Annotated in this window: 46 protein-coding genes and 1 riboswitch (1 of these 47 running past the window's edge); of the genes, 11 read left to right on the forward strand and 35 right to left on the reverse strand. The window is 68.1% G+C overall.

Going from position 1 to position 57,671, the window contains the following annotated elements; translation table 11 throughout:
- Window positions 1-177: 177 nt before the first annotated feature.
- The 4 genes from DX912_RS15685 to DX912_RS15700 all read right to left on the reverse strand — a co-directional run bounded on the left by DX912_RS15685 (window position 178) and on the right by DX912_RS15700 (window position 6,225).
- Window positions 178-1,179, reverse strand: a complete 1,002-nt coding sequence (locus tag DX912_RS15685) for a TrmH family RNA methyltransferase (RefSeq protein ID WP_233433615.1) — start codon at window positions 1,177-1,179, stop codon at window positions 178-180.
- On the reverse strand, window positions 1,166-1,735 hold the full coding sequence (locus tag DX912_RS15690) for a GNAT family N-acetyltransferase (RefSeq protein WP_115844122.1): 570 nt from the start codon (window positions 1,733-1,735) through the stop codon (window positions 1,166-1,168). Before DX912_RS15690 ends, DX912_RS15685 begins: the two co-directional genes overlap by 14 nt.
- A gap of 208 nt (window positions 1,736-1,943) precedes the next feature.
- Window positions 1,944-5,084, reverse strand: a complete 3,141-nt coding sequence (locus tag DX912_RS15695; RefSeq protein WP_115843986.1) for an efflux RND transporter permease subunit — start codon at window positions 5,082-5,084, stop codon at window positions 1,944-1,946.
- A 16-nt stretch (window positions 5,085-5,100) separates the two neighbouring features.
- Window positions 5,101-6,225 carry an efflux RND transporter periplasmic adaptor subunit gene (locus DX912_RS15700; RefSeq protein WP_115843988.1) on the reverse strand — a complete coding sequence of 375 codons (1,125 nt, stop codon included), beginning with the start codon at window positions 6,223-6,225 and terminating at the stop codon, window positions 5,101-5,103.
- Between the two features lie 329 nt (window positions 6,226-6,554).
- On the opposite strand from DX912_RS15700, the gene cysK reads away from it, so the two are divergent.
- Together cysK and DX912_RS15710 are read left to right on the forward strand one after the other, a co-directional pair.
- Complete coding sequence (gene cysK, locus DX912_RS15705) at window positions 6,555-7,511, forward strand: cysteine synthase A (RefSeq protein WP_115843990.1); 957 nt, start codon at window positions 6,555-6,557, stop codon at window positions 7,509-7,511.
- 165 nt (window positions 7,512-7,676) lie between these two features.
- A complete protein-coding gene (locus DX912_RS15710) occupies window positions 7,677-8,198 on the forward strand; it encodes an O-acetyl-ADP-ribose deacetylase (protein WP_115843992.1) in 522 nt (173 codons plus the stop codon).
- A 479-nt stretch (window positions 8,199-8,677) separates the two neighbouring features.
- Here the strand turns inward: DX912_RS15710 and DX912_RS15715 are convergent, their stop codons facing one another.
- From DX912_RS15715 to DX912_RS15760, 10 genes are all read right to left on the reverse strand, one after another.
- Window positions 8,678-9,286 (reverse strand): cytochrome c3 family protein, encoded by a 609-nt coding sequence (locus tag DX912_RS15715; RefSeq protein ID WP_115843995.1) that lies wholly within the window; start codon window positions 9,284-9,286, stop codon window positions 8,678-8,680.
- On the reverse strand, window positions 9,286-9,903 hold the full coding sequence (locus DX912_RS15720) for a nitrate reductase cytochrome c-type subunit (protein ID WP_233433616.1): 618 nt from the start codon (window positions 9,901-9,903) through the stop codon (window positions 9,286-9,288). The genes DX912_RS15715 and DX912_RS15720 overlap by 1 nt, the downstream gene beginning before the upstream one ends.
- Window positions 9,904-9,913: 10 nt before the next feature.
- Window positions 9,914-12,406, reverse strand: coding sequence for a periplasmic nitrate reductase subunit alpha (gene napA, locus DX912_RS15725; RefSeq protein ID WP_115843997.1), 2,493 nt, complete (start codon window positions 12,404-12,406; stop codon window positions 9,914-9,916).
- A complete protein-coding gene (locus DX912_RS15730) occupies window positions 12,403-12,723 on the reverse strand; it encodes a chaperone NapD (RefSeq protein ID WP_115843999.1) in 321 nt (106 codons plus the stop codon). The genes napA and DX912_RS15730 overlap by 4 nt, the downstream gene beginning before the upstream one ends.
- The gene (gene napF, locus DX912_RS15735) at window positions 12,720-13,220 is read right to left on the reverse strand and encodes a ferredoxin-type protein NapF (RefSeq protein WP_115844001.1); all 501 of its coding nucleotides are present in this window, start codon (window positions 13,218-13,220) and stop codon (window positions 12,720-12,722) included. Before napF ends, DX912_RS15730 begins: the two co-directional genes overlap by 4 nt.
- 1 nt (window position 13,221) lies before the next feature.
- A complete protein-coding gene (locus DX912_RS15740; protein WP_115844003.1) occupies window positions 13,222-13,386 on the reverse strand; it encodes a periplasmic nitrate reductase, NapE protein in 165 nt (54 codons plus the stop codon).
- Window positions 13,387-13,647: 261 nt separating this feature from the next.
- Window positions 13,648-14,658: a class I fructose-bisphosphate aldolase gene (locus DX912_RS15745; protein ID WP_115844005.1), complete on the reverse strand. Its 1,011-nt coding sequence runs from the start codon at window positions 14,656-14,658 to the stop codon at window positions 13,648-13,650.
- A 211-nt stretch (window positions 14,659-14,869) separates the two neighbouring features.
- Window positions 14,870-16,336 carry a pyruvate kinase gene (gene pyk / locus DX912_RS15750; protein WP_115844007.1) on the reverse strand — a complete coding sequence of 489 codons (1,467 nt, stop codon included), beginning with the start codon at window positions 16,334-16,336 and terminating at the stop codon, window positions 14,870-14,872.
- Between the two features lie 307 nt (window positions 16,337-16,643).
- A complete protein-coding gene (locus DX912_RS15755; RefSeq protein WP_115844009.1) occupies window positions 16,644-17,282 on the reverse strand; it encodes an HAD hydrolase-like protein in 639 nt (212 codons plus the stop codon).
- Window positions 17,283-17,393: 111 nt separating this feature from the next.
- Window positions 17,394-18,566 carry a phosphoglycerate kinase gene (locus DX912_RS15760; RefSeq protein ID WP_115844011.1) on the reverse strand — a complete coding sequence of 391 codons (1,173 nt, stop codon included), beginning with the start codon at window positions 18,564-18,566 and terminating at the stop codon, window positions 17,394-17,396.
- Window positions 18,567-18,750: 184 nt separating this feature from the next.
- Window positions 18,751-18,961: riboswitch (cobalamin riboswitch) on the forward strand.
- Between the two features lie 272 nt (window positions 18,962-19,233).
- Here DX912_RS15760 and DX912_RS15765 point away from each other — a divergent pair.
- From DX912_RS15765 to DX912_RS15775, 3 genes are all read left to right on the forward strand, one after another.
- Window positions 19,234-21,642, forward strand: a complete 2,409-nt coding sequence (locus DX912_RS15765; RefSeq protein ID WP_233433622.1) for a ribonucleoside-diphosphate reductase subunit alpha — start codon at window positions 19,234-19,236, stop codon at window positions 21,640-21,642.
- A 237-nt stretch (window positions 21,643-21,879) separates the two neighbouring features.
- Window positions 21,880-22,899, forward strand: a complete 1,020-nt coding sequence (locus DX912_RS15770) for a ribonucleotide-diphosphate reductase subunit beta (RefSeq protein ID WP_425477957.1) — start codon at window positions 21,880-21,882, stop codon at window positions 22,897-22,899.
- 94 nt (window positions 22,900-22,993) lie between these two features.
- On the forward strand, window positions 22,994-23,482 hold the full coding sequence (locus DX912_RS15775) for a DUF4019 domain-containing protein (protein WP_115844015.1): 489 nt from the start codon (window positions 22,994-22,996) through the stop codon (window positions 23,480-23,482).
- A 16-nt stretch (window positions 23,483-23,498) separates the two neighbouring features.
- Here DX912_RS15775 and DX912_RS15780 read toward each other — a convergent pair whose 3' ends face one another.
- The 4 genes from DX912_RS15780 to gap all read right to left on the reverse strand — a co-directional run bounded on the left by DX912_RS15780 (window position 23,499) and on the right by gap (window position 29,199).
- Window positions 23,499-24,842, reverse strand: coding sequence for a DUF3999 domain-containing protein (locus DX912_RS15780; RefSeq protein WP_115844017.1), 1,344 nt, complete (start codon window positions 24,840-24,842; stop codon window positions 23,499-23,501).
- Entirely contained in the window at window positions 24,839-27,532 is a 2,694-nt protein-coding gene (locus tag DX912_RS15785) for a DUF2339 domain-containing protein (protein ID WP_115844019.1), read from the reverse strand. Before DX912_RS15785 ends, DX912_RS15780 begins: the two co-directional genes overlap by 4 nt.
- Before the next feature lie 119 nt (window positions 27,533-27,651).
- Window positions 27,652-28,080 (reverse strand): group III truncated hemoglobin, encoded by a 429-nt coding sequence (locus tag DX912_RS15790; protein ID WP_233433617.1) that lies wholly within the window; start codon window positions 28,078-28,080, stop codon window positions 27,652-27,654.
- A 117-nt stretch (window positions 28,081-28,197) separates the two neighbouring features.
- The gene (gap, locus tag DX912_RS15795; protein WP_115844021.1) at window positions 28,198-29,199 is read right to left on the reverse strand and encodes a type I glyceraldehyde-3-phosphate dehydrogenase; all 1,002 of its coding nucleotides are present in this window, start codon (window positions 29,197-29,199) and stop codon (window positions 28,198-28,200) included.
- A gap of 227 nt (window positions 29,200-29,426) precedes the next feature.
- On the opposite strand from gap, the gene DX912_RS15800 reads away from it, so the two are divergent.
- From DX912_RS15800 to DX912_RS15815, 4 genes are all read left to right on the forward strand, one after another.
- Window positions 29,427-30,050, forward strand: a complete 624-nt coding sequence (locus DX912_RS15800) for an OmpW/AlkL family protein (protein WP_115844023.1) — start codon at window positions 29,427-29,429, stop codon at window positions 30,048-30,050.
- 82 nt (window positions 30,051-30,132) lie between these two features.
- Window positions 30,133-30,933, forward strand: coding sequence for a S1/P1 nuclease (locus DX912_RS15805; RefSeq protein ID WP_115844025.1), 801 nt, complete (start codon window positions 30,133-30,135; stop codon window positions 30,931-30,933).
- 111 nt (window positions 30,934-31,044) lie between these two features.
- Window positions 31,045-31,911: an MBL fold metallo-hydrolase gene (locus tag DX912_RS15810; protein ID WP_115844027.1), complete on the forward strand. Its 867-nt coding sequence runs from the start codon at window positions 31,045-31,047 to the stop codon at window positions 31,909-31,911.
- 38 nt (window positions 31,912-31,949) lie between these two features.
- Window positions 31,950-33,893: an acetyl-CoA hydrolase/transferase C-terminal domain-containing protein gene (locus tag DX912_RS15815; RefSeq protein WP_115844029.1), complete on the forward strand. Its 1,944-nt coding sequence runs from the start codon at window positions 31,950-31,952 to the stop codon at window positions 33,891-33,893.
- Window positions 33,894-33,961: 68 nt separating this feature from the next.
- Here the strand turns inward: DX912_RS15815 and tkt are convergent, their stop codons facing one another.
- The 14 genes from tkt to DX912_RS15885 all read right to left on the reverse strand — a co-directional run bounded on the left by tkt (window position 33,962) and on the right by DX912_RS15885 (window position 51,452).
- Complete coding sequence (gene tkt, locus DX912_RS15820) at window positions 33,962-35,947, reverse strand: transketolase (RefSeq protein WP_115844031.1); 1,986 nt, start codon at window positions 35,945-35,947, stop codon at window positions 33,962-33,964.
- 195 nt (window positions 35,948-36,142) lie between these two features.
- Entirely contained in the window at window positions 36,143-37,474 is a 1,332-nt protein-coding gene (locus DX912_RS15825; RefSeq protein ID WP_233433618.1) for a dicarboxylate/amino acid:cation symporter, read from the reverse strand.
- Window positions 37,475-37,636: 162 nt separating this feature from the next.
- Window positions 37,637-38,986, reverse strand: coding sequence for a dicarboxylate/amino acid:cation symporter (locus DX912_RS15830; protein ID WP_233433619.1), 1,350 nt, complete (start codon window positions 38,984-38,986; stop codon window positions 37,637-37,639).
- Between the two features lie 53 nt (window positions 38,987-39,039).
- Window positions 39,040-40,728 carry a BatD family protein gene (locus tag DX912_RS15835; protein ID WP_233433620.1) on the reverse strand — a complete coding sequence of 563 codons (1,689 nt, stop codon included), beginning with the start codon at window positions 40,726-40,728 and terminating at the stop codon, window positions 39,040-39,042.
- Window positions 40,729-40,781: 53 nt separating this feature from the next.
- On the reverse strand, window positions 40,782-42,515 hold the full coding sequence (locus DX912_RS15840) for a VWA domain-containing protein (protein WP_115844035.1): 1,734 nt from the start codon (window positions 42,513-42,515) through the stop codon (window positions 40,782-40,784).
- Window positions 42,512-43,474: a vWA domain-containing protein gene (locus DX912_RS15845; protein ID WP_115844135.1), complete on the reverse strand. Its 963-nt coding sequence runs from the start codon at window positions 43,472-43,474 to the stop codon at window positions 42,512-42,514. Before DX912_RS15845 ends, DX912_RS15840 begins: the two co-directional genes overlap by 4 nt.
- Before the next feature lie 56 nt (window positions 43,475-43,530).
- Window positions 43,531-44,016, reverse strand: coding sequence for a DUF4381 domain-containing protein (locus tag DX912_RS15850; RefSeq protein ID WP_115844038.1), 486 nt, complete (start codon window positions 44,014-44,016; stop codon window positions 43,531-43,533).
- Entirely contained in the window at window positions 44,016-44,996 is a 981-nt protein-coding gene (locus tag DX912_RS15855; protein ID WP_425477959.1) for a DUF58 domain-containing protein, read from the reverse strand. The genes DX912_RS15850 and DX912_RS15855 overlap by 1 nt, the downstream gene beginning before the upstream one ends.
- Before the next feature lie 64 nt (window positions 44,997-45,060).
- Window positions 45,061-46,053, reverse strand: a complete 993-nt coding sequence (locus tag DX912_RS15860) for an AAA family ATPase (RefSeq protein WP_115844042.1) — start codon at window positions 46,051-46,053, stop codon at window positions 45,061-45,063.
- 366 nt (window positions 46,054-46,419) lie between these two features.
- The gene (locus tag DX912_RS15865) at window positions 46,420-48,342 is read right to left on the reverse strand and encodes a type IV pilus secretin PilQ (protein ID WP_115844044.1); all 1,923 of its coding nucleotides are present in this window, start codon (window positions 48,340-48,342) and stop codon (window positions 46,420-46,422) included.
- An 18-nt stretch (window positions 48,343-48,360) separates the two neighbouring features.
- On the reverse strand, window positions 48,361-48,912 hold the full coding sequence (locus DX912_RS15870; RefSeq protein ID WP_115844046.1) for a pilus assembly protein PilP: 552 nt from the start codon (window positions 48,910-48,912) through the stop codon (window positions 48,361-48,363).
- Between the two features lies 1 nt (window position 48,913).
- The gene (locus DX912_RS15875) at window positions 48,914-49,624 is read right to left on the reverse strand and encodes a type IV pilus inner membrane component PilO (RefSeq protein WP_115844048.1); all 711 of its coding nucleotides are present in this window, start codon (window positions 49,622-49,624) and stop codon (window positions 48,914-48,916) included.
- Entirely contained in the window at window positions 49,621-50,394 is a 774-nt protein-coding gene (locus DX912_RS15880; RefSeq protein WP_115844051.1) for a PilN domain-containing protein, read from the reverse strand. The genes DX912_RS15875 and DX912_RS15880 overlap by 4 nt, the downstream gene beginning before the upstream one ends.
- The gene (locus DX912_RS15885) at window positions 50,394-51,452 is read right to left on the reverse strand and encodes a pilus assembly protein PilM (RefSeq protein ID WP_115844053.1); all 1,059 of its coding nucleotides are present in this window, start codon (window positions 51,450-51,452) and stop codon (window positions 50,394-50,396) included. The genes DX912_RS15880 and DX912_RS15885 overlap by 1 nt, the downstream gene beginning before the upstream one ends.
- A 281-nt stretch (window positions 51,453-51,733) precedes the next feature.
- Between DX912_RS15885 and DX912_RS15890 the strand changes: the two genes are divergently transcribed.
- Together DX912_RS15890 and DX912_RS15895 are read left to right on the forward strand one after the other, a co-directional pair.
- Window positions 51,734-54,226, forward strand: a complete 2,493-nt coding sequence (locus tag DX912_RS15890; RefSeq protein WP_115844055.1) for a penicillin-binding protein 1A — start codon at window positions 51,734-51,736, stop codon at window positions 54,224-54,226.
- Between the two features lie 222 nt (window positions 54,227-54,448).
- Window positions 54,449-55,102 carry a hypothetical protein gene (locus tag DX912_RS15895; protein WP_115844057.1) on the forward strand — a complete coding sequence of 218 codons (654 nt, stop codon included), beginning with the start codon at window positions 54,449-54,451 and terminating at the stop codon, window positions 55,100-55,102.
- A 21-nt stretch (window positions 55,103-55,123) separates the two neighbouring features.
- Here the strand turns inward: DX912_RS15895 and DX912_RS15900 are convergent, their stop codons facing one another.
- From DX912_RS15900 to DX912_RS15910, 3 genes are all read right to left on the reverse strand, one after another.
- Window positions 55,124-55,735: a hypothetical protein gene (locus tag DX912_RS15900; protein WP_115844059.1), complete on the reverse strand. Its 612-nt coding sequence runs from the start codon at window positions 55,733-55,735 to the stop codon at window positions 55,124-55,126.
- Window positions 55,736-55,748: 13 nt separating this feature from the next.
- Complete coding sequence (locus DX912_RS15905) at window positions 55,749-57,053, reverse strand: citrate synthase (protein ID WP_115844061.1); 1,305 nt, start codon at window positions 57,051-57,053, stop codon at window positions 55,749-55,751.
- A 556-nt stretch (window positions 57,054-57,609) separates the two neighbouring features.
- Window positions 57,610-57,671, reverse strand: partial view of a type B 50S ribosomal protein L31 gene (locus tag DX912_RS15910; RefSeq protein WP_115844063.1) — the final stretch only. It continues 184 nt past the right edge of the window; 62 of the gene's 246 nt are visible here — the last part of the coding sequence; the start codon falls outside the window, past its right edge; it ends in the stop codon at window positions 57,610-57,612.

Below are 57,671 nucleotides of genomic sequence, written 5' to 3' on the forward strand. Positions count from 1 at the left end.
GAAGCAACATCCCAGCGCTGTGCCGCAACGACGGTTCAACGCCATTCCTCCGTTGCCCCTCCCCGGCCCGAACGCATGGCGTTCGGGCGTTCGAAGGCGCGCGAACCAGTGGTTCGCAAGCAGCGCCTTCTCACCCCCAACCCCTCTCCCGAGGGGAGAGGGGCTCAAAGCGCGGCCTCAGCCCCGCTTCGCCTTCCACGCCGCCAGCAGCACCGCCGCTGCGGACGCCACGTTGAGGCTTTCCACCAGCCCCGTTCCCGGGATCGACAGACGCAGGTCGCACGCCGCGGCGAGTTCGCGATCCATGCCCTCGCCTTCGGCGCCGAGCACGTAGATCGTGCGTTCGGGCAACGGTGCAGCGAAGACGTCGGTGCCGCCGTTCACCACGGTGGCGGCGAGCGTGAAACCGGCGCTGCGCAACTGCGCGATGGCGTTGTCTTCGCGGCCCAGGCGTACGAGCGGGACCGCTTCGGCACCGCCTTCGGCCACGCGCGCGGCGGCGCCCGACAGCGCGAGGTTGGAATGCTTCGGCAGCAGGATCGCCGAGACGCCGAAGTGTGCGGCCGAACGCAGGATCGCGCCGAAGTTGTGCGGATTGCCCACGCCGTCGAGCCAGATCGCGCATTGCGGACCAGACGGCAGGTCGCGCAGCCACGTCGACAGCGCGGCCGGCTCCTCGCGCAGCACGTCGGCGACCACGCCTTCGTGATGGCTGCTCGCGGCGAGCTTGTGCAGGTCGGTTTCGTCGACGACGCGATAGCCCACGCGGTTGGCGACGCACCACTTCAGCAGCGGCTGCAGCGCGGGGATTCGCGATTCGGCGAGGTAGAGCTTGCGGATCGCCTGCGGCCGGCGCGAGAACACCGCGTGGATCGCGTTGAGGCCGTACAGGCGAAGCTCGGCGCTGCGACGTTCGCGCGCGGGATGCGCGGCGTGTTCGCCGTCGTGCTCGCCTTCATGCGCACGCGTGTCGTGTGCAGGCGCATCGCGGCGACGGCCGCCGTGCGTCTGCGCGTCGTGTTCGGCGCGATCGCGGCGGAACCGCGTGGTGTTGTCTTCGAAGCGCTCCTTGCGGCTGCGCACGTGCGTGCCGCCCCACGGGGATGCGGCATCGCGCGAGGGCGGGCCGGGCGGACGCGGCCCGCGCGGCGGGCGGCTGGGGGGATCACGGTGCGTCACACAGACTCCTTCTCACTTTGGCGAACACGCGCAGGTCGTGCGGTTCGCCGTTCTTCAACAGGGCGCAGTGCGCGACGCCCTCTTCGATGAAACCGTTCTTCAGCAGCACGCGCGCGGAGGCCTCGTTGAAATCGAGCACCGTCGCCTGCAGGCGGAACAGCGCCATGCGCTGCATCGCCCACGGCGCGTACAGCGCGACCACGCGCGTCATCAGCCCGCGGCCCCACAGCGAGCGGCCGAGCCAGTAACCCAGTTCGGCCGACTGCCCGCGCTCGCCGTCCCCGGGACGCGCGGCGATACCGCCGCAGGCGTGTCCATCGACCTCGATGGCGAACACCGGATCGTCCAGGTCGACCACTTCGCCGGAGAGAAAGCGCTCGCCGTCGCGACGCGTGTAGGGGTGCGGGAAGCGGCTGCTCAGGCCGCGCACGACCTGCGCGTCGTTCGCGTGGTGCAGCAGCGATTCCAGGTCCGCCGGACGCCAGGGCCGCAGGACGAAGCCCTCGCCGGTCAGGCGTTCGGATTCGAAACGGGAGCTGGGCGCGAGGGCGGGCATGCGCACAGGGTAACCGGCCCGCCATTCGGTGGCGGAATGGCGGTTCAGGTCAAACGGAAGCGCCGCGCTCATAGCCCCTCTCCCGCATGCGGGAGAGGGGTTGGGGTGAGGGCAACCGAAGCGATATCGGCCGCCTGCCCTCACCCTGCCCCTCTCCCGCAAGCGGGAGAGGGGACAGAATCATCCGAGCGGAGGAGGAGCTATTACATCAAGCGTGCCCGCCCACCGACGGCGTGCTCGCCTCCAGCTTCTCGAGCTCCTGGCTCACCGCTTCCGGCGAACGCGTGTATTTGGCCAGCAGCACGTAGAACGCCGGCACGACGAACAGCGACAGCAGCGTCGAGAACGACACGCCGAAGATGACCACGATGCCGATGGTCGCGCGGCTGGCCGAGCCGGGGCCGCCGGCCAGTACGAGCGGAACGGCGCCGACGACGGTCGCGATCGAGGTCATCAGGATCGGGCGCAGGCGCACCGACGAGGACTCGACGATCGCGTCGCGGATGCTGCGGCCTTCGTCGCGCAGCTGGTTGGCGAACTCGACGATCAGGATGCCGTTCTTCGCCGCCAGGCCCACCAGCATCACGATGCCGATCTGGCTGAACAGGTTGAGCGTGCCGCCGGTCGCGGCCAGGCCAATGAGTGCGCCGAGCACGCCCAGCGGTACGGTGAGCATGATCACGAACGGATGGATGAAGCTTTCGAACTGCGCGGCAAGCACCAGGTACACCACCAGCAGCGCCAGCGTGAAGGTCAGCAGCACCGCGCCGCCGGCCTGGATGTATTCGCGCGATTCGCCCTTCCAGTCGATCTGCGCGTGGTCGGGCAGCTCCGTGCGCACGCTGTCTTCCAGCCACTTGATCGCCTCGCCCATCGGATAGCCCGGCGTGAGGCCGGCGCTGATGGTGATCGCGCGCAGGCGGTTGAAGCGGTTGAGGCTGCCCGGTTCGGCGAGCTCGCGCAGCGTCACCAGGTTCGACAGCGGAATCAGGCCGCCATCGCGCGAACGCACCTGGATCGCCGCGAGGTCTTCCGGCGAGGCGCGCAGTTCGCGGTCGGACTGCACGATCACGTCGTACTCCTCGCCGTTCTGCACGAAGGTGGTGACGCGGCGGCTGCCCATCATGGTTTCGAGCGCGTGGCCGATGTCGGTCACCGGCACGCCGAGGTCGGCCGCACGCTGGCGGTCGATCTCCACGCGCATCTGCGGGCGCGTTTCCTTGTAGTCCGAATCGACCGAGAAGAAGCCCGGGTTGGCTTCCATCTTCGCGATGAGCTTGTCGCGCCACTGCGCCAGTTCGGCGTATTCCGGGCCGCCGAGCACGATGTTGATCGGCTGGCCGCGCGAACGCACCAGGCCGCCGGAGACCTGCGGCATCGCGCGCACGCCGGGCAGCTTCCCGAGTTCGGCGCGCAGCGAATCGGCAACGTCGGCGGTGGAGGTCTTGCGATCCTTCCAGTCCTGCAGGAACACCGCGATGCGGCCGGTGTGCATTTCCTCGCTCGCGCCGAAACCGCCCGGCACGCGCGGGTTGTAGCGCTGGATCGTCTGGCCCTCGCCCGTGTGCGCGGCGACGATCTTCTCGACCTGCTGCACCTGGTTCACGGTGTAGTCGAAACCGGCGCCTTCCGGGCCCTGGATCATGATCTGGAACGAGCCGCGGTCTTCGGCCGGCGCGAGTTCGGACGGCACCAGCTTCAGCAGCAGGCCGCTCACGACGATCGTCGCGAGCATCACGCCGACGACGAGCAGCCAGATGCGCGAGGTCGCCAGCGCCGTCGTGCGCGAGAGCAGTCCGCGATAGCGCGTGGTGATGCCATCCAGGCGGGCGTTCACCCAGCGATGGATGAAGTTCGACTTCTCCTGGTTGTGCGGGCGCACCAACTTGGAGGACATCATCGGCGTCAGCGTCAGCGCGACGAACGCCGAGATCGCGACCGCGCCTGCGAGCGCGACCGACAATTCACGGAACAGGCGCCCCGTGTTGCCTTCCATGAAGCCGACCGGCAGGAACACCGCGACCAGCACGGCGGTGGTCGCGATCACCGCGAACGCCACCTGCTGCGTGCCGCGCTTGGCGGCGACCAGGCGCGGCTCGCCGAGGTCGGTGCGTCGCTGGATGTTTTCCAGCACGACGATGGCGTCGTCCACCACCAGGCCGATCGCGAGCACCAACGCGAGCAGCGTCAGCAGGTTGATCGAGAAGCCGAACAGGTACAGCGGGATGAACGCGGCGATCAGGCACACCGGCACGGTGACTGCCGGGATCAGCGCGGCGCGGAAGCTGCCGAGGAACAGCCAGATCACCACCAGCACCAGCACGATCGCCTCGATCAGCGTGTGGTACACGCGCTCGACGGCGGACTCGATGAAGATCGTGGTGTCGAAGGCGACGAAGATCTTCGTGCCTTCCGGCAAAGTCTTCTGCACCTTCTCGGCTTCCTCGCGCACGGCGCGCGCGACGTCGAGGCTGTTGGCGGTGGAGGTCTTGACGATGCCCAGGCCAATGTTCGGCTCGCCGTTGCTGCGGTAGTACGCGCGGCGTTCGGCCGAGGCCAGCTCGATGCGCGAGACGTCGCCCAGGCGCACGACGTAGCCGTCGGTGCCCTTGCCCAGCGGGATCTGCGCGAAGTCTTCCGGCTTCTGGTAGCTGCGCGCCACGCGCAGGGTGAAGTCGCGTGCGTTGGATTCGATGCGGCCGGCGGGAAGCTCGACGTTCTCCGCTTCCAGCGCGTTTTCCACTTCATTGACGGTGATCCCGCGCGCGGCGAGCGCGTCGCGGTCGAGCCACACGCGCATCGCGTAGCGCTGCTGGCCGCCGATGCGCACCTGCGCGACGCCGTCGACGGAGGACAGGCGATCGACCACGTAGCGTTCGGCATAGTCCGACAGCTGCAGCGTGTCCATGCGCGTGGAGCTCATGTTCAGCCACAGGATCGGATCGGCGTCGGATTCGACCTTCTCCACTTCCGGCGGATCGGCCTCGTCCGGCATGCGGTCGAGCACGCGGCTCACCGCGTCGCGCACATCGTTGGCGGCGGCTTCGATCTCGCGGTTGAGCGTGAACTCGATGCTGATCGACGCGCGACCGTTCACGCTGCGCGATTCGATGGTCTCGATGCCTTCGATGCCGGCGAGCGCGTCTTCCAGGATCTGCGTGATGCGCGTTTCCACCACCGCCGCCGAAGCGCCGGGGTATTCCACCTGCACCGACACGATGGGCGGATCGATCGCCGGCAGTTCGCGCAGCGTCAGTCGCGAGAACGCCATCACGCCGAGCACGATGATGAGCAGGCTCATCACCGTGGCGAAGACGGGTCGTCGGATCGAAAGGTCGGACAGGTTCATCGCATGCGCCCTGTGGTCAGCCGGCCTTGGCCGAACTGCTCTTGGTGGCCGCGCCGACTTCGCCCGCCGGCACCTTGTCGCCAGCGGCGTCGACGATTCGCGCGCCAACACGCAGCTTGCCGGTGCCATCGACGACGATGCGGTCGCCGACCTTCAGTCCTTCGGTGACTTCGGCCAGGCCTTCGCGGCGCGCACCGATCTTCACGTCGACGCGTTCGACCGACGAATCGGGCTTCACGCGGTACACGAACGAATCGGTGCCGACCTGCACGATGGAGATTTCCGGCACCAGCAGCGCCTGGCGTTCCGGGCGCGAGAGTCGCACCTGCAGCAGCATGCCCGGGCGCAGCGCGCGGTCGGGGTTGGCGAAATCGCCGCGCACCACGACCGAACGCGTGGCTTCGTCCACGCGCGCATCGACCGTGCTGACCTGGCCTTCGAACGTGCGACCCGGATACGCCGTGCTCGTGCCGGCGACCTGCTGGCCGACGCCGAGCGTGGCGATCATCGCCTCGGGCACGGGGAAATCGACGTAGACGCGTGCGGTGTCGTCGAGCGTGGCGATCGCCGTGCCCGGCGTCACCAGCGCACCCGGGCTGACCTGGCGGATGCCGAGCACGCCGGCGAACGGCGCGCGGATCACGCGATCGCCGATGTCGGCGCGCATCTGCGCGACGCGCGCACGCGCGGCATCGCGCAGCGCGACCTGCGTATCGAGCGTGGAGCGCGCGACCAGCTGCTGGTCGGCGAGTTCGCGCTGGCGCTGGTAGAGGCGCTCGGCTTCGTTCGCCGTGGCCTGCGCCTGTTCGAACGCGGCCTGCTGCTGGCGGCCGGTGAGCGTGACCAGCGGTGCGCCGGCGGCCACCACGTCGCCGCTCTCGAAATGCACCTGCTGCACCGTCTCGCTGACCTTCGCCGTGACGGTGATGGATTCGCGCGCCTTCACATTGCCCAGCGCCAGCAGCGTGTCGCTGAAGGGCTGCATGCGCACCTGCTGCGTGGTGACCGGGATGGGGCGATCGCCGCCACCGTCCTTGCGTTGCTCGGCGCCATTGCTGCCGCATGCGACGGTCGCACCGACAAGGGCCAGCACGAGGCCGGCACGAAGGGCGCGAAAACTGAATCTGGAACAAGGTCGCATGCGATCGCCTGGAGGGGACTGACGTGGTGTGACGTTGGAGCCCGGGGATTCTAGCGGTCGGGCATCAACGGCTGCGTAGCCCATTGGTTGACAACTCATTGCGCAAACGGCCGCAGGCGCCAGATCGCGCAAGGCCGGCTCCCGACCGGCGGCCCGAGTTCCAAACGGTACCGAACGGGATCTGACACCCGACTGTGGCACTCTCCGATGACGGTCTCGTGGACGGCCGCGACGGCGCATCGGCGCCTGCCGATGGCCGCTTCCGGCCGCGTCCTGCGTCCCCGCTCCAGGCCACTTCGCCCTCAGGCCCCGACCCCAGGAGTTTCCCGATGATCCACGACAGCATCCTCGACACCATCGGCCGCACCCCGGTGGTCCGCCTGCACCGCCTCGCGCCGAAGCACGTGACGCTCTACGCGAAGGTCGAAGCCTTCAACCCCGGCGGTTCGGTGAAGGATCGCCTTGCGTTGGCGATCATCCTGGACGCCGAAGCGCGCGGCCAGCTCAAGCCCGGCGACACGGTCGTCGAAGCGACCTCGGGCAACACCGGCGTCGCGCTGGCGATGGTGTGCGCGGCGCGCGGCTACAAGTTCGTGGCGGTGATGAGCGATTCGTTCTCGATGGAACGGCGCAAGCTCATGCGCGCCTACGGCGCGAAACTCATCCTCACGCCTGCCGCCGAGCGCGGCAGCGGCATGGTGCGCCGCGCCGCCGAACTGGCCGAGAAGCACGGCTGGTTCCTCGCGCGGCAATTCACGAACCCGGCCAATCCCGCTTACCACCGGCAGACGACCGCGGCGGAAATCCTGCGCGATTTCGCCGGCCGCCGGCTCGACCACTTCGTCACCGGCTGGGGCACGGGCGGCACGCTCACCGGCGTGGGCGAAGTGCTGAAGGTCGCGCGCCCCGAAGTGCGCGTGACGACCTGCGAACCGGCGGGCGCGTCGCTGCTGGCCGGCAAGGAATGGCAGCCGCACAAGATCCAGGGCTGGACGCCGGACTTCGTGCCCGAAGTGCTCAATCGCGATGTCGCCGACGCGATCCTGCCGATCGACGACGTCCTCGCCCGCGACACCGCGCGCCGCCTCGCGCAGGAAGAAGGCATCTTCGTCGGCATCTCCTCCGGCGCCACCGCCGCCGCGGCGCTGGAAGTCGCACGCAACGCCGAGGAAGGCTCGGTCATCCTCACGATGCTGCCCGACACCGGCGAACGCTACCTGTCCACGTTCCTGTTCGAGGGCGTGAACGAGGGGTCGGATGATGAGTGGCTGGCTTCGTTGCCGTAATCGTTAGGCCCGCGCGGTGTTGAACCTCTCTCCCACGGGAAAGGGGTTGCTATTGAAGCCCCTCTCCCACCGGGAGAGGGGTTGGGGTGAGGGGCAACGAAGCGGCAAGGGCGACCTGTCGTTGCCGCAAAGCGCCGCGCTGTGCGTTCAGACCAGCCAAAACCCATGCCCATCGAAATCCACCAAACCGACATCACCACCCTCGACGTAGACGCCATCGTCAACGCCGCGAACGAAAGCCTGCTCGGCGGTGGCGGCGTGGACGGCGCGATCCATTGCGCGGCAGGCCCCGGCTTGCTCGACGAATGCCGCGCACTGCCGCAGGTGCGCCCCGGCGTGCGCTGCCCGACCGGCGAGGCACGCGTCACCGGTGGCCACGGACTGCTTGCGCGGCATGTCATCCACACCGTCGGGCCGATCTGGCACGGCGGCGATTCCGACGAAGCGGCCCTGCTCGCCTCGTGCTATCGCGAGTCGCTGCGGTTGGCGATGGAGCAGCGCGTCGCGTCGATCGCGTTTCCGGCGATCAGTTGCGGCATCTACGGTTATCCACCCGAACGCGCGGTGCCGATCGCGGTGCGCGAGGTGCGGGCGTGGCTGGGCACGCACGACGCGCCGGTCCGCGTGGTGTTCGCATGTTTCGGCGAGGAGATGGCCGGGATCTATCGGAAGGTTCTGGCGGAGTGAGGGCGCGTGCGATGGGGGCGCGCTTCTGCCCGGCGCTCAGTGGCCTTGTTGAAACCGCCGTCCCGGGAGAGGGGCTAAAGCCAGCGAGGGCCAAGACCCAAGCTCCACACGCTTGGGCATTCCCGCACCGGCAAACCACGTCACCGTCATTCCCGCGAAGGCGGGAATCCAGGGACGTTCCATGCTTTCACGCACGGGGTTTCCGCTCGCGTTACCTCGCACCGCGGGTAAAGCGTGAAAAGTCCATGGATTCCCGCCTTCGCGGGAATGACGGCAGGTATGTGCGAGCGCGATGTCCCGTATGACCGCAATCGCAATTTCAAAGGCACGGCGAGGCAACAACAACTGCGAGAGCGCCGCATTGCCTACCGCGCCGCCGCCATCCATGGCGCCACGCGACCGGCTCCGGATGACCCTGCCCGGGCCTCCTGCCCGGGCGTTCGTCGCGGCGCGCGCCAGTGGCGCGCAAGCGCCGCTCCTCACCCCTGCGGAATCCCCGCCATGTCCGGCAGGTGATGCGCGATGCCCTTGTGGCAATCGATGCAGGTCTTCTCGCGCGTGACCAGCCAGCGCTGGTGGATCTGCGCGGCGCGTGCGCTCTGGCGCGTCAGGTCCATCGATTCGTAGTTGTGGCAGTTGCGGCATTCCAGCGAATCGTTGGCCTTCAGCCGCGCCCATTCGTGCATCGCCAGTTCCAGCCGGTGATCGAGGAACTTCTCGCGCGTGTTCACCGTGCCGAAGATCTTTCCCCACACTTCCTTCGATGCCTGCATCTTGCGTGCGATCTTGTCGGTCCACTTGTGCGGCACGTGGCAGTCCGGGCACGTCGCGCGAACGCCGGATCGGTTGGTGTAGTGGATCGTCGTCTTCAATTCCTGGAACACGTTGTCGCGCATCTCGTGGCAACTGGTGCAGAACTCCTCCGTGTTGGTCGCCTCCAGCGCGGTGTTGAAACCGCCCCAGAACACGATGCCGGCGACGAAGCCCGCCGCCACCAGGAAACCCAGGCTGTAATGCACGCTCGGCCGGCGCAACGTCAGCCAGTACGGCTGGAACCCGCGCCAGAACCATTGCCACAGCCGGCGCATCACGGCCGCCCCTTTGCGGCTTCCGCGGTGGCGGTGCCGGCTTCTGCCGCGGCGAGCACCGCGTCGATCGTCTGGAAGGTGTTGCCGACCAGCAGCGGCGCGTCGGTCTGCACGACGTGGCACTGGTTGCAGAAGTAGCGACGCGACGAGATCGTCGCCAGGAACTGATCATCGCGATCCATGTAGTGCGTGACGCTCACCGGCGGCGCCTGGAATTTCTCGGCGTTCGCGCGCGCGTGGCAGAGCATGCAGCGGTTGCTGTTCCTGCCGACCTGATAGCCGTCGATCGCGTGCGGGATCGTCGGTGGCTGCATCGGATACGCGCGCTCGCGCTTCACGTCCATGTTCTGCACGTGCCACAACGGTTGCGGCGCCGCTTCCTGGTCGATGGGAATGCCACGGCGCAATGCGTCGATCTGACGACGGTCGGTGCGACCAAGCGCCGAATCCGGCGCTACGACATGCGCCTTCTGCGCGGCGACCTCGCGCCGCGCCTCGTCCTTCTTCTCGCTGCCGCTGCCGAACAGCCAGCCGGCGATGAACACCAGCACCATCACCGCGACGGTGAGCGCGCCTGCGATCCACAGCGGGCGATTGCGCGCGAATGCGTTGCTCATGGCCGGCCTCCTATGCGCCCAGGATCTTGACCGCGCACTTCTTGTAGTCGGTCTGCTTGGAAATCGGATCGGTCGCGTCCAGCGTCACCTTGTTGATGAGCTGCCCGGCATCGAACCACGGCACGAACACCACGCCCTCGGGCATGCGGTTGCGGCCGCGCGTTTCCACGCGCGTGCGCATCTCGCCGCGACGCGACACGATGCGCACGTCGTCGCCCCGCTTGAGGCCGCGTTTGCGCGCGTCGTCCGGGTTCATGAAGACCATCGCGGTGGGAAAGCTGCGGAACAGTTCCGGCACGCGCATCGTCATCGAGCCCGAATGCCAGTGCTCCAGCACGCGACCGGTGACCAGCCACAGGTCGAATTCCGCATCCGGCGATTCGGCGGCCGGTTCGTACGGCAGCGCCCAGATCACGGCGCGGCCGTCCTTGTTGCCGTAGAAGCGGAAGCCTTCGCCCGGCGGCACGTAGGAGTCGCTTCCTTCGCGATAGCGCCAGCGCGTCTCGCGCCCTTCCACCACCGGCCAGCGCAGGCCGCGCGTCTTGTGGTACGCGTCGAACGGCGCGAGATCATGGCCGTGGCCGCGACCGAACGTTGCGTATTCCTCGAACAGGCCCTTCTGCACGTAGAAGCCGAAGTGCGTGGATTCGTCGTTCGCGTAGCCTTGCTGGATGTCGCTGACGGGATAGCGGTCGACGTTGCCGTTCCTGTAGAGCACGTCGAACAGCGTCTTGCCCTTGAACTGCGGATTCGCCGCGAGAATGTCGGCCGGCCAGCATTCGTCGGTGGTGAAGCGCTTGGAGAATTCCATCAGCTGCCACAGGTCCGAACGCGCCTGTGCCGGCGCATTCACCAGCTGGTGCCAGAACTGCGTGCGCCGCTCGGCGTTTCCGTACGCGCCTTCCTTTTCCACCCACATCGCGGCGGGCAGGATGAGGTCAGCCGCCTGCGCGGTCACCGTCGGATACGCGTCCGACACGACGATGAAGTTCTGCGGATTGCGGTAGCCCGGCCAGGTTTCCTCGTAGAGGTTCGCCGCGGCCTGCATGTTGTTGTTGACCTGCACCCAGTACGCGTTGAGCTTGCCGTCCTTGAGCATGCGGTTCTGTTCGACCGCGTGGTAACCGGGCTTCGGATTGATGATGCCGTGCGGGATCTTCCAGATCTCCTCGGCATGCTTGCGATGCTCGGGATTGGCCACGAGCATGTCCGCCGGGAGGCGATGGCTGAACGTGCCGACCTCGCGCGCCGTGCCGCATGCCGACGGCTGCCCCGTCAGCGAGAACGGGCTGTTGCCGGGCGTCGCGATCTTCCCGGTCAGCAGGTGGATGTTGTAGACCATGTTGTTGCACCACACGCCGCGCGTGTGCTGGTTGAAACCCATGGTCCAGAACGACATCACCTTGACGTTCGGATCGGCGTAGAGGTTGGCGAGTTTCTCCAGCCAGCCGCGCTCCACGCCGGTCATCTCGACGGCCTTGTCGAGCGTGTACGGTTTCACGAATGCGGCGAACTGGTCGAAGTCGATGACCTCGCCGCCGTTCGCATCCTTCGCGTTCTTCGCCTTGAGTTCCAGCGGATTGTCGGGGCGAAGCCCGTAGCCGATGTCGTCGTTGCCGCGCTTGAAACTGGTGTGCCGGTCGACGAACTGCCGGTTGACCTTGCCGCTGGTGATGATGTGGTTGGCGATGTAGTTGAGGATCACCAGATCGGTCTGTGGCTTGAAGACGATCGGGATGTCGGCCAGTTCGAAGCTGCGATGCTCGAACGTCGACAGCACGGCGACCTTCACGTGCGGATGCGTTAGGCGGCGATCGGTCACGCGCGTCCACAGGATCGGATGCATCTCGGCCATGTTCGAGCCCCACAGCACGAACGCGTCGGCGGCTTCGATGTCGTCGTAGCAGCCCATCGGCTCGTCCATGCCGAAGGTGCGCATGAAGCCCATCACCGCCGAGGCCATGCAATGGCGCGCATTCGGATCGATGTGGTTGCTGCGGAAGCCCGCCTTCATCAGCTTGTTCGCGGCATAGCCTTCCCAGATCGTCCATTGGCCCGAACCGAACATGCCGATGTGGTCGGCGCCCTTCTCCTTCAGCACCTTCTTGAACTGCGCGGCCATCACGTCGAAGGCTTCGTCCCACGTGACTTCCGTGAACTCGCCGTCCTTCGCGTAGACGCCGTTTTTCTTGCGCAGCAGCGGCGAGGTCAGGCGATCGCTGCCGTACATGATCTTCGACAGGAAGTAGCCCTTTACGCAGTTGATGCCGCGGTTGACCTCGGCATGCACGTCGCCGTGCGTGGCGACCACGCGCCCTTCCTTCACCGCGACGTTGACGCCGCAACCGGTGCCGCAGAAGCGGCACGGCGCCTTGTCCCACTTCAGCGCGGTCAGGTCGCCTTCGGTCAGCACGTTGGCGGTATCGCCCGGCAGCGGCAGGCCGGCGGCGGCCGCGGCGGTGGCGACGGCGGTGTTGCGGATGAACTCGCGGCGTGTGGTCATGGCGCGACTCCGGAAGCGTGGATATCGGGCGCCGGACGCACCGGCGCGTCGAGCGCCTCGCGCGGCTCGGCGTGGTGGTAGACGAGCGCGACGTTGAGCACGCCGGGCAGCGCGCGCAACGCGTCGATGCGGTCGAGCACCGCGTACTGGTCGGCGCATTCGCACAGCACGACGCTCCGCGTGTCCGCGCGCAGCGCGAGGTCGAGGTCGTCGCTCGCGGCGATGTGTGCGTCGATCGCGTCGGCGGCTTCGACGCGGTGCTGCACCACGAAGCTGGCGATGTGGACGTCGCGGGTCGCGTTGTCGTCGGGTTTCATGCGGCCTCCGTGGCACGCGCCGAAAGTGCGATGGCCTGTGCCGGGCACACGCCGACGCAGGCGCCGCAGCCGGTGCAGCGTTCGGGATCGATGGTGGGAAGCGGGATGCGTGCGGTGAGCGGGAAGGCGATCGCGCGCTCGGGGCACGCGTCGCGACAGCTCGAACAGACCACACCTTGGCGCGGCAGGCAGACGTCGGCGATCGATGCCTTCAACGCCCACGGCTCGTTCGTGGCGGAACGATCCAGCGCGCGCGGCACGCAGGCACTTTCGCAATCGCCGCAGAAGGTGCATTCGCCCAGTCGCGGATCGAACACCGGGCGTCCGTTCGTGCCGCGCACGAGCACACGCTCCGGGCAGCGATCGACGCACGCGCCGCAGGCGGTGCAGGCGTCGAGGAAGTCGTTTTCGTCCAGCGCCCACGGCGGGCGCAGCGGCGCGGTCGCCGCACGGCGGCCGAACAGCAATGCGCGTCGGGACCGGTCCGGCGCCGCCATGTCAGTGCCCCGTCGGCGGGCCGGAGACGAACATCTGCCAGAACCACACGATGAAGCCGTAGCTGGCGACGATCATCACCGTGAGCAGCGGGAACACCACCGCCGTCAGCAGCAGGAAGGCCGCGCGTTCTCTCCGCTTGATGACATTGTCATCTGGCTGGTCCATGGCCGCTCCTGTCGTTCGCTTGCGCGAGGACACCGGTGCCTTGGCGTCCGTGACGTCCAGTCTGCTGAAGGGCCCGGGGAGCGGACTTGATCCGGATCAACGGGATCCGTTCCCGCGTGCCTGCAGGCCGGATCCTCGTCTACACGGCGTGCACGTCGCGTAGAGGCGATGTGTGCGCGCTCATCCGAATCGGGCAGCCCATAAAGGAAAAGCCGGCGCGGGGCCGGCTTTTCGGTACTGCATCGCGATGGTCGCCGGCGCTTACGCGGCCTGCTTCCACTGGCCCAGCGCGGCCAGGCCGTTGTCGCGGGCGCGCTCGTACACGGTCTGCTGGGCACGGGCGAAGTTGTTCACCAGGTCCTGCGACCACAGCTTCAGCGCGGCGGCCTGCATGGCGCGGCCGTACGAGAACGACAGCGGCCACGGGTTCGGGCCCATCTGGTTCATCGCGTTCAGGTGCGCGGTGGCCGCTTCGTCCGACTGGCCGCCCGACAGGAACACGATGCCCGGCAGCGTCGCCGGGACGGTGGACTTCAGGCATTGCAGCGTGGCGGCGGCCACTTCGTCGTAGCCCACGTCTTCGCCGCTCGTCGTGCCCGGCACGACCATCGAGGCCTTCAGGATCGTGCCTTCCAGCATGACGCTGTGCTCGTACAGCGAGGCGAACAGCGAACGCAGCGTGACTTCGGTGACTTCGTAGCAGGTATCGAGGTCGTGGCTGCCGTCCATGATCACTTCCGGCTCGACCATCGGCACCAGGCCCTGCTCCTGGCACAGCGCGGCGTAACGTGCGAGCGCGTGCGTGTTGGCGTCGATGCAGGTGCCCGACGGGATGTCCTCGCCGATGTTGATCACCGCGCGCCACTTGGCGAAGCGGGCGCCGAGCTTGTAGTACTCCTCCAGGCGCGCGCGCAGGCCGTCGAGGCCTTCGGTGACCACTTCGCCCGGGAAGCCGGCGAGGTTGTGCGTGCCCTTGTCGACCTTGATGCCCGGGATCATGCCGTGCTCGCTCATGTACTTGGCGAACGGCACGCCGTCGGAGGTCGACTGGCGGATGGTTTCGTCGAACAGGATCGCGCCGGAGATGTAGTCGCTCAGCTTCGGCGTGGTGAGCAGCAGCTCGCGGTAGCGGCGGCGGTTTTCTTCGGTGTTCTCGATGCCGACGCCGGCGAAGCGCTTGGCGCAGGTCGCGCCCGACTCGTCGATGGCGATGATGCCCTTGCCCGGGGCCACCATGGCCTGGGCGGTTTCGGCAAGCTGTTCGATGCTCATGGGTCGTCCTGCGGGAGCGGTGGGAAGCCCATCATTATAGCCACGTCGCCGTGCAAAGAGCCGGTCAACGCGACGAAAAATCAACCACTTGCAGACCGGACACCCCGGATTTCAATACCACTTGGGATGTATGCGTTTACATGCGCCGCGGTGGTCCACCGGCAACGTGGCGCCATCGTGGACGCCACGTCGCAATCGCGAGCGCGTCCGGTTACAGCTCGCCCAGCCCCTCGGCCGAACCGCCCTCGCCCACCTGCAGCAGGCGCAGCGTGTTGGTCGCGCCCAGCTGCTCCATGTGGTCGCCGCTGGTGAACATCACGCGTTCGCCGACGCTGAGCAGGTTCTGCTCGAACAGCGCCTTGACCGCCTTGCGCGCGGCATCGCGCGAGGTCAGGCCGCGGCTGTCGAAGTTGTAGGCGACCACGTCGCGCATCAGGCCCATGCGGCGGCGCGCGCCGTCGTGGCGCGAGAGCGCGTAGATCGGCACCTGCGAACGGAAGCGCGACAGGAAGCGCGCCGTGCCGCCGGATTCGGTCATCGCGATGATCGCGCGCACGCCGATGTGCTCGGACAGGAACATCGCCGCCATGGCGATGGCCTGGTCGGCGCGTTCGAGGTTGCGCGGTGCGGCTTCGAAATCGGTGTCGTGGTTGAACTGGCGTTCGGCGCCCAGGCAGATGCGCGCCATCGCCTCGACCGCCTTGATCGGATAGCGGCCAGCGGCCGATTCCTGCGAGAGCATGACCGCGTCGGTGCCGTCGATGACCGCGTTGGCGACGTCGAGCACTTCGGCGCGCGTCGGGATCGGACTGTCGACCATCGACTGCAGCATCTGCGTGGCGGTGATGACGACCTTGTTGCGCTCCAGCGCCTCGCGGATGATCTTCTTCTGCAGGCCCGGCAGTTCGGCATCGCCGATCTCCACGCCCAGGTCGCCGCGCGCGACCATCACCACGTCGGAGGCATCGACGATCTCGGTGAGGTTCTCGATCGCTTCGGCGCGCTCGATCTTCGACACCAGCGCGGCATCGCTGCCGTGGCTGCGCGCGATCTCGCGCGCATCGTGCATGTCCTGCGCGTTGCGGCAGAACGACACGGCGATGAAGTCCGCGCCCAGTTCGGCGGCGACGGCGATCAGTTCCTTGTCGCGCTCGGTCAGCGCGCCCAGCGACAGGCCGCCGCCCTGCTTGTTCAGGCCCTTGCGATCGGACAGCACGCCATCGTTGAGCACGGTGGTGACGATGCGCTCGCCTTCGACCGCGCCCACGCGCAGCTGCAGGAGGCCGTCGTCGAGCAGCAGCACGTCGCCGGGACGCACGTCGTTGGGCAGGCCGAGGTAGCTCACGCCGACTTCGCGCAGATTGCCCGGCGGTGCGTCATTGCTGGCGACCAGGTCGAAGCGGTCGCCGGTCTTCAGCAGCACGCGACCTTCGGCGAAACGTTCGATGCGGATCTTCGGGCCGGGCAGGTCGGCGAGGATGCCGACTTCCACGCCGACGCGTTGCGCGGCGTCGCGCACGGCCTGCGCGCGGGCGATCTGCGAGGAGGGATCGCCATGCGAGAAATTGAGGCGGACAACGTCGACGCCGGCGGAGAGCAGCGCGTCGAGTACGCCCGGCGGATCGGTGGCCGGGCCGAGGGTAGCGAGGATCTTGGTGCGGCGTTTTGTAGTCGTCATCGAATGGCGGTCCCTGGAACCCCGCGACGCTAGCACAGCTGTCCGCCGTTTCGGTTCGACCGCTCCAGTCACGCCGCCATACACCATCGCATCCATCCAAGTGGTCTGAAAAACCCGGGTGGAAAGCAGACCACCATCGGGCGCAAGGCCGTGTGGAGAGGATCGCGACGCGGGGGCGTGCGCGGGGCGCATGCGACTTGAACCGGGGCGCGGCGCGCTGGAGCGCGTTGCGGCGCGTATTGCCCCGATCAGAGCGGTTGGCCGATCCGTGAAATCCGTGTGATCCGCCTCACGCGAGGCAACGCGGTCACGCCGCGAGCAGCACCGGGATGTCGCCCGGCGCCTGCGCCAGATGAAGCGCGCCGGCTTCGCGCAGCTCGGCTTCGCCGCCGAAACCCCACAGCACACCGATGTTGCGCATGCCGTGATGGCGCGCGCCTTCGATGTCCATGCGGCGGTCGCCGATCATCCAGCACGCGTCGGCAGGAAGCTCGAACCGGCGCAGCGCTTCGGCGATGAGCTGGTCCTTGTGGCTGATGCGGCCGTCGAGCGTGGCGCCGATGACGTCGTCGAAGCGATGGCCGAACGGCAGGTGGTCGACGATCTTGCGCGCGTGCGGCTCGTTCTTCGCGGTGACGACGGCGAGGCGATGCCCGGCGGCGTGCAGCGCTTCGATCGTCTCGCCGATGCCGGCGTAGACCTCGTGCTCGGCCCAGCCGTGCGTCTCGAAGCGGTCGCGGTAATGCAGCACGGCCTGCTCGACCTTCGCATCGTCGTTGAGCAGCGGCCCGAAGCTGGTGCGCAGCGCGGGGCCGATCCAACGGCGCAGTTCCTCGTGCGGCGGCACCGGAAGGCCCATCTGCACCATGGCGTGCTCGACGCAGCGCGTGATGCCGACGGCCGAATCGATGAGGGTGCCGTCCATGTCGAAGAAGAGCGTGGTCATGCGGGTACTCGAATGCTTTTGTAGCCCGGGCAAGCGAAGCGCGCCCGGGGTGATGCGCATGGTGCAGGCAACCCGGGTAGCGCTTCGCTTACCCGGGCTACAACGCGGTGGTTACGCGCGCGCCTTCAGCGCCGCGACCGCCGGCAGTTCCTTGCCTTCCAGGAACTCTAGGAACGCGCCGCCCCCGGTGGAGATGTACGACACGTCCTCCTCGATGCCGTACTTGTCCACGGCCGCAAGCGTGTCGCCGCCGCCGGCGATCGAGAACGCCTTCGATGCGGCGATCGCGCGCGCGAGCACTTCGGTGCCCTTGCCGAAGGCGTCGAATTCGAACACGCCGACCGGACCGTTCCACACGACGGTGCCGGCGGCCTTGATCAGCTCCGCATAACGCGCGGCGGTCTGCGGGCCGATGTCGAGGATCATGTCGTCTGCACCCACGGCGTCGACGGCCTTCACCGTCGCCGGCGCATCGGCGGCGAACGCCGGCGCGACGACGACGTCGACCGGCACCGGGATGTCCGCGCCGCGCGCCTTCGCGTCGGCCATGATCTTCTTCGCCGTGTCGATCAGGTCCATTTCGACCAGGGACTTGCCGACGCCGTGGCCCATCGCGGCGATGAACGTGTTGGCGATGCCGCCACCGACGATCAGCTGGTCGACCTTCGAGACCAGCGACGACAGCAGTTCGAGCTTGGTCGACACCTTGGAGCCGGCGACGATCGCCAGCAGCGGGCGCGCCGGGTTGTCGAGCGCCTTGGCGAGCGCGTCGAGTTCGGCCATCAGCAGCGGGCCGCCGGCGGCGACCTTCGCGTGACGGATCGCGCCGTGCGTGGACGCCTGTGCGCGATGCGCGGTGCCGAACGCGTCCATGACGTACACGTCGCACAGCGCGGCGTACTTCTTCGACAGCGCCTCGTCGTCCTTGCCCTCGCCTACGTTCATGCGGCAGTTCTCGAGCAGCACGAGCTGGCCCGGCTTCACGTCGACGCCATCGACCCAGTCCTTCACCAGCGGCACGTCGATGCCGAGCAGCTCCGACAGGCGCTTCGCGACCGGCGCCAGCGAGTCCTCCTGCGTCCACGTGCCTTCCTTCGGACGGCCCAGGTGCGAGGTGACCATGACCGCAGCGCCCTTCTCCAGCGCGAGCTTCATCGTCGGCAGCGCGGCGGTGATGCGCTGTTCGGAGGTGATGCGCCCGCCGTCGATCGGCACGTTCAGGTCTTCGCGGATGAGCACGCGCTTGCCGTGGAGGTCGAGGTCGGACATGCGGACGATGGACATGGAAGCTTCCTCTGCGGCCCTTCGATGGAAGGGTGGATGGGGGTGAGAAGACGGCGCGGCGCAGCGTGCAGGCGCGGCGCGAGGGCGTGCATTGTCCCCTGCCGCATCCGCATGGGCAAATCTCGCGCATGTTCGATTCTGCTGTTATCCACTAGATTTTGCGTTGACGGATCCACTCACCCCCACTATGTTGTGGCCCGTCGGTGCCGGCCTTCGCAGGTCGGCTTAAAACGGGAAGCTGGTGGGAATCCAGCACTGCCCCGCAGCGGTATGGGAAACGAAGGTGGCCATGGCACTGGGCGGGATGCCCGGGAAGCGGCCACCGGTAGGCGATGCGACCTTCGTGTTCGCGTCATGTCCCGAGTCCGAAGACCTGCCGACAACCGCGCGTTGCACACCGCGCGGTGACCGGCCACGGAGTCTTCGGAGGGAAGACGGTCGGTGTCGCTGCACGCGACGGTTCGCACCGTCGCCCGCCCGAATCTCGGGCTGCGCGACACCCCGCATTCACGCTTCGACTCCCGCGCCCGCGTCGTCCTTCGAGGGAGAGGACGGCCAGACGTGCGCCCACGCACCGGAGTCGCCGATGACCACCACCACGCAAGCCCCCGTCGCCACGCCTGCCCGCGAGAGCGCGACGCGTCCGCCCGAGACCCGCGCATCCGACATGGATCCCGGTTTCGCGCTGACGCCGCCCGCCGCCAACCTCACCATGACGGTGACCAAGCGAAGCGGCCGTCGTGAACCGGTCGACCTCAACAAGATCGTCCGCGCCGTGACGCGTGCGTGCGAAGGCCTGTTCTCCGTCGATCCGATGCGCGTGGCCACGCGCACGATTTCCGGCCTGTACGACGGCGCGACCACGCGCGAACTGGACGAACTGTCGATCCGCACCGCCGCGCTGCTCACGGCCGAAGAGCCCGAGTACGGCCGACTGGCCGCGCGCCTGCTCGCGGGCGTGATCGAGAAGGAAGTCGCCGGCATCGAGATCCACGCGTTCTCGCAGTCGGTGCAGCGCGGGCATGAGCTGGGGCTGATCAACGATCGCCTGCTCTCGTTCGTGCAGGCGCACGCGCGCAAGCTCAACGACGCGATCGACAACGCGCACAACCAGCGCTTCGACTACTTCGGCCTGCGCACGCTCTACGACCGCTACCTGCTGCGCCATCCGACCGCGCGCACGGTGATCGAAACGCCGCAGCAGTTCTTCCTGCGCATCGCCTGCGCGCTGAGCGAGGACGTCGGCGAAGCGCTCGCGCTGTACAAGCGCATGGCGCAGCTGGACTACATCCCGTCCTCGCCCACGCTGTTCAACTCCGGCACCACGCACGAGCAGCTCTCCAGCTGCTTCCTGCTCGATTCGCCGGACGATTCGCTCGAAGGCATCTACAAGCGCTACATGGACGTGGCGAAGCTGTCGAAGTTCAGCGGCGGCATCGGCCTGTCGTACACGCGCATCCGCTCGCGCGGCTCGCTGATCCGTTCCACGAACGGTTTGTCGAACGGCATCGTGCCGTGGCTGAAGACGCTGGACGCGTCCGTCGCCGCGGTGAACCAGGGCGGCAAGCGCAAGGGCGCGGCGTGCGTGTACCTGGAGCCGTGGCATGCGGACGTCGAGGAATTCCTCGAACTGCGCGACAACACCGGCGACGAGGCGCGCCGCACGCACAACCTCAATCTCGCGAACTGGATCCCCGACGAATTCATGCGCCGCGTCGAAGCCGACGGCGAATGGTCGCTGTTCGATCCGGCGAAGGTGCCGCAGCTGACCGACCTGTGGGGCGAGGCGTTCGATCGCGCGTACCGCGCGGCGGAGGTCGCCGGACTGGCGACCAAGCAGGTGAAGGCGCGCGACATCTACGCGCGGATGATGCGCACGCTCGCGCAGACCGGCAACGGCTGGATGAACTTCAAGGACAAGTCCAACCGCGCGTGCAACCAGACCGCTCGCGACGGCAACGTCGTGCACCTGTCGAACCTGTGCACGGAAATCCTCGAAGTCACGTCGCAGGACGAGACCGCGGTGTGCAACCTGGGGTCGATCAATCTCTCGCACCACGTCGAGGTGTTCGCCGACGGCCCGCTGCATGGCGATGCCGGACGCTTCGATTTCGACAAGCTCGCCGAGACCGTGCGCCTTGCGGTGCGCCAGCTCGACCGCGTCATCGACCTCAACTTCTATCCGATTGAAACGGCGCGTCGCGCGAACCTGAAGTGGCGTCCGGTCGGTTTGGGCGTGATGGGCCTGCAGGACGTGTTCTTCAAGCTGCGCCTGCCGTTCGATTCCGATGCCGCGCGTGCGTTGTCGGCGCGCATCGCCGAGGCGATCTATTTCCACGCGTTGTCGGCGTCCAATGAACTGGCGATGGAGCGTGGCCGCCATCCCAGCTTCGAGGACACGCGCGCGGCGCAGGGCGAGCTGCAGTTCGATGCGTGGGGCGTGGTGCCCGAAGACCCCGAACGCTGGGACGCGCTGCGCGCACGCATCCGCGAGCACGGCCTGCGCAACTCGCTGCTGGTCGCGATCGCGCCGACGGCGACGATCGCGTCGATCGCCGGCTGCTACGAATGCATCGAGCCGCAGGTGTCGAACCTGTTCAAGCGGGAGACGCTGTCGGGCGACTTCCTCGTCGTGAACCGTTATCTCGTCGAGGAACTGAAGTCGCTGGGCCTGTGGACGCCGGAACTGCGCGACCGCATCAAGATGTCCGAAGGCTCGATCCAGGGCGTCGACGCGATTCCCGAATCGCTGCGCGCGGTGTATCGCACGTCGTGGGAACTGCCGATGCGGTCGCTCATCGACATGGCCGCCGAGCGCGGCGCCTTCATCGACCAGAGCCAGTCGCTCAACCTCTTCATCGAAAGCCCGAACATCGGCCAGCTGTCGTCGATGTACATGTACGCGTGGAAGAAGGGCTTGAAGACGACGTACTACCTGCGCTCGCGACCGGCGACGAAGATCGCGAAGGCGACGGTGAGCGGCGCCGCCGCGCAGGCGCCGAAGCCGGAAGTCACGCCGGCCGACGCGGTGGCGTGTTCGCTCGAGAATCCGGAAGCGTGCGAGGCGTGCCAGTGACTTACGCCCCTCTCCCGCATGCGGGAGAGGGGTTGGGGTGAGGGCGAGTCGCTCTGTGCGGTGGAGCGCCCTCATCCGTCCTGCCGGGCACCTTCTCCCGTGGACGGGAGAAGGGATTCCATTTCAAGCACTACCGAACACCTTCCCTTCAGCCGGCAGCCGATGCGTGGCTTGCCTCCCTCCCCTTCCGCAGGATCGCGGAACGGCTGCCGCTGAAGGGCAAGGTCCCAGACGAGAATGACCATGTCGCACACGCCCCGCCTGCTCGACCCCGGCTTCGACCTCACGCTGCGGCCGATGCGTTATCCGCAGTTCTACGAGATGTACCGCGACGCGATCCGCAACACGTGGACCGTCGAGGAAGTCGACTTTTCGCTCGACGTCAACGACCTCAAGCACAAGCTCGGGCCGGCCGAGCGCCACCTGATCGAACGCCTCGTCGCGTTCTTCGCCACGGGCGATTCGATCGTGGCGAACAACCTCGTGCTGAACCTTTACCAGCACATCAACGCGCCCGAAGCGCGCATGTACCTGTCACGCCAGCTGTACGAGGAAGCGCTGCACGTGCAGTTCTACCTTACGCTGCTGGATACGTACCTGCCCGATCCGGTCGCGCGCGCGAAGGCCTTCGCGGCGGTGGAGAACATTCCGTCGATCCGCGCGAAGGCGGAGTTCTGCTTCAAGTGGATCGATTCGATCCAGGGTTTGCAGCGGATCGAAACCGTCGAACAGCGTCGCCAGTTCCTGCTCAACCTGATCTGTTTCGCGTGCTGCATCGAAGGCCTCTTCTTCTTCGCGGCGTTCGCGTACGTCTATTACCTGCGCTCGCGCGGGCTGCTGCACGGGCTGGCGTCGGGCACGAACTGGGTGTTCCGCGACGAAAGCTGCCACATGGCGTTCGCGTTCGAAGTGATCCGCACCGCGCGCGAGGAGGAGCCGCACCTGTTCGACGACGAACTGAAGGCGCAGGTGGTCCGCATGCTGGAGGAAGCGGTGGAATGCGAGATGCAGTTCGCGCAGGACGTGCTGTCCGGTGGCGTCGCGGGGCTGTCGCCGAAGGACATGCGCCAATACCTGCAGTACTGCGCCGACCAGCGCCTCGCGCAGCTGGGCCTGCCGAAGCATTTCAACGCGACCAATCCGTTCGCCTTCATGGACCTGCAGGACGTGCAGGAAGTGACGAACTTCTTCGAACGCCGCGTGTCGGCCTACCAGGTCGGCGTGGAAGGCGAAGTGGCATTCGACGCGGCGTTCTGAGCGAGGGCGGCGCGGAAACGATCGTTCTCGCGTCGCCTTTACATCGCCCCGGCGAGACTTCCGGCTCCGCGTGACGCACCAACGGAGCCACGCCATGAACGCACGCCTTCCGCTGGCCATCGCGCTGCTGTTCGGCGCCTCGTTCGCCGCCATCGCGCAGACGCCTCCCGCGACGCCGCCGCAGCCCGCGCCCGCAAGACCCGCGGCGGTCGTGCGCGCCGCACCGTCGGCGGATCCCAACGCCGTCGTGCAGGCTGCGCTGACGGTCGCGCAGCTGATCGACCAGGGACAGACGGCGCAGGTCTGGCAGGGCGCATCGCCGGTCGCGCGCGCCGCCGCCACCGAAAAACAGTTCGTCGACGGCATCGCCACCCGGCGCAACGCGCTGGGCACGCCGGTATCGCGCGAATGGACGTCGGTGTCGCGGAACCTCGTGCCCGCCGGCGGCAACGTGCCGGCCGGCGCATACGTCAGCGCGCGCTTCCAGACGCGCTTCTCGACCAACCGCGTCGCCGAGAAACTCGTCTCGCTCCACTACGACGACGACAACACCTGGCGCCTGGCCGGCTACACGATCAACTGACTGGGCCGGCGCGCGCCTATCGCGGCTTGCGAAGCAGGCTGATGGCGAAGCCGGCGACGAGCGCTGCGCCGGCAACCAGCAGGCCCCACAGCAACCACGTTTTCCAGTCGCGCTGCACCGGCGCGGGCGTGAGCGCCGACGCACCGCCGCGCTCGGTCGACTCGCCCAACGTCGCGATCGCCGGCTGCCACTGCGCGCCGCGCTGCGTACGCATGGCCTCGACGAGCGGTTCGATCGGCGCATCGCCACGGGTCGAGCGCGCACTGCCGGCGACCAGCACGAACGGGCCTTCGCCGCGCGCGACGAACACCAGCGTCTCCGGCTGGTAGCCGAGACGAAGCTGCGGAACATCCGTCGGCCGCGCGCCACCGAAGGGCGTCAGTCGCCAGTAGCGTTCGCGATGGAGGCCCGACAGCGGCTGCGGCGGCGAGGCATCGCCATTGCCCTGCCCTTGCAGGCGGAAGGCGAGCCACGGTGCGGCGACGTCGCGCCACGGCTGTACCGCGTCGTCGCGCGCCTGCAGTCGCCATTGGCCGGTGCTGTTGCCGGGCAGCGCGATGTCCGCGCGCGCGACCGGGAATCGGCCGTCGAGTTCGTACTCGTAATGCACGTCGCCATTGGCGTCGTCCACCCGCCTGCCCGACAGCACGTTCCACTGCCACTGCGCCGCGACGGGCGTCGCCTGGAGTTCGGCAACGACCGCCGAAACGCGCAGCGGCTGCGCCTGAGGTTCCAGCGGCATCACGCGCAGGTAGCGCGCCTTCACCGGCGCGAGTTCGATGCGGTCGCGCACGACGCGCTGGCCGGCGTTGGTCAGCTCGATCAGGCGCGCCCCGTCGGCGACGACGCGCCACTCGCGCAGGTCGTCCGACGCGCTCACGCTCACGCCGATATCTAACGGCGCCTGCCCTGCGTCCCACTTCACCCGAATCGCGTCGATCGGCCACTCGACGCCGCTGGCATCGAGCAGGAACCCGTTGCCCGCAACGGAACCACCGCCTCCGTCGCGCAGTTCGACGCGGCGCAGGCGGCCGTCGGTGTCGATCTCGCTGATCGAGGCGACATCGTTCCCGCGGAACCGCGGCGGCAGCGGAAACCACGGCAGCTCGGCCGTGCGCACTTCCGGCACCGCAGGCGTGGACGGATCGAGCAATGCCGCCGGCACGGGTTCGCCCCGCGCGTCGAGCACGTCGAGATCGGCGAGCGCGGGCGACTGCAATTGCCGGTAGACGGACGCATCGAGCTCGACGCGATACGCGCCGGCATCGGGCGTGACCAGCTGCAGGGGCCACTCGCGCGCGTACTGCGCGCCGGCGGTCGCGGCGAACGGCACCAAGAGGAGCAGGAGCCACTTCTTCATGCAGGTTCGGTCTCCGCGTGATCGGTGTTGGAAGCGTGGCGCGGGGGCACCGGCGCGATGTAACCCACCACGGTGCACAGCAGCCCGTAGGCGATGAACGAGGCGATGCCCAAGCCGTTGCCGAGATTGCCGCGGTCGATCAGCAGCAGCTTCGCGAGCACGACGCCCATCAGCACCGCGCCGGCCAGCCACAGTCCGCGCTGTCCGCGGCGCGAACCGAGCACCCAGCCGATCACGCCGAGCACGCTCCATGTCACGCTCAGGCTCGTCTGCGCAAGGCTGGTGTGCAGCATCGCGTCGCTCCAGGCGACGCCTCCCCAATGGTGCACGGTACGCAGCACGCTCGCGGTCACGAGCGCGAAGCCGGCCAGCGACAGGGTGATCGGCCGCAGCCGGCGCAGCGCGTCCGGCGCCTCGTCGGTGACCAGCCAGCAGGCGAACAGCACAAGCACCGCAAGCTGCGCGAGCTCGAGCGGGTTGAGCAGCGGAATCCACGGCAACGGCGCGCCGCTGTCGGCGCTGAAGAGCGCGAGCAGCCAGCCCACCGCCAGCACCGTGAACCCCGCCGCCTGCAACGCGGCGCGACTGCCATCGAAACGCTCGCCCAGCGGCATCGACAGCCATCGCCAGCGGAACAGGCTCAACGCGGCGAGCGTGCACCACGGCAGCGCGAGGCCCAGCACGCGCCACCCGCCGGCCAGCGCGAAGCGGACGCAGAGCCAGTCGAGCAGCAACGATATCGCCAGTGGCCACACCAGCAGCCACACGAACTGCGCCCGTGCGGCGACTGCGTGCGCGCTCGCGCGCAGGCACACGAGCGATCGCAATCCGAGCACGGCGTACACCAGCCAGCTCCACGCGCCGTGGCCGGCGAACGGATGCGCGTGCACCTGCGCCTGCACCCAGGCGATCGGACCCGCCGCGACGAGCGCCCCCAGCGTGGTCCAGGCGAGTGCGGTGGCCGGACGGCGTCGCTGCACTTCGGCCGCGATCCAGCCAGTTACCGCGATCAACGCGAGCAGCACGTCGGCGCGGTGCATCGGCGCCACGAAACGCTCGATTTCGTTTACGGCATTGCCGAGCCACCACGCAAGACCCCACAGGTAGAACGCCGCGGCGAACGTGTCGTGGCCCGGCCGGCTGCGGTAACTCCACGCACTCGCGAATCCCGCCAGCGCGATGAGCAGTGCGCTCATGAACACCGGATTGGCGATGGCGACCTCGCCCGCGGGCGCGTAGCCGACGACGAACGCGAACGCGGCGAGCAGCTGCAGCAAGGTGCCGCCGAACTGCGGCCATCGGCGCTGCTGGTACAGGCCGAGCCACACCAGCGCCGCGCCTTCCAGCGCGAACACGCTCGCCGTCGCGCGAGCGGACAACGCCAGCGGCACCGCGAGCGTCGCGAAACCGACCGCCAGCAGCGCGTACATCGGCGTGAGTGCGCCGTAGCCGTCGCGGCGACGCAGCCACGCGGCGAGCAGTGCGTAGATCGCCGCCAGGCCCAGCGCGTTGAACGCGAGCGGCAGGCGATCGCCCGCCAGCAGTCCCGCCTGCATCGAGAAGGCGACGAGCGGCGTGCCGAACATCAGGCAGCCTTCGACCAGGCCTCGACGACCTTCCGGCTGGCGCCGTGCGTGCAGCAGCGGAATCGCCAGGTAGATCGCGAAGAACAACAGCAGGAAGGGTTCGGTCGTCGCGAACTTCCCGGGCCGGTACGCCGACACGCCCCACAGCGCGCCGATGCCGAAGGTGAAGACGAAACCGAGCACGTTGAGCACGCGCCACGATTTCCACCACGCCACGCCGGCGATGGCGAGATTGAGCACGGCGTAGTAGGAGAACAGCGCGACATGGTTGCCGCTGCCTGTCGACAGCCAGATCGGCGCGAGGAATCCGGCGAGCAGCGCGAACACCGCCAGCGCCTTCGCGTCCTGCAGGACCGCCAGCGCACCTGCGCCGGCGATCAACAGCACGCTGAGCGCGAACGCAGGCCCGGCATCCAGCAGACCGTAGAGCTTGAATGCGGCGAACACGGTGAGCAGCAGGATGCCGATCGCCCCGCCCTGCAGGCTCAGCGCGAAGACACGGTTGCGCTCGCGCTTGCGCCACGCGAAGACCAGCGCGGCGAGCGACGCGCCCGCGATGCCGGCCAGCCGCAATTCGATCGGCATGCGCATCCAGCCCTGGTCGCTCGCGTATTTCAGCAGCGATGCGACGCCTGCGAACAGCACGAGGATGCCGATCTTCACCGGCACGTTCCCCGTCATGAACCAGCGCTGCACCATGCGCAGGCCCATCGTGACGATGTCCGGACGCGCGGGCGCGACCCGGGCCCGCGGCGGCGGCGCGCGTGGGGCTTCGGGCTCGGCTTCGGGTTCGGATGCCTGGACGCGCCAGGCTTCGGGCAGGTCCGCGGGCGTCGGCCTGGGCGTGGGACGCGGCGTTTCGCGCGGTGGCGCGGCTTCGGGAACAGGAGGCGGCGTGACCGGTGGCGTGGGCGCGGCCGCGGGCGTTTCGCGCGGCGGTGCCGTCACGGTTTCGCGCGCGCTGGCCGCGCGGCGCATCGCGTCGAGCTGTCGCTCCAGCTCCGCGACGCGCGTCTTCACTCCGCCCAGCGATACCAGCGTGACGATCAGCAGCACGGGCACGGCGAGCACCGCGAGCGCGACCAGAACCAGCAACCCTTCCATGCGATGTCCCCGGGCCGGTTGCCGCCGTCGGCGGTCCTGTCGTTCCAGCCCCTTCGGGATCGCAGCCTCGGCGAATCAACGGCGCATTGCAACCGCACCGCGATGGGCGAATGTCGACCTCAGACGGTCGGCAGGCCGAGCGGCAACGCGCCCTTGCGCTCCATCAAACCCAGGCCGTAGCGCAGGCTGTAGCCGATCTTCTCCGCGTATGCGCAGACGCGTTCGACCTGGTCGGCGGGCAGTACTTCGCGTGCGGTCTGCCGCCAAAGCGAAAGCCAGCGGTCGAAATGTTCGACGCGGATCGGATGCGGACGATGCGCCGCCATCGGATTGCCGCGATACCGCTTCGTGCCGAGCGCGACCGACGACCAGAACGCGGTGAGCATGCGCTTGTGTTCGGGCCAGTCGTCGATGGCGGCGTTGAAGACGGGACCGAGTTCGGCATCGGCACGAACGCGTTCGTAGAAGCGGTCGACCAGCTCGGCCAGGTGCCGCTCGGTAAGGGCGTCTTCGCCGGACGGACCGGGCATGTCGCGCGTGTCGTTCATGACGGTGTAGTGCGGCCGAAGCGGTCGAAAACAAGGGGTTTGGCGCGATTCGCCGAGCACGGAAACAGCAAGGGCCGGCATCGAGCCGGCCCTTGCGGGTATCGCGTCGGTCGCAGGTTACTTCGCGACGACCTTGACCATTTCCAGGCACTTGTTCGAGTAGCCCCACTCGTTGTCGTACCAGCTGACGAGCTTGACGAAGGTGCCGTCCAGCGCGATGCCGGCTTCGGCGTCGAAGATCGAGGTACGCGCATCGCCACGGAAATCGGTGGCGACGACCTTGTCTTCGGTGTAGCCGAGGATGCCCTTGAGCGCGCCTTCCGACTGGGCCTTCATTTCGGCGCAGATCTCGGCGTACGTCGCGGAGTTCTCGAGTTCGACGGTGAGGTCGACGACCGACACGTCCGAGGTCGGCACGCGGAACGACATGCCGGTGAGCTTCTTGTTGAGTTCCGGGATCACCACGCCGACGGCCTTCGCCGCGCCGGTGCTGGACGGGATGATGTTCTCCAGGATGCCGCGGCCGCCGCGCCAGTCCTTGTTGGACGGACCGTCGACGGTCTTCTGCGTCGCGGTGGTGGCGTGCACGGTGGTCATCAGGCCGCGCTTGATGCCCCACTTGTCGTGCAGCACCTTCGCCAGCGGCGCGAGGCAGTTTGTCGTGCACGACGCGTTGGAGATGATCGCCTCGCCCTTGTAGGTCGTGTGGTTCACGCCGTAGACGAACATCGGCGTGTCGTCCTTCGACGGCGCCGACTGGATGACCTTCTTCGCGCCGGCGTCGAGGTGCTTCTGGCAGGTTTCCTTGGTGAGGAACAGGCCGGTGGATTCGATGACGACGTCAGCGCCGATCTCGTCCCACTTCAGCGCGGCCGGATCCTTCTCCTGCGTCAGGCGGATCTTCTTGCCGTTGACGATCAGCGTGTTGCCCTCGACCGACACCTCGCCCTTGAAGCGGCCGTGCACGGAGTCGTAACGCAGCATGTAGGCCAGGTACTCCGGCTCCAGCAGGTCGTTGATGGCGACGATCTCGATCTCGCCAGCGAAGTTCTGCACGGCCGAGCGCAGCACGTTGCGCCCGATGCGGCCAAAGCCGTTGATGCCAACCTTGATGGTCATGAGTTCCAAGCTCCTGCGGCCGCGACGCGCGCGGCGGGTGGTCGTGAGAAGCCCGGGCGAGCGAGCCCGGACGAGGGGAAACCGCGAGCGCCCATTCTAACAGGGCGGTCCCGTTTCGCCGGCCGCGCCCGGGCCTGCGGGACTGAATTGATCATGATCAAGCGCCCGTTTGATCCGCTGCGGAGACTGGAAGCGTTCCCACACACGCTTCCCTACGAGACGCTCCCATGCAAAAGACCTTCCTCGCCTGCGCGCTGGCGCTGTCCCTGGCCGGTGCCGCCACGCCCGTTCTCGCCCAGTCCAAGGGCGACTGGACGCTGGGCGTCGGCGTCCACGCGGTCGATCCGAAATCCGGCAACGGCCGCCTGGCCGACGGCACCCTGCCGGTGCGCGTCGACACCGACGTGAAGCCGACGCTCACCTTCGAATACTTCGTCCGCGACAACCTCGGCGTGGAAGTCATCGCCGCGTGGCCGTTCGAGCACGACATCAGCATCGCCGGCCTGGGCACGGTGGGCAGCACCAAGCAGCTGCCGCCGACCGTGTCGCTGCAGTACCACTTCAACACCAAGGGCAAGGTGTCGCCGTTCCTCGGCGCCGGCGTGAACTACACGACGTTCTTCAGTGAGGACACGCGTGGCGCGCTGGCCGGATCGAAGCTCAAGCTCGACGATTCCTGGGGCCTGGCCGCGCATGCGGGCGTGGACTTCGCGCTGAACGAACGCAGCGCGATCCGCATCGACGCACGCTGGATCGACATCGACACCGACGTGAAACTGGACGGCGCGGACCTTGGCACGGTGAACATCGATCCGATCGTCTACGGCGCGGCGTACGTCATGAAGTTCTGATAGCGCCACGGTGCATCGCCTGACGCGCGAATGCGCTCGGACGGCAATCCTCCCGCAGGGCCGTGCCGGCTAAAATGCCGGCATGGCCCGCATTCTTTCCGCCCTCGTCATCGCCCTGCTCCTCGTGCCGCATCCGGCGCACGCGTGGGGCCGTCTCGGCCATCGCCTCGTCGCCGCGCTCGCGTGGGACGACCTCACGCCGCAGGCGCGCGCGCAGATCGCCCGGCTGCTGGAAGGCGAAGCCGATCCGACGCTGCCCGGCATCGCGAGCTGGGCCGACGAACTGCGCGAACACGATCCCGACCTCGGCAAGCGCAGCAGCCGCTGGCATTACGTCAACATCGCGGAGGACGACTGCCGGTACGACGCCGCGAAACACTGCAAGGACGGCGACTGCGTGGTCGAGGCGATCCGCGCGCAGACCGCGATCCTCGCCGACGCCTCGCGCAGCAAGGCCGAACGCCTGCAGGCGCTGAAGTTCGTCGTGCATTTCGTCGGCGATGCGCACCAGCCGCTGCATGCGGGCTTCGGCCGCGACAAGGGTGGCAACGATTTCCAGCTCCAGTTCGACGGACGCGGCACCAACCTGCATTCGCTGTGGGACAGCGGCATGCTCAAGGCGGCCAACCTCGAGGAAGCCGCGTGGCTGCAGCGGCTGCGCGCGATGCCGCTGGCCGTGGACCTGCCGCCGCAGCCGCTGTCGCCGCCGTCGGCGCAGTGGGCGGAAGCCTCATGCCGCATCGTGCTTCGTCCGGGCTTCTATCCGGCGAAGGCGACGATCGGCGATGCGTACGTGCAGACCTGGCGCCCGCTGGCCGAAGAGCAGCTGCGTCGTGGCGGCGCGGAACTGGCCGTGACGCTCAACGCCGCGCTGTCTCGCTGATCGCGCTCGCGCCGGCCTGGCCTCGGCGGTCTTAACGAGGCCGCATCACAACGGTCGCGGCGATCCGCTAGATTGGCGCCGCGGGGCGTCCGGCCCCGCGCGGAGATCGCGATGAATCCCGACATCCAGCCGTTCTTCCACGCCGACAGCAACACGTGGACGTACCTGGTCCGCGATCCGTCTGGCATCGCCGCGGCCATCATCGATCCCGTGCTCGATTTCGACGCGAAGGCCGCACGCACGTCGACCACGTCGGCGCAGAAGGTCGTCGACGCCGCACGCAATCGGGGCCTCGACGTTCAGTGGATCCTGGAAACGCATGCGCATGCCGATCACCTGAGCGCTGCGCAGTGGCTCAAGTCGCAGTGGCCGAACGCTCAGGTCGCCATCGGTGCGGGCATCGTCGACGTGCAGAAATCCCTCGCACCGGTGTTCAACCTCGACGACAGCTTCCGCGCGGACGGCTCGCAGTTCGACCGCCTGTTCGCCGACGGCGACACGTTCCGCATCGGCGCCATCGACGCGCGCGTCGTCGCCGTGCCCGGCCACACCAGCGACAGCTGCGCTTACCTCGTCGGCGATGCGCTGTTCACCGGCGACTCGCTGTTCATGCCCGACAGTGGCACGGCGCGATGCGACTTCCCCGGCGGCGATGCGCGCACGCTGTTCCGGTCGATCCGCCGGCTGTTCGGCTCGCTCCCCGACGACACGCGCGTCTTCGTCTGCCACGACTACGGCCCGGGCGGGCGCGAGATCGCGTGCGAGACCACGATCGGCGCGCAGCGTCGCGACAACATCCACGTGCGCGATGGAATCCCGGAGGACGATTACGTCGCGCAGCGCACGGCGCGCGATGCGACGCTGGCGATGCCGGCGCTGATCCTGCCGGCCGTGCAGACCAACATCCGGGCGGGCGCGCTGCCGCCGCCGGACACCAACGGTGTTCGCTACCTCCGGATTCCCATCGACCGGATCTGAGCGATCCGGAAGCGCGTCGATCACGTTAGGCTTCCGCCATGGAACCCCGCCCCGCTCCCCTCACCTTCGATTCGGTCGATACCGCGGCCGATTTCCTGCTCAAGCGCCTCGCCGGCCCGCTGCACATCGGCGCGCCGCTTGGCCTGGGCAAGCCGCACCGGCTCCTCAACGCGCTGTATGCGCGCGTCGAAAGCGACACCTCGCGCCCGCTGCACCTGTACACCGCGCTGTCGCTCGATCCGCCCGGCGGCGGAAAGGGACTCGAAGGCCGTTTCGTGAAGCCGTTCGTCGAGCGTCATTTCGGCGCGGATTTCCCGCGACTGGCGTACGTGCAGGCGCTCAAGCGCAACGCGCTGCCGTCGCACGTCGAGATCGAGGAGTTCTACCTGCAATCGGGCGCGATGCTGAACTCCGTGCCGGTGCAGCGCCGTTACGCGAGCCTGAACTACACGCACGTCGCCCGGGCGCTCGCCGACCGCGGACTCAATGCGATCGTGCAGAAGGTCGCGCGCTCGCCCGACGGGTCGCGCCTGTCGCTGTCGTGCAACACCGACCTGACCTTCGACGCGGTCGATGCCGTCGTGGCGCGCGGGTTGCCCCGCCCGCTGCTGATCGCCGAAGTCGATCCGCGCCTGCCGTGGCTCGGTGGCAGCGCGACGGTCGCGCCGGACTACTTCGATGCCATCGTGACGCCGCCGGGCCCGTATCCCCGGTTGTTCGGCCTGCCGCGCCAGCCGGTCACACGCGCCGACTACGCCATCGGCTTCCATGCAAGCACGCTGGTGGTCGACGGCGGCACCCTGCAGATCGGCATCGGCGCGCTTGCCGATGCGCTCTGCCATGCGCTCGTGCTGCGCCACGTCGACAACGAGGCGTATCGCGACGTGTTGCGCGCACTCGGCTCGCCGCGTGCGGATGACGACACGCTGTCGCCATTCGAACGCGGCCTGTACGGGTGCAGCGAGATGATCAACGAGGGCTTCCGCAAGCTGGTCGAAGTCGGCGTCATCAAGCGCCGCGTGGTGGACGACCTGGCGGCGATGCAGCGCATCGAACGCGGCGGCCCGAGCGCGCACGATCTGGCGTTGCTCGAACAGCAGGGCGAATTCCTGCACGGCGCGTTCTATCTCGGCTCGCCGGAGTTCTACGCGTGGATGCGCGACCTACCGCCGGACACGCGCCGCGCGATCGGCATGCGTCGCGTTGGTGAAGTGAACGACCTGGTCGGCGACATCGAACTGGAGCGCCTGCAACGTCGCGACGCACGCTTCTTCAACACCTGCATGATGGCCACCGCGCTCGGTGCCGCGACGTCCGATGCATTGGAAGACGGTCGCGTCGTGTCCGGCGTCGGCGGGCAGTACAACTTCGTGGCGATGGCGCATGCGCTGCCGGACGCGCGCTCGGTGCTGATGGTGCGTTCGGTGCGCGAATCCGGGGGCCGCGTCACGTCGAATATCGTATGGAACTACGGGCACACGACGATCCCGCGCCACCTTCGCGACGTGTACATCAGCGAGTACGGAATCGCGGACATCCGCGGACGTTGCGACGAGGATTGCGTGATGGCGATGGTGGCCATCGCCGATGTGCGTTTCCAGCAGGGTCTGATCGATGTCGCCAGGCGCGAAGGCAAGCTGCGCGCGGATTTCGCCTTGCCCCCGGCCGCGTCGCGCAATACGCCCGAACGCCTGGCCGCGGCGTTACGACCGTTCCACACGAGCGGCGCGCTGCCGGACTACCCGCTGGGCAGCGATTTCACGCCGGTCGAGCAGCGACTGGTGAAGGCGTTGGCGTGGCTGAAATCGAACACCGCGATGCGCGGCGCGAAGCTGCGCACGGTATGGCGCGCATTGGGCGCGAAGGCGCTCGATCGCGAGGCGCTGGAACGCATGGATCTTGCGTCGCCACAGGGATTCGGCGAGCGACTGGAAGCGCGGCTGGTGTCGTTGGCGCTGGTGGAGAGCAGCCGCGGTTCGTAGCGCGAAGCCCAAACGAAAAAAGCGGCCGAAGCCGCTTCTTTCGCATCGATGGAGCGCGAACGTGATCGTTACAGCGAACGCGCCGCCTCGACCACCTTCTCGACCGTGAAGCCGAAGTACGGGAACAGCTGTTCGGCCGGGGCCGAGGCGCCGAACTCGTCGATGCCGATCACCGCGCCGTCCAGGCCCACGTACTTGCGCCAGAAATCGGTGACGCCGGCCTCGATCGCCACGCGCTTGCGGCAGGCCTTCGGCAGGACCGATTCGCGGTACGCCGGGTCCTGGCGATCGAACACCGTCGTCGACGGCATCGACACCACGCGCACCTGGTCGCCGAGCTGCTTGGCGGCATCCATGGCCAGGCCGACTTCCGAGCCGGTCGCGATGATGATCAGCTCCGGTGCGCCGACCGAATCCTTCAGGACGTAACCGCCGCGCTCGATGTCCGCGACCTGCTGCGCGCTGCGCTGCTGATGCGCGAGGTTCTGGCGCGAGAAGATCAGGCAGCTCGGGCCGTCGTTGCGCAGGATCGCGGCCTTCCAGCACGCCGCCGATTCGACCGCGTCGCACGGGCGCCACACGTCGTTGTGCGGGATGTAGCGCAGCGAGGCGATGTGCTCGATCGGCTGGTGCGTCGGGCCGTCCTCGCCCAGGCCGATGGAGTCGTGCGTGTAGACGTGGATCGCGTGCGAGCCCATCAGCGCGCTCATGCGCACGGCGTTGCGCGCGTAATCGCTGAACACCAGGAACGTCGCGTCGAACGGGATGAAGCACTCGTGCAGCCCCAGGCCGTTGCTGATCGCCGTCATGCCGAACTCGCGCACGCCGTAGTAGACGTAGTTCGCGTTCGGATCGTCGGTCGCGACGGACTTGCTGCCCTTCCACAGGGTGAGGTTGGAATGCGCCAGGTCGGCCGAGCCGCCGATCAGTTCCGGCAGCAGCGGCGCAAAGGTTTCGATCGCCATCTGCGAGGCCTTGCGCGAGGCGATGGTCGGGCCGTCGGCCTGCAGCTTGGCGATGTACTCGTCGGCCGCCTTGACGAAGCCGTCCGGCAGCTGGCCGCGCGAGCGGCGCGTCAGTTCGGCGGCGAGTTCCGGGAACTGCTTGGCGTACGCGTCGAACAGCTTGTTCCAGGCCTTCTCTTCGCCGGCGTGGTCGCGCTTGCGCCAACCGTCGTAGATCGCCTGCGGGATCTCGAACTCGCCGTAGTTCCAGTTGAGCGCGGCGCGCGTGGCGGCCACTTCGTCCTTGCCCAGCGCGGCGCCGTGCGAGGACTCCTTGCCGGCCTTGTTCGGCGAACCGAAGCCAATGGTGGTGCGGCAGCAGATCAACGTCGGCTTGTCGGTCGACTTCAGCGCCTGCTCGATGGCGGCCTTGATCTTCTCCGCGTCATGCCCGTCGACGCCGCGGATCACGTTCCAGCCATAGGCTTCGAAACGCTTCGGCGTGTCGTCGGTGAACCAGCCGTCGGTGTTGCCGTCGATGGAAATCTTGTTGTCGTCCCAGAAGGCGACCAGCTTGTGCAGGCCCCAGGTGCCGGCGAGCGAGGCGGCTTCGTGCGAGATGCCTTCCATCAGGCAGCCGTCGCCCATGAACACCCAGGTGCGGCTGTCGACGATGGAGAAGTCCGGCTTGTTGAAGCGCTGCGAGAGCAGCTTCTCGGCCAGCGCCATGCCGACCGAGTTGGCGAAGCCCTGGCCGAGCGGACCAGTGGTGGTCTCGATGCCGGGCGTCATGAAGTTTTCCGGATGGCCCGGCGTCTTCGAGTGCAGCTGGCGGAAGTTCTTCAGCTCCTCGATCGGCAGGTCGTAACCGGACAGGTGCAGCAGCGCGTACTGCAGCATCGAGCCGTGGCCGTTGGACAGCACGAAGTGGTCGCGGTTGAACCAGTCCGGATTGGCCGGGTTGTGGCGCAGGTAGTCGTTCCAGAGCACCTCGGCGATGTCCGCCATGCCCATCGGCATGCCCGGGTGGCCGGAATTGGCGGCCTGCACCGCGTCGATGGCGAGGAATCGGATGGCGTTGGCGAGGTCGCGGCGGCTGGGCGTCGTCATGGCGTCGGGCGGTCTTCGGCTGCGGGAGGAGGCCGCGCGGGGCTCCGGGCGCGCTGCCCGGCCGGCGGACGCCCATTGTCACACCCCGGGCCGGGGATGTCGCCCGCTTTGGCCCCTCTCCCCTCGGGAGAGGGGTTGGGGTGAGGGTCGGGACGCGCGGTGCAGCGATGCAGCCGATGCCTACGGTCGCGGCACTTAGGCCGCTTCGTCGCTTGCCGGCCCGTCCGGTTCGCCCTTCGACACCACGGTGGCCAGCATGAGGTCGCCGGTCACGTTGAGCGTGGTGCGGCACATGTCGAGGAAGCGGTCGACGCCCAGGATCAGGCCGATGCCTTCCGGCGGCACGCCGACCATGCCGCAGATCAGCGCGACCACCGGCAGCGAACCGGCCGGCACGCCCGCGGTGCCGATGCCGCCGAGGATGCAGACGAACATCACCGTGAACTGCTGCGCGAGCGTCAGCTCCACGCCGAAGAACTGCGCGAGGAACAGCACGGTGACGCCTTCGAACAGCGCCGTGCCGTTCTGGTTCGCCGTCGCGCCGACCGTCAGCACGAAGCGCGACACGCGACTGGGCAGGCCGAGCTTCTCGTCGGCCACGCGCAGCGACGTCGGCAACGTCGCGTTCGACGACGCCGTGGAGAACGCCATCACCATCGCCTCCTGCACGCCGCGGAAGAACCGCACCGGCGAGTAGCCGGCGGCGAACTTCAGCACCAGCGAATAGACGACGAACTGGTGCAGCGCCAGCGCGAGCACGACCACGCCGACGTACGCGCCGAGGCTGCGCAGCAGTTCCCAGCCGAACAGCGCGGCGAGATTGAACATGAAGCAGAACACCGCGTACGGCGCCAGGCGGATGACCAGCCCGATCAGCGTCATCGACACGTCGAACAGGCCTTCGATGCCGCGTTGCAGCGTCTCGGTCGCCTTCGTGCGCGTGAGCACGAGGCCGATGCCGAGCATGAGTGCGAAGAACATCACCGCGAGGATGGTGTTGTCGGCGGCGGCCTTCACCACGTTGTCGGGGACGATGGACACCAGCATGTCCAGGCCCTTGGGCTGGTCGCTGGCGCTGCCGACGATGGCGCTGGCGCGTTCGGCGCCTTCGTTGAGCAGGGCCTGCGCGCGCGCCGGATCCACGCCCGCGCCCGGCTGCAGCCAGTTGACCAGCACCAGGCCGAGGATCACCGCGATGCCCGACACGACGATCGTGTAGGCCAGCGTGCGCCAGCCGATGCGGCCAAGCGATCGGACGTCGCCCATTTCCGCCACGCCCATCACCAGTGCCGAGAACAGCAGCGGGATGACGAGCATGAAGATCAGCCGCAGGAACAGCGTGCCGGCCGGCGTGGTGACGTTGCTGGTGATCCACTGCACCCACGGGGCGTCGGCGCCGACGGTGGAATGCACGATGAGCCCGAGTACCAGGCCGGCGACGAAACCGATCGCCATCTTCCAGTGGAGCGGCATCCGGCCTTTATCGGTGCCTTTCGTGTTCGTGTCGCGGTCGCGTTCGGGCGTCATCCCGGAACTCCACGCTGCGGCGGGAATCCAGGATGATGCAGAAACCGGCGTGGAGGGCGTCTTCATCCCTCACTTCGCGTGCGACGCCTGATTGGGCATGCGCGATGCACGGATCGCGCACGCATTGCCGATGCCGCCGGGCGATTCCGGCAGCGATACGCGTCAGCCGGCAGCTTCCGGCGCGGTTTCGGCCGGCATCACGACCTCGCTTTCGGCCACGTCGCCGCTGCGGTTCGCCACGACGACGGCAGTCGCCAGATCGCCGGTGACGTTGAGCGCGGTGCGGCACATGTCGAGGAAGCGATCGACGCCGAGGATGATGCCGACGCCTTCGGCCGGGATGCCAAGCACCGCGCAGATCATGGCGATCACCGGCAACGAACCGGCCGGCACGCCCGCGGTGCCGATGCCGCCGAGCAGGCACAGGCCCAGCACCATCACCTGGTGCATCAGCGTCAGCTCGACACCGAACGCCTGCGCGAGGAACAGCACCGTGATGCCTTCGAACAGCGCGGTGCCGTGGTGGTTCGCAGACGCGCCGACGGTCAGCACGAAGCGCGCGACCTTGCGCGGCAGCTTCAGGTTCTGCTCGGCCACGCGCAGGGTCACCGGCAGCGTGCCGGTCGAGGACGCGGTGGCGAACGCGGTCAGCAGCGCTTCCTGGCTGCCGCGGAAGAACGCGCGCGGGCTCATGCCGCCGGCGAACTTCACCCACAGCGGCAGCACGATGAACATGTGCACGGCGATCGCCAGCACCACGGTCAGCGCGAACTTGCCCAGCACCACCAGCAGCTCCCAGCCGAACTGCGCGCACAGCGCGAACATCAGGCACGCCACCGCGTACGGGGCGAGCTTGATGATCATGCCGATCAGGCGCATGCAGATCTCGAACAGGCCCTGCACCGCGTTCTTGAACGCCTGCGTGTGCGGGCTCGGCGTCATCACCAGGCCGATGCCGAGCATGAGCGCGAAGAACATCACGCCGAGCTTCTGCTTGTCGTCGACGGCGGCGGCGAGCACGTTCTTCGGCACGATGCCCAGCAGCATCTTCATGAAGTCCAGCTGCTGGCCGGTGGCGGCGATCTCGCCCGCCTTCTGCGCGCCCTGCGCCATCGCCTGGTCGAGCATGCCGCGATCCAGCCCCTGGCCCGGCGCGATGAGGTTCACCATCACCAGGCCGATGGCGACCGCGATGAGCGTGACCACCGCGGTGTAGATCAGCGTGCGCCAGCCGAGGCGGCCGAGGCTCGCGACGTCGCCCAGTTCCGCCACGCCCAGCACCAGCGCCGAGAACATCAGCGGCAGCACGAGCATGAAGAGCAGCGCGAGGAAGATCTGGCCGATCGGCTGCGCGACGTAGCTCACCGCACCGAGCACGAAGGGCGAGCCCGGCGCGATGAAGTGCGCGAACAGGCCCAGCACCGCGCCTGCGATGAAGCCCAGCAGCACCTTGATGTGGAGGGGCATCCCCTCCGCCGGCATGCGGGCTTCGGGCAGGGCGATGTGGCTCATTCGGCGCGTCTCGTCGGCAAAATCAGCCGGCGAGATTACACCAGCTCGGCGCCTCAGCCTTCCTGCTGCGGCCCGCCGCCCGGGTACAGCGGTGGCAGCGGCGACGCCGTCCGGGTGGGTACGGAGCGCCAGGTCGGCCCCTTCGCGAAGGCGCGTCGCAGCGCCTCGCGCGCGGTGACCGCACTGCCGCCGCCCCAGCGGGCGCGCTGGAGTTCGTCCACGGCCTCGCGCTGGTCGGCGTCGGCCAGGCGGGCGCGGACTTCGTCGATATCGCGCGCGGGCGGATGGGCCAGCGCGCACAGGGCGTCGGCCACGTCGCCGAGGTCGCCGCGGTCGATCAGGCGCTTGAGGTCGACATGCCCGCCGGCCGAGGGCGGCGCGGGCGCGTCGCCCTGCGCTTTGGGCGCGACCTTCGCCGCGTCGCCGCGATGCAGGCCCCAGACGAGCGTGACCAGCCACAGCGCCGCGAACAGCAGCGCGACGAGCACCCAGGCCCGGTTCGCGCCGCCCAGATCGGTGAAACGCGCGGCGGTGCCCGACGTGTCCATGCCGCCCGGCGTTGTCGAAATCGTTCCCGAGGGCGACGGCGCCGCGCCCGGCGAGCCGTTGCCCGCATTGGCCGGGGTGCCCGGCAACACCGTCCACGACAGCGGCGGCAGGTTCGACGTCTGCGCCTGCCCGGTGCGTACGTCCCACCAGCGCAGTTGCAGGCCGGCCATGTTCGCCTTGCCTTCGCGTGCCGGCACGAGCGAGAAGCGCCGCGTGAGCTTCACCCGCGGGCGCCCGTCGACGAAACGTTCGTCGGCCTGCACCGGTTCGGCGAACACCTGCACGCCGTCGATCGGTGGCAGCTGCAGTTCCGGCATCTGCGCGGCGGTGGCGCCATCGGCGAGCGCTTCGACGGTCACCGTCGCGGCGTTGCCGACGCGCAGTTCCTGCGGCGTGGACTGGTAGCGCAGCGTCAGGTTCTGCAGCGGCAGCCACGGCTGCGGTGCGTTCGCCGGCGCGGGTTGGACGTCGAGCTTGCGCGGCGTGCCCTGCGCTTCGAGCGCGCCGCCGCGACCGCCACCGAGCAGGTCGTCGAAGAAGCCGCCCGCACCGCGGCCTTCGAAACGCGCCGGCGGCACCGTCAGCGTGCCGCTGCGCTCGGGCACCAGCAGGAAGCGGCGTTCGACCACGTGATAGCGACGCCCGCCGATGTCGCGCTGGTACTGCGCGTCGTCGCCCACGCGCTGCAGCGATGCGCCGTCGGGCGCGTCCTGGTCGAGTTGTCCCGAGATCAGCGGCGTCGCCGAATACAGCCTGACGACCCAGCCGACGGACTGCTGCACGTACGGATCGGGATCATCGGCTTCGCTTTCGATGAACACCTCTTCGGTGCGCGTCGGCGACGGCGCGGCCGAAGGCGCGACCGTCAGCGGGATCGGCTGCGTGCGCAGGCTGCCGACGTTGAGCGCAGGCACGGTGATCACGCCGTCGCGGCGCGGACGCAGCGCCACGGCATACAGCGTGCGTACCGTGCTGCCGCCGGTGCCCATCACGAACTCGCGCCGGCTCGTGCGCCCGCTGACGAAGAAATCGCTGAGCAGCGGCGCGTAGTCCGGCTCGGTCGATGTCGTCGCGGCGGTGCTTTCGATATTGAGCGTGACCGTCTCGCCCATCGCGATGCGGTCGCGATCGAGCCACGCGGGCACCTGCGCCGCGGCGTTCATGCTGGCCAGCGCGAGCAGCAGCAAGAGCATCGCGCGCGCGAACCAGCGGGGCCGGACAGCCGGTGACGGGAAGCTCGCGACGTTCATTCGTTGCCCTCGCCGCGGTTGTTGCGGCGCTCGTACTCGATGCGGAATTTCTCGCGCAACAGGCCACCCGGATCGTCCGGCACGCGACGCAGCCATGCTTCGTTCGCCAGGCGTTGTTCGCGCTGCTGCGGTGTTTCGTTGCGCGACGGGCCGTCCTGCGGCGGCTTCGCCTGACCTTGCTGCTGCAGCGCGCGTTGCATGCGTTCGCGCTGCGCGGCGTCGGCCTCGCGCTGCTTCTGCGCATCCGCCGGCGCGCCTTCGGATGACGGCTTTTCAGCGGGATCCTGCTTCTGCGAATCCTGCGGTTGCGGCTCGGACTGCTGCGACTTGTCCTGCTGCGATTGTGGGCCCTGCTGTCCCTGTCCGGACTGCGGCTTCGGGTCGGACTTCGATTTGTCCTGGTCCTTTGACTGACCGCCGCCTCCCTGCGGCGGCTTGCGCTTCATCGCCGCCTGCACCGCGCGCTTGTTGGCGACGGCGTCCGGCATGTTCGGCTGGCGCTTAAGCGCCTCGTCATAGGCGGCGATCGCCTGCGGATACTGCCCCGCCTTCGCCAGTGCATTCCCGCGATTGTAGTGCGCGTCGGCGCTGTCGGCCGACTGGTACGCCTGTGCAGCGGCGTTGAAATCGCCGCGCCGGAACGCTTCGTTTCCCTGCGCGATGTGCGTGTGTTCGATCTGGTCGGCGCGGCGCCACAGGTCGGCGGCCCTCACCGGCGTCCACAGCACGCACATCGCGATCATCGCCAGCGCCGCGCGGCGCCGGAATGCGAACAGCGCCAGCAGCATCAACGGCGGCAGCAACCAGTAACCCTCGTCCTGCCACGCGCTGCCACGCTTGCCGTCCACGCGCGTGGCGTCCTCGGTGTCGGTGGGATCGAGCACGCCCAGCGCGCGCAGGTCACCGTCGTCGCTGGCGATGCGCGCGTATCTGCCGTTGCCGGCGGAGGCGAGACCGCGCAACGAGCCTTCGTCGAGCCGCGCGTTGGCGAAGGTGCCGTCGCCGCGGCGGTACGGGGCGCCGGCTTCGGCGCCGACGCCGAGCACGTCCACGCGGAAACCCTGCTTCGCCGCAGCCGATGCCGCATCGTTCGCGCCGTCGCCGGCGTGGTCGGTCATCAGCAGGATGCGGCCGCGATCGAAACCGGACTGCTTCAGCAACTGCACCGAAGATTCGATCGCGCGATCGGCTCGCTGGCCGTCGACGGGCATCACGTCGGGCGACAGTGCGTCGAGGAACAGCGCGACGTTGGCGGCGTCTTCGGTGAGCGGCGCGACGGTGAATGCATCGTCGGCGAACGCGACGAGCGCGACCTGCCCGCCCTGGCGTTCGCGCAGCAGCGTGGACAACTTGGCGCGCGATTGCGCCAGTCGCGACGGTGGTAGATCGGCTGCAAGCGCGGCGCCAGAGAGATCGACCGCAACCACCAGCGGCGTGCGGCTCTGCCACAGCGGTTGTGGCGTCTGTCGCCAGCTCGGACCGGCGAGCGCGAACACCGCGAGGACGTACGCAAGCCCCGCGACCCATGCGCCCCAGCGAACGCGCGCACCGCCGCGTTCGACGAGCAGGTGCGGCAGCAGATGTGCATCGACGTTCTCGCGCCAGACGCTGGCGCGACGTCGCCGCACGCGCCACAAACCGAGCAGCACCGGCAACGCGAGCAGCGCCCACAACCACTGCGGACGCAGCAGATGCAGCGACGCGAGCGACAGATCGGCGAAGGGATTCATGCGCGCCTCCGCTGCGGCCAGGCGAAGGCGAGCAACGCCAGCGCGAACGCGGCGCCGAGCGGCCACGGATAACGTTCGATGCGCGGGCGCACTGCCTGCCCGGGACGTTCGATCGGTTCGAGCCGGTCGATTTCGGCGTAGATGCCGGCGAGCTGTGCGGTGTCGCGCGCGCGGAAGAAGCGGCCGCCGGTGCTGCTGGCGATCTCGCGCAGCGTCGCTTCATCGATCTCGTCGCCGGCGCCGGGCATCGGCACCGGCAGGCCGAACAGCGACATCGTGCCTTCGCCGCCGAACGCGATGGTGTGGATGCGCACGCCTTCGGCCTTCGCGATTTCGGCGGCCTTCTTCGGTTCGAGCAGGCCCGCGGTGTTGACGCCGTCGGTCAGCAGCACCAGCACGCGCTGCTCCGCCGGCTGCCCGCGCAGGCGCTTGGTCGCCAATGCGATGGTGTCGCCGATGGCGGTTTCCTGGCCGGCCAGACCAATCACGCTGTCTTCGAGTTGCTGGCGCACCGAGGCGAGATCGAGCGTGAGCGGCGTCAACGCATACGCGCGACGACCGAACACGATCAGGCCGACGCGATCGCCGCGGCGGCGATCGAGGAAGTCGGCGAGCACCGCCTTCGCCGCGGTGAGGCGGTCGACGGTGTTGCCGCCCAGTTCCATGTCGGGCTCGCGCATGCTGCCGGAGAGGTCGAGCGCGAGCATCAGGTCGCGACCAACCTGTGGCGGTTGCACCGCATCGCCAAGTTGCTGCGGGCGCGCCGCCGCGACGCACAGCGCGATCCACGCCAGCCATACCAGCCAGTTCGCGCGCGAACCGAAGGCCGCGCGGCCGCCCGCATGCGCGACGCGATCCAGCCGGTCGCCGAACGGCGCGCGCAACGCGGCCGACGACGCATGCCGCACGGGCGGCAGCAGCCATCGTGCAAACCACGGCAAGGGCAGCGCGAGCAGCATCCACGGCCACGCGAAGTGCTCGTGCAGCGACAGGAACGGAGCGAGCAGCGCGTCGATCACCGGGGCGCGCCCATCCAGTGCAGGAAGCGTTCGCGCGCGAGCGCGCGCAGCACGGCGACGTCGCCGGGATTCACATCGCGACGGAATCCGCCGTCGAGCAGCAACCGGCCGGGGCCTTCGGAAAAATCGGTTCGGGCAGGCGCCTTGCGCTTGCGCTTCGGCGCGGCGGCGTCGAGATGACGCAGCCAGTCTTCGCCATGCAGCGTGTCGGCCCGCGCGTCCCGCGTCCGTGCGGCTCGGCGCAGCAGCTCGGACATCGCCGCGACCTGTTGCGGCGGCGTCGATGCGGCGTCCACTTCGCGATCGAACAAGGCGGCGATAGCGGCACGACGACGGCGCACGCGCGCACGCCACCACGCGATGGCAACGAACGTCGCGACGACCACCCCGGCGACGATCCACCAGCCCGGCGCGGGCGGCCACCACGACGGCGCCGTCGTGGCGTGGATGTCGCGCAGGACGAGCGATGCGGGCGCGGCCATCACGCCACCAGCGGCCGGTTGCGGCCGAGCAGCGGCAGCCACGATGCGCTCTCGGCCTGCGTCGACAACGCCTGGACGCGCACCCCGCGCGCAGGCAGCTGCGCCAGCGCGGCCTCGAGCGGACGACCGAATTCGTTGCGCCATGCCTGCCGCTGTGCCGCGACGGAGAGGTCGACATCGATGCGGTGTGCATCGCGCGCCATGTCGACGCTGCTGCCGCCGAGGAACGGCAACGACGCCTTGGGTGGCGCGACTTCCAGCGGATCGGTCAGCAACAGCACGATCACTTCGTGATGGTGCGCGAGCGCGGGCCATCGTTGCGCCGGCAACGCGGCGATGCTCGCCGGATCGGCAAGCACCACCAGCCGCGAGCCCGGACGCAGCAGGCGCTGCGCATGATCGAGCGCGACGCCGAGGCCGGCATCGTCCTCCGGCGGACGCGCATACCAGCGCACCAGCGCGTCGAGCACTCGCAATGCGCCACGCGGACCGGCGGCTGGGGGGATCGGTGCTTCGCGCTGGCTGCCGCGCAGCGCGGCGATGCGATCGCCGTCGCGCACTGCGGCCCATGCGGCGACCGCGCCGGCGCGCGCCGCCTGCACCGACTTGAAGCGCACGCGCGTGCCGAAGTAGAGCGAGGGCGAGGTGTCGGCGACGATCAGGCTCAGGCGCTCGCGCTCGGCCTGGAAGAGCTTGGTGTGCGCGCGGCCTGTGCGCGCGGTGAGGCGCCAGTCGATGTGGCGCGCGTCGTCGCCGGCCACGTACTCGCGCGACTCGGCGTATTCCATGCCACGGCCGCGCAACGGCGACAGTGCGTGGCCGCTTACGCCGAAGCGACCGCGCTGGGCCGGACGTCGCCCCGCGACGGCCTGCCGCAGCGCAACCAGTTCCGGCAGCGTCGGCACGACGCCGTTGCCGGAGGTGTCTTCGCGGGGTGGCGTGGAGGTGGACACGATCGATTCGGGAGCGTTGGACGTCAGGGTCGATTGAAACCGCTGGAGCGCAGACCTGGAGTGAGCGACGCGCGACGCGTCACGCGAAGCCTTACGGCAACGGGACGCGCTGGAGCAGCTCGACGACCAGGCGTTCGCCATCCCAGCCTTCGGCCGTGGCTTCGTAGCTGGGGAGGATGCGATGGCGCAGCACGTCGGGCGCGACGGCGCGCACGTCGTCTGGCGTGACGAAATCGCGCCCGGCGAGCCACGCGTGTGCACGCGCGCAGCGTTCCAGTGCGATCGAGCCGCGTGGGCTGGCGCCCCAGGCGATGCGGCGTGCGAGCGTCGCGTCGTAGCGCGCGGCATCGCGCGAGGCGAGCACCAGTTCGATCAGGTAGCGTTCGACCGCGGGCGCCAGGTGCAGGTCGAGCACGGCGTTGCGCGCGGCGAAGACGTCGTCCATCGGCATGCGTTCGACCGCGGCGGCCACCTGCTGCGTGGCCTGGCGTGCGCGCTCGCGGGCGAGCCGGAGGATTTCGGTCTCGGCGGCGGCCTGCGGATACCCGATGCGCACGTACATCAGGAAGCGGTCGAGCTGCGCTTCCGGCAGCGGGAAGGTGCCTTCCTGCTCGATCGGGTTCTGCGTCGCCATCACCAGGAACAGCGGCGGGAGCGCGTAGGTCGCGCGGCCGACGGTGACCTGTCGCTCGCCCATCGCCTCGAGCAGGGCGGACTGGACCTTGGCGGGCGCGCGGTTGATTTCGTCGGCCAGCAGGATCGGATGGAAGATCGGACCGGGCTGGAACTCGAAGCGGCCTTCCTGCGGGCGCCACACCTCGGTGCCGGTGAGGTCGGCCGGGAGCAGGTCGGGCGTGAACTGGACGCGGGCGAAATCGGCTTCCAGGCGGGATGCGAGGGCGCGGATCGCGCTGGTCTTCGCCAGGCCGGGGGCGCCCTCGACCAGCAGGTGGCCGTCGGCCAGCAGGGCGATCAGCAGGCGGTCGATCAGGGCCGACTGGCCGACGATCTCAGCCGATAAGGCATCCCGCAGTGCGCGGAAGGCGTCGTGCAGGCGGGACAGATCGTCGCTGCGGCGGTCCATGGCGGTCTCGGTGGGGAATCCGGGCCAGTTTGACCGAAGACGGACGATGCAGTTCACGCATCGCGTCATTCATTCAGCAATGAAAAGCAGAAGGGCCCCGAGGGGCCCTTTGGCGTGCCTGCCACGTGGCGGCGGATGCTATTGCGCTACTGCTGCCGTCCAGGGCGAAGCGTGACTGGCCTAGGATCGCCCGGCCGACCGTGGCCGGGCGCTCGTCGGGCCCACGCGGCGTTGCCGCGTAACACCGATTGCTGTAGCTACTGCTGCCATCCATGGCGATGTGTTGCGAGCTTCGGATCGCCCGGCCCGACCATCCATGGCCGGGCGTTCGCGCACGCGCGGACCAGTGGTCCGCAGCGCGTGCGCTCACCCGCGCTGCTCGACCTTCATCACCTTCGGGGTGACCATGATCAGCAGTTCGGCCTTGTCCTTGCTGCGACCCTTCTTCTTGAACAGGTTGCCCAGGAAGGGGATATCGCCCAGGAACGGCACCTTCGAGATGTCGCTGCGATCACGGAACTCGTAGACACCGCCGATGACGACGGTCTGACCGTCCTCGACGAGCACCGCGGTGTTGACCTCGCGCTTGGCGATGGTCGGCACCTGGCCGATCGACGTGTCGACGTAGCCTTCGACCTCGTCCTTCTTGACGTTCATGTTCAGGAACACGCGGCCGTCGTGGGTGATGGTCGGGGTGACCTTCAGCTCCAGCAGCACGTCCTTGAACTGCACGTTGGGGATCGGGATCGTCGTGCTACCCGAGCTCGGCGAGATCGTCACGTAGCCCACTTCCTGGCCTTGGCGGATCACCGCTTCACGCTGGTTGCTGGTCACCAGGCGCGGGTTGGAGATCACTTCGCCGCGACCTTCTTCCTGCATCGCCGACAGTTCGATGTCCAGCGCGTAGCCGGCATTGAGGATCTGCAGCGCCACCGAACCGGCCGGGTTCAGCACGCCCAGGTTGCTCATCGGGCCCTTGAACAAGGTCGGCAGCTCGCCCGACTGGTTGGCTTCCGCCAGCGAGCCGCGCGTTGCGTCGTTGTTCTCGATCGTGTCGTTGAAGAAGTACTTGCCGTCCTTCGTGCCGGCGATACCGAAGCGCGCGCCGAGTTCACGTGCAAAGGTGTCCTGCGCGATCACCACGCGGCCTTCGATCAGCACCTGGTCGACCGGACGGTCGATCACGTGGATCAGCTGCTTCATCTCCGCGACCTTCTTCGGGATGTCGCTGATCATGAGCGTGTTGGTTCGCTCGTCGGCGACCAGGCGACCGCGCGGCGAGAGGAAACCGCTGTCGTTGTTCGAGCCACCACCGCCCTGACCACCGCTGCTGCCGCCGATGCCCTTCGCTTCGGTCAGCGCTTTAAAGATCTGCGCAGCATTGTGGTAGTTGATCTGGATGTATTCCGTCGTCAGGTCGACGCGATTGTCCAGCGCGATGCGGGCGTCTTCCTTGTCCTGCTCGTACTTGGCGATCTCCGCCTGCGGGGCGACCCAAACGACGTTGCCGCTGCGACGCTTGTCCAGGCCCTTGGCCTGCAGGACGATGTCCAGCGCCTGGTCCCACGGAACGTTCATCAGGCGCAGGGTGACGTTGCCCGACACCGTGTCGGCGGCCACGATGTTCAGGCCGGACTCTTCGGCGATCAGCTGCAGCACGGTGCGAACCGGCACGTCCTGGAAGTTAAACGTCACCGGACGGCCGCTGTAGCTGCGCGCTCCGGTGGCCGGAGCCTTGCCCGTCGTCGACTGGCCAACGGCGCGACCGGTGGCGGCACCCGTACGCGGCACGATCTCGACGATGTATTCGCGACCGGTCTGGTACGCCATCGACTCGAAGTTGCCGCTCATGTCGAGCACGAGCTGCGTGCCCGCGCCGCTGTTGCGCGCGTCGATGCGCTGCACCGGTGTGGCGAAATCGACCACGTTGAGCGGCTTGCGCAGCGAGTCGGGCAGCTTGGCGTTGCCGACGTTCACCACGACGCTCTGGCCCTGGTTGCGCAGGTCAGGCGCGGCGCCATCGCCGCTGAACTTCACGACCAGGCGGCCGGAACCGTCGCTGCCGCGCTTGAAGTCGATGTTGGACACCTCGACGGTGCCCGGCAGCTGCTTGGACGGATCCAGGCTGGCCGGCGGCGCGACGGCCGTCGGCGCAGCCGGTGCCGGCGTTGCGGCATGGACGGCGCTGACGGCGGCGATCGCGCCGATCAGCAGGCCAATGGACCCGCTACGCAGCAGGGGGCGACGATCAGCGCGCGCGCTGAAGCTACCCGGTTCAAAAACGGTCATCGTGCATTCCCCCAAGAATCATTGATCTTCAAGCGCGACCGTGGCCGGACGCTCCAACCATCCACCCGCGCCATCCGGCACCAGTTCCACCAGCTCGATGCGGTCTTCGAACACGCCGGTCACGCGACCGTCGCTTTGCCCCATGTAGTTCCCCGGCGTCACGCGGTAGGTCACCTTGTCCGGTGCCATCACCAGCGCGATCACGCCGTTCCCCTTGCCGAGCGTGCCAACCATGTCGAGGCTGTCGAGCGGGAACTGCTCCAGCGTCTGCTTGCGGCGGCCGGCATCCGGACGCGGGCCATTGCCGCCACCTTCGTCGGTGAAGGCCGTGCTGAACGGATCACGCAAGGCGTAGGCGTTGTATTCGAATGTTTCGAACTGCTGCATCACCGGGAGCGGATCCAGCGGCGGCGCCGGACGCGCCTTGACTTCCGCGACCCACTTCTCGAGGTTCGGCGCTTCGCCCGGCGTGCTGGTGATGCCGCGCGAACACGCGGCCAAGCCAAGCACCAGGGCAATCGCCGTCAGGGCACGCAGCGGGGCGGCGCGTTCAATCAGTTGTGCGCGCATGTCAGGTCGCCTCCTTGGTGCCGCTCTTCTTGCCGCCCTTCTTCTTCTCGGTCGACTTGCCGTTCGCGGCATTGGCCTCGGCTTCCTGCTCCTGGACTTCCTCTTCGTCCAGGTAGCGGTAGGTCTTCACCGTGCCGGCCAGTTCCAGCGGGCTGTTGGGCGTGATCACGCCTTCCTTGCCGCGCGGCTTCAGCGAGATGTCGTGCATGGTCATGATGACCACGCGCGGCAGCGAGGCGACGCCACTGACGAAACCGCCGAACTGGTGGTAGCTGCCCACCATGCGAAGCATGATCGGCTTCTCCGCGTAGAACTCCTTCGGCTCCTCGGCACCCGGCTGGAACAGCTCGTTGGTGATGCCGGTGGCCAGCGCCGTCTGCGAGATGTCGACGATCAGGTCGGGCATCTCGGTCTTGCTGGGCAGCTGGCGCAGCATCTGCTGCAGCTGCTGTTCCATCTGTGCAAGCTGCTGCTTGAGCGGCTCCAGGTTCGCGGCCTTGCCCTGCTCGGTTTCGAACTCGCCGCGTAGGGTCACTTCCTTGCGCTCGAGATCTTCGAGCTTGTCGCGCTTGTCGCTGACGAACAGGTACCAGGCCAGGCCGACGATCACCACGACGATCACGCCGCAAAGACCGATCTTCGCCTGCTGCGGCCAGCCACCGATGTTATTGAAGTCCAGCTCATTGAGCTTGATGGGTTTCTTCTTGCTCATGACGCCGCTCCCTGGGCCGGCGTGGCAGTCGGCGCCGAGGGCGCAGTGGCAGGCGTTGCGGCCGGAGCGGCAGCAGGCTGGGCGGCGGACCCGGCCGGGACAGCCGGGGCGGTGGCTGCCGGGGTCGCGGCCGGCGCGGCACCCGCAGTCGCGGCGGCGTCACCCGACTGGGCAATCTGTGCCGCCGGCGCATCCGGCACGCCGTCGCCGTCCTCGTCCTTCGGCGCGTTGGGGTTGGCGAGCTTGACCTTCAGCTTGAACTCGTACGGCAGGCCCTTGTCGGCGCCCTTCGCCTCGATGATCGACAGGTCCGGACTGGTCATCCAGCCCGAGCCTTCGAGGTTGCGCATGTAGGTACTGACGCGGGCGTTGGACTGCGCACGACCTTCCAGCGTCAGCGTCTCGCTGTCCTGCTTGATCGAGGTCAACACCGCACCGTCGGGGATCGTGCGCACCAGCGAATCGAACAGGTGCACCATCTGCGAGCGGTTGGCCTGCAGCTTCTCGATCACTTCCTTGCGTGCGAGCAGCTTGGCCTTCTTCTCTTCGAGGACCTTGATTTCCTCGTTCTTCTTCTTGACGTCGTCGATCTGGCTCTGGACGAACGCATTGCGCTCGTTCTGGCCGTCGATCTGGCCGTTGTAGTAGCTGACGATCACGAACGACAGGAGCAGCGCGCCGATGGCCGCCGCGCCGAGCATCAGCCCGGTTTCCTTCTGCCGCTGCTTGCGGCGCTCTTCGCGCCACGGGAGGAGGTTGATGCGTGCCATCAGTCGAAGCTCCTCAGGGCCAGGCCGCAGGCGATCATCAGGGCCGGGGCGTCCTGCGCCAGCGCATGCGCCTGCACGCGCGGGCCGAGCGTCATGTGCGCCAGCGGGTTGGCGATGGTGGTCGGCACGCCGAGCTGTTCCTCGACCATCTCGGCGATGCCGGCGATGGACGCGCAACCGCCGGCCAGGACAATCTGGTCGACGCGGTTGAATTCGCTGCCTGCGTAGAAGAACTGCAGCAGGCGGCTGATCTGCTGGACCATCGCCTCCTTGAAGGGCTCCAGCACTTCGGCTTCGTAGCTCTCCGGAAGACCACCCTGGCGCTTGGCCAGGCCGGCTTCCTCGTAGCTCAGGCCGTAGCGGCGCATCACTTCGTCGGTGAGCTGCTTGCCACCGAAGACCTGCTCGCGCGCATACAGGCTGCGACCGTTGCGCAGGACGTTGAGCGTGGTCATCGTCGCGCCGGAATCGACCAGTGCGATGAGGCCGTCGCGCGGACCGCCGAGCTGGTCGGCGACCAGCGCGAAGGCGTTCTCGAGCGCGAAGGCCTCCACGTCCATCACCTTCGGGGTGAGGCCGCCGATCTCCAGCGCCGAGGCGCGCACTTCGACGTTCTCCGAACGCGACGCCGCAAGCAGCACCTGCAGCATGTCCGGGCTGCCGGGCATCGGGCCCAGCACTTCGAAATCGTGGTTGACCTCTTCGATCGGATACGGGACGTAGTTCACCGCCTCCAGCTCGACCTGCGACTCAAGGTCGTCCTCATCCAGGTCGCCCGGCATCGGGATGACCTTGGTGATGACCGACGAACCTGCGACCGCGGCGGCAGCGTGCTTGGCACGAGTGCCCGAACGCGCGACGGCGCGACGGATCGCCTCGCCGACGGCCTCGACCTCGACGATGCTCTTCTCGACGACGGCGTTGGGCGGCAGCGGCTCGACCGCGTAATGCTCGACGCGATAGCGATTGCCGGCCTTGGAGAGCTGCAACAGCTTTACGGCAGTCGAACTGATATCCACGCCGACGACCGCCGGCTGGCTTTTTGTGACGATCCCCACGATATTTTCCCCTTGCCACAGGCGCTTACGTGCGCCTTGTGTGACCCTGCTTTAAATAACCAAGTTTGCACAGGCTGGCAACCTTTTCCTTCCGAATTGCCTTACTGCGTCACTTTCCAACCCCTCGCGGCGCCCTCCGGCCGGGTCGACCCACCCCTGGGTCCCCGTGCCCGCCCAGCCTTGCGGCCCGGGCGTTTGGCCGGTGTGCTTGCGCTCAAAAAACCCCCTTCCCTGCTCCTCTATACTCCACGCCCACTACACCCGCAATCGGAATCTGCTTGATGCCCCGTATACGTCGCCTGCTGCGCTGGGCGCTGTTCGCGCTGGCCGGCCTGGCCCTGCTTGGCGCCATCGCGCTGGGCACCCTGTACTACCTCGTGGCCCCCAAGCTGCCCGACGTGGAAACCCTGCGCGCGGTCGAGATGCAGGAGCCGATGTACGTCTACGCGAAGGACGGACGCCTGATGGCGCTGTTCGGCGAGACGCGCCGCTACCCGGTGTCGATCCAGGACGTCCCGGAGCGCCAGAAGCAGGCCTTCCTCGCCATCGAGGACGCGCGCTTCTACAAGCACCACGGCGTCGACTTCAAGGGCGTCGCGCGCGCGGTGTGGCTCATCGCCACGACCGATGCGAAGCGCGTGCCGGGTGGTTCGACCATCACCCAGCAGGTCGCGCGCCAGTTCTTCCTCAGCAACGAATACAGCTACACGCGCAAGCTCGCCGAGATGCTCACGGCGATGCGCATGGAGCGCGAGCTGAGCAAGGACGAGATCTTCGAGCTGTACTTGAACAAGAGCTTCTTCGGCAACCGCGCCTACGGCGTCGCGGCCGCGGCGGAGTTCTATTACGGCAAGAAGCTCAATGAGCTTTCGCTCGACGAGATGGCCTCGCTCGCGGGCATTCCGAAGTTTCCGTCCAGCGGCAATCCGCTGACCAATCCCGAGCGCGCGAAGGTGCGCCGCGACTACATCCTCGATCGCATGGTCGAGCTGAAGTTCGTGAGCGCAGCCGAAGCGGCGCAGGCGAAGGCCGTGCCGATGCACGCCACGCCGCACGAGCGCCCCGTCGAGGTGTACGCGCCCTACGTGGCCGAGATGGTCCGCCAGGAGATGGTCGCCCGCTTCGGCAACGAGGCGCTGACCAAGGGCTACCACGTCACCACGACCATCGACCCGGTGCTGCAGGCGTCGGCCGACAAGGCCGTGCGCGATGGCCTGCACGTCTACGACCGCCGCCATGGCTGGCACGGCGTGGAGCAGCATTTCGACCTCGCACCGAACGAGGACGTCGCCGCGGTTCGTGCACGCCTTCGCAACATCGCCCCGCAGGCGGCGCTGATGCCCGCCATCGTCACCGGCGTGAGCGGCAGCCAGGTGCAGCTGGTGCTCGGCGATGGCACGCAGATCGAACTCGGCAATGGCCAGGGCTTCGGCGATCGCGCGCCGGCCAGCCTGGTCAAGCGTGGCGATCTCGTGCGCGTGAGCCGCATCGAATCCACCGCCGAGGTGAAGCCGGGCGAGGTACCGCCGCCGGCACGCTGGCGCCTCGACCAGGTGCCGCAGGCGCAGGCCGCGCTGGTGTCGCTGGAACCGGCCAACGGTGCGTTGCGCGCGCTTTCCGGCGGTTACAGCTTCGCCGGCGCGAAGTTCAACCGCGCCACGCAGGCGCGCCGCCAGCCGGGTTCGAGTTTCAAGCCGTTCGTCTACGCGGCTTCGTTCGAGCGTGGCTTCAATCCGGCGTCCGTCGTGCTCGACGCACCGGTGGTCTTCAAGGATCGCCGCGGCCACATCTGGCGTCCGCAGAACGACAGCGGCAACTTCGCCGGCCCGATGCGCCTGCGCGAGGCCATGGTGCAGTCGCGCAACCTCGTCTCGGTGCGCCTGCTCGACGCCATCGGCGTGGACTACGCGCGCAAGTACATCAGCCACTTCGGTTTCGACGAAGCCGAACTGCCGCCGAACCTGTCGATGTCGCTGGGCACCGCGTCGCTCACGCCGCTGTCGGTCGCGCGCGGCTTCGCGGTGTTCGCCAACGGCGGCTTCCGCATCACGCCGTGGTTCATCGATGAAGTGAAGGATCGCGAAGGCGCGGTGGTGTTCAAGGAAAAGCCCGCCGTCGCCTGCCCGGAATGCGGCGTGCCCGGCACCGTCGGCCGCGCAGTGCAGAACACCACGGTCGTCGATGGTTTCAACCTCGGGCCCGCCGGTTCCGCCGCGCCCGCCGCGACGCCCGAAGCGCCGAAGGACGAACCGAAGAAGCCGGTCATCGACACCAGCAACATGGTGCTCGCGCCGCGCGCGATCGACGGCCGCATCGCCTACCAGATCGTTTCGATGCTGCGCGACGTGGTCAAGCGCGGCACGGGCACGCCGGCGAAGGTGCTCGAACGCGACGACGTCGGCGGCAAGACCGGTTCGACCAATGATCACCGCGACGCGTGGTTCTCCGGCGTGGGCGGCCCGTACGTCACCACCGTCTGGGTGGGCCGCGACAACTACAAGTCGCTCGGCTATCGCGAATACGGCGGCAAGGCCGCGCTGCCGATCTGGATCGACTACATGCGCGTGGCGCTGAAGGACCAGCCGCTGGCGTTGAACGATCCGCCGGAAGGCATGGTCAAGGTGTCGGTCGCCGGCAACGGCGCGCTGATCCCGGGCGGCGAAGGCGGCATCATCGAATGGGTGAAGGCTGAAGACCTCGACCGCATGCAGAGCTACGTCGACTACGGTCCGCAGGAAACCGCGCCGACGGAAGAAGCGTTCGACATCTTCTGATCGCCGGCGTCGATACGCATGAGAACGCCGGGCATGTCCCGGCGTTTTCTTTTTGGGCGTCGCGTCACGGATGGGCTGCGTTCATCCTCGGGCGAGCGCGTCCACGAAACCGACACGCCAGCGAAGGTAACGTGCGTGCGCCAGGAAACATGCTAGCTTCGCCATGCCGGCGCTGTCGGCCGCGGCGAATTCCGCCACGTCGTGCCAGCCGCGGAGGTCCTCATGCCCCACGCTCGACAGCACGCCCACCAGCATGCGCTCACCCGCACACGCGAACGTCGGCATCGCCTCGCCCACGAAGCCGCGCGGCTGATGGCCGAGGGCGGCATTCGCGACTATCACCAGGCCAAGCTCAAGGCCGCTGAACGACTCGGCATCTTCGACGACGCTTCGCTGCCGCGGAATCGCGAGATCGAGGACGCGTTGCGCGAATACCAGCGCCTGTTCCAGCGCGAGAACGTGCCCGCGTTGCGCCAGCGTCGCGAAGCCGCACTGCGCGCGATGGAATTCTTCCAGGCGTTCCAGCCGCGGCTGGTCGGATCGGTGCTCGACGGCACGGCCGATACACACAGCCCGGTCGCGCTCCATCTGTTCAGCGACGACCCCGATGCGCCGCCGCGCTTCCTCGAACAGCACGGCATTCCAGCCGAATCGCGCAGCCGTCGCGTGCGACTGGATCGCGAACGCATCGCCGACGTGCCGGTGTGGGTGTTCAGTGCCGAAGAAATTGCGTTCGATCTGACGGTATTGCCGCTCGACGGCCTGCGCCAGGCGCCGTTGTCGAATCTGGACGAGAAGCCGATGAAGCGCGCCAGCGCGGCGCAGCTTCGCCAGATGCTGGCCGAGGAAGAGATCGAGGGTTACACGGGGGCCTGACGGAACCGGAACGCCCGGCGCTCAGCGCGGCGCGTTCGCCAGTCGCGCCCTGCGTGGCCGCGCGCCCGCATCACGCGCGCCGAACACGTTGAGTTCGATCACCACGAACGCCACCAGCCACAGCAACGCGTCCCACGTGTCGAGCCACGCCGCCCGCGGGTTTTCGTCGCCAAAACCCATCGCCGCCCAGTTGAGCAGGAAGCCGACCAGCGCGACATACAGCGCCGCGGCGATCGCGCGACGCATGCGATGCAGTCGCACGGCTCCTGGCGGCAGGCGCACTTCGAGCTCGAGCAGCGCGACCACGCCGAGCCACGTCATTTCGTTGAAGAAATCCAGCCACACGCGTTCGAGCGCGTAGCCCACCACGGCAATCACCACGGCGACGCTAGCCAGCAGGCGCACGCCATGCAGCACTGGAATCCAGCGCGCGCGCAGCGGCCAGCCGCCGGTCTCCCACTCGAACAGCATCAGCAGAACCAGCCACGCCGCGGTGTCGATCAGCTCCGTGAGCCGACCGTACAACGAGTACAGGACCACGTCGCCCGCGAGCAGCGCATAGATCGACCACTTGAATACGACGAAGCCGCGGCGTGGCCGCGGCTTCGAGGGTTCGGCAGTGACGCGAGCCACCGGCGCGATGGACTCAGCGCTTGGCCAAGTCGGTGTAATCGCGCTGCGGCGAGCCGATGTAGATCTGGCGCGGGCGGCCGATCTTGTTTTCCGGATCGTTCTGCTGCTCCAGCCAGTGCGAGACCCAGCCGGCGGTCCGCGCGATGGCGAACATCACGGTGAACATTTCCACCGGAATACCCAGCGCCTTGTAGATGATGCCGGAGTAGAAGTCGACGTTCGGGTAGAGCTTGCGCTGCACGAAGTACTCGTCCTTCAGCGCGGCCTCTTCCAGCTTCATCGCCACTTCGAGCAGCGGATCGTTGATGCCGAGCTCGCCGAGCACCTTGTGCGTCATCTCGCGGATGATCTTGGCGCGCGGGTCGAAGTTCTTGTAGACGCGGTGGCCGAAGCCCATCAGGCGGAAGCCCGATTCCTTGTCCTTCGCCTTGGCGACGGCGGAACCGACATTCTCCGGACGGCCGATCTCTTCCAGCATCTTCAGCACGGCTTCGTTCGCACCGCCATGCGCCGGGCCCCACAGCGCGGCGACGCCGGCGGCGACGCACGCATACGGGTTGGCGCCGGTGGAACCGACAAGGCGCACGGTCGAGGTCGACGCGTTCTGCTCGTGGTCGGCGTGCAGGATGAAGAGCAGGTCCAGCGCCTTGGCGGCGACCGGGTTGAGCTCGAGCGGCTCGCTCGGCACTTCCTTCATCATGTGCAGGAAGCGCGTGGTGTATTCGAGGTTGTTCTTCGGATAGCGCATCGGCCAGCCGATCGAATAACGATGGCAGGCGGCGGCGATCGTCGGCACCTTCGCGATCAGGCGGATCGCGGCCAGGCGGCGCTGTTCCGGATCCTCGAGGTCGAGATCGTTGTGGTAGAAGCTCGCCATCGAGCCGAGCATGCCCACCAGCATCGCCATCGGATGCGCGTCGTGGCGGAAGCCGTAGAGGAACGTGCGGAAGGCCTCATGCATCATCGTGTGATGCGTGACCTCGTGTTCGAACGAATCGAACTCGCCCTTGCTCGGCAGTTCGCCGTTCATCAGCAGGTACGCGACTTCGAGGAAGCTCGACTTCTCGGCGAGCTGCTCGATCGGGTAGCCGCGATACAGCAGCACGCCGGCATCGCCGTCGATGTAGGTGACGGCCGACTTGCAGCTGGCGGTGGCCGTGAAGCCGTTGTCGTAGGTGAAGGCGCCGGTTTCCTTGGGCAGCTTCGCGATGTCGATGCACGGCTGGCCGAGGACGGGATGATGGACCGGCAGGGTCACGGTCTTGTCGCCGGCGGTCAGGGAGACCTGATCGAAGCCGGATTTGTTGGAATCGGACACGAAACACTCCTCAAGTCTGCATGCCGCCGGGAAACACGGCACGGAGCGGGGGACGGGGGTCACGGCACAGATCGGCGCCGCGATCCGTGAATTATCGCACAACGCCCTTCGAGCGCTGACTCGGACTTTGGTGGCAGGCCACGCTCGGGCGCATCCCGGCGGGTTCCCGTCCGTTACGAGGGAATGGGCGCAGGAAGCGGCCAGATGGCGAAAAAGCGCGCGCCCCTCGGCCAGTGGGGACGCAGGGCATGGGCGCTCATTGATGGCCGACCACCCGTCGTCCTGGCCGCCCTCCCTTCGGCGCACTGGCTGCAGCGCCCGGGAATTTGGACGGCCGCCCGGCCCGACGCCCTCAGACGACTTGCGACGGGACCGGTCTCGCAAATCCGACGCCGCACTCGTGCGGACACGAAAAAACCGACGGCCACCTCTCGGCAGCCGTCGGCTGATTTCTGCGCGAAGCTTCGTCGCAATCCGGGACGCCGCGGGCAACCGCGAGGCCGGCGAGTCGTCGTGCGAAGTCCCGTGGGTCGCGCTCGAAAGCGCGGACCGCGGATTACTTCTGCGCGTAACGCTTGCGGAACTTGTCGACGCGACCGCTGGTGTCGACGATCTTGT

Source organism: Lysobacter soli (genome assembly GCF_003382285.1).
In the GTDB taxonomy this organism is placed as follows: Bacteria; Pseudomonadota; Gammaproteobacteria; order Xanthomonadales; family Xanthomonadaceae; genus Lysobacter_J; species Lysobacter_J soli.

Bases quoted from the DNA above. Each gene is read 5' to 3' on its own strand.
- DX912_RS15880 (WP_115844051.1), bottom strand. From the start codon at position 50,394: ATGGCACGCATCAACCTCCTCCCGTGGCGCGAAGAGCGCCGCAAGCAG.
- napF (WP_115844001.1), bottom strand. From the start codon at position 13,220: ATGGCGGCGCCGGACCGGTCCCGACGCGCATTGCTGTTCGGCCGCCGT.
- DX912_RS15715 (WP_115843995.1), bottom strand. From the start codon at position 9,286: ATGCGCCGGCTGTGGCAATGGTTCTGGCGCGGGTTCCAGCCGTACTGG.
- DX912_RS15800 (WP_115844023.1), top strand. From the start codon at position 29,427: ATGCAAAAGACCTTCCTCGCCTGCGCGCTGGCGCTGTCCCTGGCCGGT.
- DX912_RS15690 (WP_115844122.1), bottom strand. From the start codon at position 1,735: ATGCCCGCCCTCGCGCCCAGCTCCCGTTTCGAATCCGAACGCCTGACC.
- DX912_RS15865 (WP_115844044.1), bottom strand. From the start codon at position 48,342: ATGACCGTTTTTGAACCGGGTAGCTTCAGCGCGCGCGCTGATCGTCGC.
- gap (WP_115844021.1), bottom strand. From the start codon at position 29,199: ATGACCATCAAGGTTGGCATCAACGGCTTTGGCCGCATCGGGCGCAAC.
- DX912_RS15755 (WP_115844009.1), bottom strand. From the start codon at position 17,282: ATGACCACGCTCTTCTTCGACATGGACGGCACCCTCATCGATTCGGCC.
- DX912_RS15720 (WP_233433616.1), bottom strand. From the start codon at position 9,903: ATGAGCAACGCATTCGCGCGCAATCGCCCGCTGTGGATCGCAGGCGCG.
- DX912_RS15835 (WP_233433620.1), bottom strand. From the start codon at position 40,728: ATGCTCTTGCTGCTGCTCGCGCTGGCCAGCATGAACGCCGCGGCGCAG.
- tkt (WP_115844031.1), bottom strand. From the start codon at position 35,947: ATGACGACGCCCAGCCGCCGCGACCTCGCCAACGCCATCCGATTCCTC.
- DX912_RS15840 (WP_115844035.1), bottom strand. From the start codon at position 42,515: ATGAATCCCTTCGCCGATCTGTCGCTCGCGTCGCTGCATCTGCTGCGT.
- DX912_RS15850 (WP_115844038.1), bottom strand. From the start codon at position 44,016: ATGGCCGCGCCCGCATCGCTCGTCCTGCGCGACATCCACGCCACGACG.
- DX912_RS15790 (WP_233433617.1), bottom strand. From the start codon at position 28,080: ATGAACGACACGCGCGACATGCCCGGTCCGTCCGGCGAAGACGCCCTT.
- DX912_RS15700 (WP_115843988.1), bottom strand. From the start codon at position 6,225: ATGCGACCTTGTTCCAGATTCAGTTTTCGCGCCCTTCGTGCCGGCCTC.
- DX912_RS15765 (WP_233433622.1), top strand. From the start codon at position 19,234: ATGGATCCCGGTTTCGCGCTGACGCCGCCCGCCGCCAACCTCACCATG.
- DX912_RS15810 (WP_115844027.1), top strand. From the start codon at position 31,045: ATGAATCCCGACATCCAGCCGTTCTTCCACGCCGACAGCAACACGTGG.
- cysK (WP_115843990.1), top strand. From the start codon at position 6,555: ATGATCCACGACAGCATCCTCGACACCATCGGCCGCACCCCGGTGGTC.
- DX912_RS15875 (WP_115844048.1), bottom strand. From the start codon at position 49,624: ATGAGCAAGAAGAAACCCATCAAGCTCAATGAGCTGGACTTCAATAAC.
- DX912_RS15860 (WP_115844042.1), bottom strand. From the start codon at position 46,053: ATGGACCGCCGCAGCGACGATCTGTCCCGCCTGCACGACGCCTTCCGC.
- DX912_RS15695 (WP_115843986.1), bottom strand. From the start codon at position 5,084: ATGAACCTGTCCGACCTTTCGATCCGACGACCCGTCTTCGCCACGGTG.
- DX912_RS15710 (WP_115843992.1), top strand. From the start codon at position 7,677: ATGCCCATCGAAATCCACCAAACCGACATCACCACCCTCGACGTAGAC.
- DX912_RS15815 (WP_115844029.1), top strand. From the start codon at position 31,950: ATGGAACCCCGCCCCGCTCCCCTCACCTTCGATTCGGTCGATACCGCG.
- DX912_RS15895 (WP_115844057.1), top strand. From the start codon at position 54,449: ATGCCCCACGCTCGACAGCACGCCCACCAGCATGCGCTCACCCGCACA.
- DX912_RS15890 (WP_115844055.1), top strand. From the start codon at position 51,734: ATGCCCCGTATACGTCGCCTGCTGCGCTGGGCGCTGTTCGCGCTGGCC.
- DX912_RS15740 (WP_115844003.1), bottom strand. From the start codon at position 13,386: ATGGACCAGCCAGATGACAATGTCATCAAGCGGAGAGAACGCGCGGCC.
- DX912_RS15780 (WP_115844017.1), bottom strand. From the start codon at position 24,842: ATGAAGAAGTGGCTCCTGCTCCTCTTGGTGCCGTTCGCCGCGACCGCC.
- DX912_RS15770 (WP_425477957.1), top strand. From the start codon at position 21,880: ATGACCATGTCGCACACGCCCCGCCTGCTCGACCCCGGCTTCGACCTC.
- DX912_RS15745 (WP_115844005.1), bottom strand. From the start codon at position 14,658: ATGAGCATCGAACAGCTTGCCGAAACCGCCCAGGCCATGGTGGCCCCG.
- DX912_RS15805 (WP_115844025.1), top strand. From the start codon at position 30,133: ATGGCCCGCATTCTTTCCGCCCTCGTCATCGCCCTGCTCCTCGTGCCG.
- DX912_RS15760 (WP_115844011.1), bottom strand. From the start codon at position 18,566: ATGTCCATCGTCCGCATGTCCGACCTCGACCTCCACGGCAAGCGCGTG.
- DX912_RS15730 (WP_115843999.1), bottom strand. From the start codon at position 12,723: ATGAAACCCGACGACAACGCGACCCGCGACGTCCACATCGCCAGCTTC.
- DX912_RS15845 (WP_115844135.1), bottom strand. From the start codon at position 43,474: ATGCTGCTCGCGCTGCCCTTGCCGTGGTTTGCACGATGGCTGCTGCCG.
- DX912_RS15775 (WP_115844015.1), top strand. From the start codon at position 22,994: ATGAACGCACGCCTTCCGCTGGCCATCGCGCTGCTGTTCGGCGCCTCG.
- DX912_RS15785 (WP_115844019.1), bottom strand. From the start codon at position 27,532: ATGGAAGGGTTGCTGGTTCTGGTCGCGCTCGCGGTGCTCGCCGTGCCC.
- napA (WP_115843997.1), bottom strand. From the start codon at position 12,406: ATGACCACACGCCGCGAGTTCATCCGCAACACCGCCGTCGCCACCGCC.
- DX912_RS15870 (WP_115844046.1), bottom strand. From the start codon at position 48,912: ATGCGCGCACAACTGATTGAACGCGCCGCCCCGCTGCGTGCCCTGACG.
- DX912_RS15830 (WP_233433619.1), bottom strand. From the start codon at position 38,986: ATGAGCCACATCGCCCTGCCCGAAGCCCGCATGCCGGCGGAGGGGATG.
- DX912_RS15825 (WP_233433618.1), bottom strand. From the start codon at position 37,474: ATGACGCCCGAACGCGACCGCGACACGAACACGAAAGGCACCGATAAA.
- pyk (WP_115844007.1), bottom strand. From the start codon at position 16,336: ATGACGACTACAAAACGCCGCACCAAGATCCTCGCTACCCTCGGCCCG.